Origin of the sequence: Marinomonas transparens, from assembly GCF_016463975.1 — a bacterium.
Lineage (GTDB): Bacteria > Pseudomonadota > Gammaproteobacteria > Pseudomonadales > Marinomonadaceae > Marinomonas > Marinomonas transparens.
In genome coordinates, this window is the sequence record NZ_JAEMNX010000014.1 from 1 (window position 1) to 57,671 (window position 57,671).

Consider the following 57,671-nt stretch of genomic DNA (forward strand, 5'->3'; position numbering starts at 1 on the left):
AGACGTTTTAGGCTGAAAGTCCTACAAAAGACTTTTTGCTTTCCTTTAAACTAAAGTTTTGTATCGCAGCTCTTTGTTTCAAAGAAAGAAGTTACCCGCTCAGCTTTTACCTGAATTAAAGAGCGGAATAAAGCTTATGAATGCAAAGCATTCGAGTGGAAGTCGACAAAGACATAACCCCTCCCCTTAAAAAAGGGAGGGAACAAGCAGCTTTTAAAAATCCAATTAAACTACAAATACCGCCCTTCCAAATGCTTCCTAAAATGCGCGGCATTCAAAGTCTCCCCGGTGGCGCGTTTGACCAGTTCATCCGTGCTGTGCAGTGAGGCTTGTGACCAGATGTTGTCGTTGAGCCATTGGAAGATGGGGCTTAGATCGCCACTTTCAATGGCAACTTCTAGATCAAGGCTTTTCACCATGCTGGCTTTATACTGTGCGGCGTACATGGCACCGAGTGTGTAGGATGGAAAGTAGCCGAAGGCGCCGTCTGTCCAATGGATGTCTTGCATGCAGCCATTTTTATAGTTGTCTTGGGTTGAAAGACCAAGGCTGGCTTTCATTTTTTCGTCCCAAATGTCCGGTACGTCGGTGTGTTCGATTACGCCGTTAATGAGGTCTCGCTCTATTTCATAACGCAGTATCACGTGAGCTGGGTAGGTTAGCTCGTCGGCATCCACCCGAATAAAGCCTTTCTCTACTTGGGTGTAGATTTTATACAGGTTTTCTTCGGCAAATACGGGGTCTTGATGGGCGTTAAAGGCATCCATTGATAATCGAGAAAGATGTGAAATAAACGACTTACTGCGCCCTACCTGCATTTCAAAGAAAAGCGATTGGGATTCATGTATCCCCATGGATCGTGCTTCACCCACGGGCAAACCGGAAAAGGCTTTCGGTAAACCTTGTTCATAACGGGCATGGCCAGTTTCATGCACTATGCCCATCAGCGCTTGCACAAAGTCTTTTTCATCGTAACGGGTCGTTATGCGTACATCAGAGGGTACGCCACCACAGAATGGATGAACGCTTTGGTCTAATCGGCCGTGGTTGAAGTCAAACTGAAGTAACTTCATCACCTCTAAACCAAGGGCTTTTTGTCTATCGGTTGAAAAAGTGCCCGATGGCAAAATGATAGAGTCGGATCGCTGCTTTTCCAATGCCTTTTCTATTAGCTCTGGCAGCCATGTTTTTACATCAGTAAATAACATATCAAGGGAGGACGTTGTGGTGCCCGGTTCAAATTTATCGAGCATGGCATCGTAAGCGGTCAGCCCTAGTGCTTCACCACGGATTTTGGCTTCTTCACGGGACAAGGCCACCACTTCTTTCCAGTTTTTCTCGAAGCCTTTCCAATCGTTTTCTTGTCGTTGTGTACGCCAAGTGTGTTCGCATTTAGAACCGGCGATGGATTGCGCCTGAACCAGTTTTTCTGGCACTAGGGTCGCTTGTTGCCACTGTCGTTTCATTTCACGCAGGCTGGCTTGTTGCTCGGTGGTTAATGGCGCTTGTTCGGCATGGCCAAACCAGTCTTCTAACTGTGGCTGAGTCGATAACCTATGAACATGAACCGATAACTCCGCCATAGCGTTTGAGCGTGCTTCGCTACCGCCTGCTGGCATATTGGCCGCTGCGTCCCAACCCAACATGGCTTGGGCATGATTGAAATGATGAATGGTTTGGTAATGCGCTATAAGCTGATCGTAATGTGACATGGTTGGCTTCTATTCCATTTAGAAAATTTCAGACATCTTATTACAGAGGACGTGATAGGGACAGAAGCCTACCGTTACATTTTTACAAAACCAATTAATACTTATTTCTACACTAAAAAGCCGAGGCGTTTTTTTAACGCCTCGGCTTTGTCATATAAAACCCTTAAGACTCTTTCGCTTTAACAGCCACAACCCGTATGGTCGTGATCGTCGCTCAATACCTGCCAGTTTTTCAGTTTGCTGGTTTTGCCGATTCCTGGGTTAAGGGCGTTGGTTGGGTCTGTCTGTTGGTAGAAATCACGCAAGGCTTGTTTGGCTATGTATTCATGGCCTACGTTATGCTCTGCTGGGTATTCCGCACCACGGGCATCGTAGCTAGCGAGGATTTCCGCTTTCACCGCTTTGGCGTCCACGCCTTTTTTCATGATGTAGTTTTGGTGCATGACGTGACAAAAGAAATGCCCGTAGTACATTTTCACGGCAATTTTGTCATCGATCTCTGGTGGGAGTTTTTCAAACCAGTCGAGCTCGTTGCGTGGGAACGCCACGTCGATGGTCATGATAGACCCTAGGTCTTTGCCTTTCATTAAATGATAACGGCCCAATGCGCCAGCGGTAACAAAGCGATGCAAAATGGCTTTGTCGGCTTCCTCATCGGTGCATTCGATAAAATCGCCTTCGTGTTCTTTAAAGAAATTTTCTAGGTAGGCTTTTGCTTCGTCTACCCCTTCGTTACAGGTTTCCACTATCCAGTGGTGTTCGTACTTGTCTCGGTATTCTTCCATGCGTTTGGGCAAATGGTTTGGAAACAACTGGCTAAAATACTGCAAACACAGGTCAGAAAATTTGCTCGGCATGAATTTAAATTTGCCTGCCCATCTGTCTACCGTACGCTTAAGGGCGAACATTTTAGGAATGTATTTGGTGCCGAGTTTGTCGATCACCAAGAAGCTGTCTTTACCGTATTTTTTACTGATGTCGTAACTGTCTCTGTGCATATACTCACCAGACACGGGGAGGTTTTTAAAGGTAGACAACATGTCTCGGCGCATTTGCTCCATGACCGCAGGGTCATTGGTGCCGATGTAAAACACTTGGTGTTTCTCAGGAATTGGGAAGGTATCAATGCGCACCGCAAACACCGCCAATTTACCAGCACAACCAGAGGCTTCGTATAAGCGGCGCGGGTCAGCATTAAAGCGGGATGGGGTTTCGGCATCCACGTCTCTTATGCGTTCATGGTATTCATTGTCGGAAGCCCGTTTGTCGGGGAAATGTACGTCTTTTTCTTTGTAGTGTTTGTTTTGCAGATTTTCTAGAATCTCCTCTGGCTTCGCCCCAAGGTCGATGCCTAGGTTGTTGACCAGTTGTAACTCTCCGTCGCTAGTGACTTGAGCGTACAAGGACATTTCCGTATAAGCTGGCCCACGCTGTACCAAGGCCCCACCAGAGTTATTACAAATCCCACCCACAATGGATGCACCAATACAAGACGAGCCAATCACTGAATGGGGTTCTCGTCCGTAGGGCTTAAGGGTGTCTTCTAGACCAAATAAGGTGCTGCCTGCAAATCCAATAATTTGCTTGCCTTGGTCAACCAGTTGGATATCGTCAATGCGCATGGTGCTGATCACCACAATCGGACGGTCATAGTCTTCGCCGTTCGGGGTTGAACCGCCCGTCAAACCGGTATTGGCCGCTTGCATGATGACGATCACATCGGCATCGACACAGACTTTTAATACCTTCCAAATTTCCACCAAACTACCGGGACGCACCACGGCATAGGCATTACCTGCCCCTAGACGAAACCCTCGGCAATAGGGCTGTTTCTTATCTTCGTCTAATAATGTGTACTGGCTACCGACAATAGCCTTAAGGTCATCAGCAATATCAACATGAGAATGGGACTGGGTCATAAAGGTACTTCGCCATGGCAATGGGTTTAAGATGCAGCAAAGTATACTCGACTTCACTCAAGGTAAAAAATACAAAGGGCCAAATCTTTATGGATTTAGCCCTTTAAATTTTGATCTAAGTCATGCATAAAAATCAGATGACCCTTTACGATCAACTTTTCAGAGAGATTCAAAGGCACCAAGATCAGGTGCCGAGCCACTGTAATTTAAACCTAGGTTTACGCCAGCATCGATCAAATCACTGTCACTTTTTAGTTGAAAAAAATTAACCACGGGTAAGCTGCCATCGGCCTGACGCATACCTAATAGTTCATCCATGTTTAGGCTCACGAAATCCGCTGATGACGCGGTATCGTTATCCCAACTGTTGTTTGACATGTTTTCTTCTAGCGCACCAAATTTATCACTGCTGATAGTATTTAATGAGATGCTATTTTTGATCTCTAGTTTATTGAGAATACGTTCCGCGCCATCGCTTAAACCGTAGTTACGATGGTTCGCGTAGGCAATGGCATGGTGCAAAGTCACCTTGCCGCGGTTACTGTTTTGGTCATAGCCATCTTTGCTGTTACCTGCGGCAATGGTGTTCAGGTAAAGGCCATTATGGGCCAAGTCTTTATCATCACTGCCACCGGTTTTAAAGCCGTTGCCATCGCCAAGTCCTTTGCTGCCATTTTCCTGATAGCCGTTACGCACCATCCAAGAATATTCCCACGTGGTGAGAATATCTTGGTTATTGTCACGCAAGTAGCCATCAAAACCATCGTCTAAGTTCTGATACGCTCGGCACCCGTAAAAGTAATTCCCCGTCCCTACACCCAGTTTTGCAGCAAAGCCATCGGCGTTTTCTTGGGTAGAGTCGGCGTTGTAGTAGGAATCTGAGTTTTTCACAAAGTTATAAGAGGCTCCCTGATCCAACTGCAACCCAGTATCCGCATTGCCACGGAATGACATAAATTCCACCGTATTATGGGAACCGCTCATGTGCATGCCATTATCGCCAGCACGTTGAATGTCAAAGCCATAGATGTGCCAGTAATTGCCAAGCACATCAAAGCCTCGATGCTCAAAATGTTCCGTCATGCTAGAAAAGTCAATGATTGGTCGTTCATCTCCCGGATAGGCACTCAAAACAATGGCCTGAGCCTCTGTACCACTCTGTTCCAACACAATGGTAGACGACATATTGTAAGTCCCTTGGCGAATGTAGATAACATCGCCCGCCCTTGCTGTCGATATCGCACTCACTAATTCATCTGTTGAGGTGACCTGGGTGGCATTAGCAACAAGGTTATCCATAAATGAAGGTAACCCATTGGTTAACGGTTCGTTGTTAGCCCCTGCCAGTTGTGCGGCTGGCAATGTTGGCGCCGCAGCGGAGCTTGATGCACTGTTATTTGAGTTTCCCCCCGTACCTGTGCCATTGTCGTTATAGCCATCCACGCCACAGTTTTCTTTGTTCTCTGGCATCGGGTTCCAACCTTTTCCGCCGTCAAACGCCGAAAAGATCTGAGCGCGAGAACAGTAGTGATTAGCGACTTCACTTTCGGTTAATTCATAGGAATGCGTTGCCAAGCGATCGGCAAGGTCGCGTTTGTTGCCATTGAAATCCATGGAATTAAATTCGCGCCAGCCTGCAACACTTTGGGCAATACTGGGCGTTGGTAATGGCTCATTTAACCACCCCACTGGTTTGATGTGGTTATCCATGTGCGTATTCACAAAAACAATATTGTCGTAACAACCAGAACAACCACCGCTACGACCAAGGTAAGTTGACTTGTCTACGATAGGATGACCCAGAGGACCGTTACCGCGAGTGAGTCGCGAGTTTAAGAAAACATAGCCCACGTCACCTTCATCCTGAACTCGTGCTTGCAGTATGTAGCCGCCGCCCACTTTGCCACGGGAGTCGCCTAGGGTTCGGATTTCACTTTTCTCAAAAAGTGATGCTTTGCTGTAGCCCCAAATAAAGTCTACGTTACCCGCCACAAGCGTATTGTAGAACCAGGTCCAGCCTTTTAGGTGCAAGGTATCTTGCTCACTAATAAAGGCGGAGTTAGTGGCAATTAAACGGCCGTTAGGACTATTAAAAGTAATGGTTTCTGCTTGATGGCCATCACCAATCAAGGTGGTGTTTTTCAACGTCAAGTTATCCAGCGTGAGCATGTCGACATCTTTCGCTAAAAAGACAGCACGGTTGCTTGAACCTGAATTCATGCCTTCGTTATTTTTATAACGAATAATGGTGCCATTTTTCGTTTCGCCTTTGATCGTGACATTGTTTTTATCAACCAAGAATAATGGCTCTTCATACACCCCATTTTTAATTCTAATGGTGACAGGTTCATCGACAGAAAAGTGCTTCATCACGAAGTTCAAAGCGCCCTGCACAGTACGAAAATCCGCATAGTGGTCATGGTAATCCACCAAGTATTCCGCTTTATTTGCATCAGGTTGATGCAAACGCGTAGTAAATGTCCAAGCACTTTGCTTACCAATGCCCTTAAATACTTGACCCGCTAAGGTAGCCCCTGAAAAAGCCGTATCTGAGATGGCAACATAGTAGTTAACACCCGCTTCTAATGTATTCGTATGCAATGAAATACTGGCCGTATTGCCATTGATACGGACGGGGTTTGTTTTCATTGTTCTGGTTTTATTCGCCCCAAAAGTGTCTGACTCATTTGTTAAACTGACTTTATCGATCAACGCATCATCGCTGCTTCTGAAAATACGAATAGAACCTTCCCCCAAGGTTGGCTCGGAATCAAAGCGCAGTGTTAACTGAGTATCTTCGTAGGCATTTAGCTCACCCTGAGTTGGCGACAGTTGATGGGTAAAATCGTAGCTTGCCAATGGCATCACAAATCGAGGCGCAATGCTCGCGGCTATTTTACGCTGCAAATTTGAACCACTACGGAAGGTAACCGTTGCCTCACCCGCACTCACCGGCGTTAGGGTAACGGAGCCATTTTCCTGAGTCACTTCAACGACAGCAGGGTCACTGGAAACAACGCTGATGGAATCGGCCTCACCTTGCTCGGTTTTGGCGATCACGGTAATCACTTTTGCAGCGTCTCCCACTTCTGCGTCGTAACGTGTTTCACTGGGTGAAATAACTAATGAAGCAGGAATGTCATCGGCATTACCGACTTTTATGTCATCAATTTCAAACGACTTATTGGCCGTCCATAGGCCAATGGTGCCAGCATCGGTGAACGTCGCATCCGTGATGCTGGCTAATTTGTCACCATCAAAATAGACCGTCAGCGTATCGCCCTTCACCACTAATCTTAAGGAATACCATTGACCGTCTAACTCGCCCTTAGCACCTTGAACGATAGGTGATTTCACTTTCTTCATGCGAGAAAGCGCACCATTGGTCATTTTGGCAATTTCTACTTGGGTGCTGCTGACGGAGTTTTGCACGTTCATCACGCCTGCATACCAGTTGTTACCATCCTGATAGCGAGCCAACAAATAAAGTTGTTTATTTGCTGCCGAGGAGTTATTACGTGGGCGTATTTTGGCTTCCACATAATAGTCTGAAGTGATCCCACTCATCGCTTCTGGTGTGGCTAAAGCAATAATACCGCCCGATGTGCCAGAGGTATGACGCAGTACATAGTTGCCATTATCGTTAACAATATCGAATGCACCATTCGGTTTTAGCGCATTGATATTATCTGGATAGAGGCTCCAATTATTGGTGTTATTGTGAGAAAAATCGTCGCAAAAATATAAGCCAGACGAGGGACATTGCCATGCGGCATTATTAATCGAGTTAGATTCTTCCGAATAAACCATAGAGGAGATAGCAAAGCTCGCAAGCAATGCACTGGACGCACAAATCCTGTTTACAATTGAGTACTTCATGTACAAATACCTTTATTATATTTATTTTTATTTGATGCCTCAGCAGACAAACCCGCCTGCTTTACACATCTACCACCATTTATAAAACAGATGCGTTTCATTTTTAATGAAATGCAATTTTAACAAAATGGTTTTGTTAGATTAGAAGCTCTTGAAAAATTTTCAATAAATACTTTTCGATAAAGGCATTTATTTAACGGTTTTTATTGCTATTCACCTATGCATACATTTAGGACGACATAACAGCAATATAAACATCTATGACGACTTCTGGCATTGCCTTCTCCAGAAAAGCCAAGTCTTCTCCTGCTGGTAGTAAGGCTTTTTCTAGTGCTGTATTGGCTTCCAGCATGCTTGGCTCTGCGCCAGGAAGTACCGAAAAGTATCCTGTGTGGTCTGATTCATATTGATGGTACACGCCATACATAACCATCAACAACATAACTAAAAATTAACCAGAACATAAAATACTATCAATTTTAATTAACCCATCATTCTCTATACTGGCTTACATCAACGAAACGAACATAACGGGTGACTTATGAATACATTTAAAAAATACGGCTTTTGGGCAATTCTTGGACTTACTGCATTGGCATTTCTTGCTGGCGGTGTTGGTAAACTGATGGGTGTTGAAATGATGCATCAATCATTTGCAACACTTGGTTTACCAGTATTCTTCGGATACTTCATTGGCGCTTGCGAGATTGCTGGTGCGATTGGTATTTTCATCAAGAAACTTAGCTCTCTCGCCGCTGTTGGCTTGGGTTTAATCATGGCTGGTGCAATGTACTACCACCTTATGTTTGACCCACAAGGCTTCCCAGTAGCTGCGCTGTTGTTTGTCTTCTCAATTGTTATCTTCTTTGTTAACAAAAAACACAGTGTTGTATTCGGTAAAAACCAAGCAGCTATCGCTTAAAACCTTGGTCTAAATAACGAACAAAGACCACCCTTTGGTGGTCTTTCTCTATCTAAACTTCTATTTGAGACCTGTGCATGAAGTCACGAGCAAAGCCAAGACGAGGCAAAAATAGACGAAAAAGCGGACACTTACATGGATGTAAGTGTTAGGGCGACGCAGGATGCCAAAGCCGCGTTTATGGGTTATAAATGAGCACTTTGAGTCTATTTTTAACAATGTATTGGTAAGCACAGCAGTCGTGCAAAGGTCTCTATTTGGATGTCATCAAACATCACGATGAAACATAGGTATTTTTATGCCAGAGCTTAATAGTACTCACGATACAAATGAGTTAATGCCAGTTATCTACGTACCTCACGGTGCAGGGCCCATGCCCCTTATGGGCGAACCCGGTCATAAAGATCTTATTGGCTTTTTAAAAAACATTCATACTGAATTAAAAACGCCTAAAGCCATCTTAATCATTAGTGGTCATTGGGAAGGAAAAGTGGCTATGGTGTCTTCGTCACCAGCGCCAAAGATGTTTTACGATTACGGTGGTTTTCCACCTGAAACGTATGAATATCAATACCCAGCACCGGGCAATCCAGCAATTTCTCAGGAAGTGGCTGACTTATTAAAATCCCACCACATTGATTGTGTACTGGATGATAAAAGAGGCTACGATCATGGTGTATTCGTACCTTTAATGCTGATGTACCCTAACGCTGATATTCCCGTTGTACAGCTGTCTTTATTGAACTCTTTGGATCCAGCCAAACACATCGCCTTAGGCGAAGCCATCACTTCACTACGTCAAAAAGGGGTATTGATTGTTGGGTCAGGCATGACATTTCATGAACGCGATGCCACCTTTGACCACAGTGTTCAGTTTGATCATTGGCTAACGGAAACCCTTACCTCTACGCCTATTGAACAAGCAAAAGAAAAGCTTACCAATTGGGCATCGGCTCCTGCGGCGCGTAACTGTCACCGTAGAGAAGACCACTTATTGCCTCTGCATGTTTGTTTTGGTGCTGCGATTTCGAACAACCAACCTGCGGAAAGAATCTATTCTGGTTCTTTATTCGGGTGGCGTCATTCAGGTTTCTTATGGCGTTAAACTTCTTGTAGAGCTCTTTGATCTCCATAAAAAAACCGTTCCTCTGAACGGTTTTTTTATGGTAGTCGCCACCTGCCTTCATCATGTAGACTCTTAAATCGGCAAGCATTCTGCCCTACAACAATAACGATCAAACAATTTTAGGCTCTATTCATGAATGATGTTATCTCACAACTTACGGACACTCTTGGAGAAAAAGCGGTTATTACAGGCGCCTCAGTCGGCGACAAATACAAAACAGACTGGAGTGGTTTAGAAGGGTTACTGCCTAGTACCGTGGTTAGAGCGTCCTCAACTGAAGAGGTAGCCAGCATTTTAAAAATATGTAATAGCGCCAAGCAAGCGGTTGTTATCCAAGGCGGTATGACAGGTATTAGTGGTGGCGCGGTGCCACAAGAGGGTGAGATCGCCATTTCCCTAGAAAAAATGTCTGGCATTATTGAAGTGGATGTCGACTCTATGACCATCACTGCCCATGCTGGTACGCCATTACAAGTGGTGCAAGAAGCGGCCGATGAAGCCGGGCTTTTTTTACCTCTTGATATGGGTTCTCGTGGCACCTGCACTGTCGGCGGTGTTGTTGCAACCAACGCAGGCGGCAATCAGGTCATACGCTATGGTGCAACAAGATCTCTCGTCCTTGGCTTAGAAGCCGTACTTCCTGACGGTACCATCATTAGCTCGCTGAATAAAATGCTAAAAAACAACGCGGGTTACGACTTAAAGCATATGTTTATCGGCTCAGAAGGCACCCTAGGGATTGTGACAAAAGCGGTAATGCGCCTTTACCCTAAAATGACATCCACACAAACCGCATTGTGCGCCCTGCCCGATTTCACCAGCGTGTTAAAACTGCTTAAAAAAACCTTCTCCACACTCGGCGATGGCATTACTTCATTCGAAGTCATGTGGGCCAATTATTATGATGAAGTGGTCGAAACGGTTGAACAGGCAAAAAGCCCGTTTATAGAAAAATACCCATTTTATGCCTTGGTGGAATACAAAAGCCAAGACCGTATTCACGATATGGAACAGTTTTCGAGTGTCTTATTTGAAGCCATCGAAGACGGCATCATTGCCGATACCATTCTTGCTCAGTCATTGAAAGAAGCCGATGTTTTTTGGACGATTCGCGATGGTATCGGCGAACTTCTGACCACCATGGGCCCTGTGGTAAATACCGATATCAGTGTCCCTATCAGCCAGATGAAAGCCTTTATAGAGCAACTTGAACCGGCCCTCTACGAAGCCTTCCCTAACGTCAAACTACGCATCTTTGGCCACATTGGTGACAGCAACTTACACGTGTGCGCGGGAACCGGCTCGGAACAAGACCTAGACGCTATCTCCGCTATGATCATGGGCGTCACAGGCGAATACAAAGGTTCTGTCTCCGCTGAACACGGCATTGGCGTATTAAAGAAAAAGTATTTACACCACTCCAGAACCCCAGAAGAAGTCGCCCTAATGAAAACCTTAAAAAGTGCGATGGACCCGAATGGAATATTGAATTCAGGCCGGGTGATCTAACTCGGCTAAACTCTTTTCTTAGCTTAGAAACCTCAATAAGTTTTCTAAGCTACAAAGCCTAGCCACCAAGTACCACGGTACGTTTGTCATTTAAAAACACCCGTTTTTCTATATGGCATTTCACCGCGTTAAACAAGGTAACCCGTTCTATGTCTTGGCCTTTCGCCACCAGATCTTCAGGATAGTGAGCGTGATTAACCGTTTGAATACCTTGGGAAATAATTGGGCCTTCATCCAAGTCATTGTTTACATAATGGGCCGTCGCACCGACCATTTTTACGCCTTTCTCCCACGCTTGGTGATAAGGGCGAGCGCCTTTAAAACCGGGCAATAAAGAGTGGTGAATATTAATCGCTCGACCATCTAGATATTCACACATGCTAGGGGAAAGTACCTGCATATAACGAGCAAGCACCACCAGCTCGGTATCGTATTTCTCGATTAACTCACGAACTTTGGCTTCCTGCTCTAGCTTGCTCTCAGGGGTAATGGGCAGATGATAATAGGGAATGCCATGCCATTTCGCGAGATCTTCTAAATCTGGATGATTAGAGATGATGACAGTCACGTCGATATCTAGCTGCCCCGTTCTAAAGCGATAAAGTAAGTCGTTCAAACAATGGTCGTATTTCGACACCATGATGGCCACTTTTGGCTTATGGTCTGGTGCTGTCAGTTGCCACTCCATATTGAACTCAGCCGCACGGGCTGCAAAGGCTTTGGCAAACACATCGGCACTAAAGTTTTCCCCCTGTGGCAAAAATTCAATGCGAATAAAAAAGCGGCCTGACTCTCGGTCATCAAAAGAATGTATCTCGTCTATGTAGTTACCCGCTTCAGCCATGTAGCGCGTCACCACATCCACCGTGCCGATAATACTTGGGCAATTGGCAGTAAAGATCCAAGGAGCGGTTTTTGGCTTCATAACACTATCTCTTAATATCTTAATCAATAAAAAAGAACCGGTCGCCAAGTAGGGAAGCAACCAGTTCAAAAGGCTGAAAAGGATTAGGCTTTTACCGCCAAACCATATTCACGGCTCGCATCTTGAATCCATAACCATAAGTAATCCGCAAAACTACGACGAACCACCAATTCAAAATGCTTCTCACCTATACGACAAATGACGGCACCACTTTTCGCAAAAACAGTCGATACCACTTTTCCAACGGGAAACTCACTAATGTGAAAATCCACCGCTGTCGATTTTTTCAGCATGTCCACAACATGATCACCAGACACCTCAAAAATAGTCGAACCACCACTCACATTTACGATAGAAAAATGGCCTTTAAGCTTTTCATGGAAACGACTTTCCAGCTCAAACGCTTTATCACCCGCTACGATAATTAGCCATTCGTCGGGGCTAATCCAACGCACAGAAATAGCCTCTTCACCTTCTCCTTTCGTGACCGACGTTAATGGTTCCATTGGTAAAGCAACACCAAGCAAAGACTTAATGGTTTTTTGTTGTGCGGCTGAAGGCACACAACGTAACGTCAGCATGCCCATTAGTTTTTGTTCCCTAAAATACACGCCACCTTCTTGTGGGCCTTTTTGAGCGATACTGTCTAAATCAGCATGATGTAAAGGGCTTTCACCGACCACTTTGTCACCTACCGTGTTGTCGTCGGGTAGCTGATTTTCGACCAATTTGATTGGTTGTTCTTCTGGTGTTTCTAACGTGACATCAGACATGTTGACGCTCCCCTTTTGGATCTAAGAACACAGGGTTACAAATTTCGGCCTCGATCACGCGACCATCTGCCAATGGATAAAAGACTTTCTCGCCCATTTTTTCCAATCCCCCCTTAACAAAGCCCATGGCAATAGAACGATTCAAATTAGCGCTCCAATAACTGGAAGTAACATGACCAACCATTGGCATAGGGATCGGCGCATTAGGATCAAGCACACCTTGCGCGCCCTCTGGTAGCACGACTTTTGGGTCAATGGTTTTCAAGCCTACAAGTTGCTTACGATCTGGACGAACACAGTCTTCTCGCTGCATACCTCGCTTACCGATAAAGCTAAATGGCTTTTTCATCGCGACAGCCCAAGAAAGCCCTAAATCAAATGGGTGCACAGAGCCATCTGTATCCTGTCCCGCAATAATGAAGCCTTTTTCAGCGCGCAATATATGCATGGTTTCTGTGCCATATGGCGTAAGGTTAAACTCTTCTCCATGCTCAAATAATGCTTTCCACACATGCAAACCGTAGTTCGCTTGCACGTTTATCTCGAAGGACAATTCCCCCGTGAAAGAGATGCGGAAAACACGCGCAGGAATGCCAGCAACCTTCATTGTTTTCCAATCCATAAAGCCCATGCTGTCTTTAGAAACATCACCGTCAGTGATTTTTTCTAACAATTTACGACTATTCGGACCAGAGATCGTCATGGTTGCCCAATGGTCAGTCACCGTAGTGAAATACACTTCTAACTCAGGCCATTCGGTTTGATGGTAAATTTCTAACCACTCTAATACGTGCGCCGCACCGCCAGAAGTCGTGGTCATCAAGAAATGATTTTCGCCTAGGCAAGACGTCACACCATCATCGAATACCATGCCGTCTTCGCCGCACATCAAGCCATAGCGACATTTACCAATGGGTAATTTTGCCCATGCGTTACTGTAAACACGACCTAGAAATTCACGGGCATCTTTCCCCTGAATATCAATCTTACCGAGAGTAGACGCATCTAAAATGCCGACAGATTCTCGCGTTGCGACACATTCTCGGTTCAAAGCGTCTTGCATGGTTTCATTCGCCTTTGGGTAATACCAAGGACGCTTCCATAAGCCAACATCTTCAAACTTGGCGCCATGTTCCACATGCCAAGAATGCATCGCCGTGTAACGTTCTGGATCAAACAAAGCACCACAATCACGACCCGCTATTGCACCAAAGGTAACAGGCGTATAGTTCGGTCGGAATATGGTCGTACCCGTTTGAGGAATCGTTTGATTTAGCGTTTTTGCCGCAATCGCCATACCGTTAATGTTGCCAAGTTTGCCTTGGTCAGTACCAAATCCCATGGCGGTATAACGCTTAACATGTTCAATAGATTCAAACCCTTCACGGCACGCCAATTCGATACCCGCTGCGGTCACATCATTCTGATAATCTACAAACTGTTTAGGGGCTTTAGCCGTTGGCTTAGTGTGCGGTATATGGAACAAAGCCATCGCTTTGCTTTCTGTGATTTCTTCCGTCACTGGCAAAGCCACTTCAACTTCTGTCAATCCCAACAGTTGTACCGCATCCTGAGCAGCACTTAACCCTTCTAACAATGCCTGAGCGGTACTAAAAGAACCGTTAATCGCACCAGCAGTAAGTTGTTTCTGAACCGTTGCTCCTGGTGTGAAGCCTAGAATGTCATCGTTCCAAACAGGACGAGCGCCAGTGTGGCATGACAGGTGAATCACTGGGCTCCAACCACCAGATGAAGCGACGGTATCGGCTTTCATCTTCACGATGGAACCAGCCACTTCATCGCCAGCATCATTTAACGGTGCAATCGAAACGCCCGTTACTCGTTTGCCGCCTTGGACATCGATCACACCAGAGCCAACCATGATGGTAATGCCGCGTTCTCTTGCTGCGTCTACCAAGGTTCCTTGAGGATTCTTACGCGAATCCACAATCGCTACCACATTACGACCCGCATCGTGCCAATCTAACGCGGTGCGGTAAGCGTTATCGTTTGACGTCATTAGCACCAAATCATTACCCGGCACCACGCCATAACGGTTTATATAAGTCGATACCGCATTGGCAACCATGCAACCGGGCACATCGTTATTACCGAATACCAAAGGACGTTCATGAGCACCTGTTGCCAGAATCACCCATTTCGCACGAACACGATGCAAACGCTGGGCGACCTGACCGTTAGGCGCACGATCTGCAAACTGATCCGTACAATGTTGCTGAATGGTTAAGAAGTTGTGATCGTGATAACCATTAACTTGTGAATTAGGTAACATCATCACATCATCAAAAGTGGCTAATTCTTTCACCACATCAGTGACCCATTCAGACGCTGGCTTTCCATCTAAGGTTTCTGTGCTGCTTAATAAGCTGCCACCAAACTCGCTTTGCTCATCGGCAATAATGACTCGTGCCCCAGCCAGTGCTGCCGTTAATGCCGCCGCCAGCCCTGCTGGACCTGCGCCAACGATCATCACATCACAGTGCTGATTCATTTTGTCGTAACTATCTGGATCTCTTTCCTTTGGCGCACGACCAAGGCCTGCCGCTTTACGAATGTATGTCTCGTAGGTTTCCCACATGGATTGCGGGAACATAAAGGTTTTGTAGTAAAAGCCCGGTGGCATCATTTTCCCACCAACCTTACCTACGTATTCCATCAAATCGGTTTCGACACTTGGCCAACCGTTCGTCGTACCTGCGACCAAACCATCGTACAAAGATTGCTGAGTGGCACGAACATTAGGAATTTGCGTCGCTTCTGTCGCACCCACTTGCATGATGGCATTTGGCTCTTCTGCTCCCGCCGCCACAATGCCGCGAGGTCGGCTGTATTTAAAGCTTCGGCCAACAATATCCACACCATTGGCTAACAAAGCAGAGGCTAACGTATCCCCTGCATAGCCTTTGTATTGCTTGCCGTTATAAGTAAAGGTCAGCGTTTTAGAGCGATCTATTCGGCCACCATCCTGAAGACGATTAGACTGCTGTGAACCATGTGTATGTGAGCTAGATGTCATGTAATCGCTCCCTTATTGATCTGAATTGGCCACAACAGATGGCTGTTCACCAATCTTGTAGACTTCTTTAATTTCGTAAGTTTGAGTGTCGCGAGTAATGTTAAAAAACTTACGACAACCCGCCGCATGAACCCAAAGTTCGTGATGTATGCCTCTTGGGTTTTTACGAAAATACATGTATTCACCCCACTCTTGATCCGTGCAAGCGTCAGGGTCTAATGGACGAGGAATATGCGCTTGCCCAGAAGCATGAAATTCTTCTTCTTCGCGGTACTCACAACAATGAGGGCAATAAATATGAAACATTCTTTTTCTCCTAAATCGGTATTAACCTGCTAACTCGGTATTCACCCGATTAGTGGGCAACACCCGCTGCACCGTGTTCATCTACCAAGGCTCCGTTATGGAAACGGAACATAGAAAAAGGCTTAGCCAATTCGTGCATTTCGCCCTTCGCCAAAGACGCCGCGAAAACATGACCAGAGCCCGGTGTGGCTTTAAAACCACCCGTTCCCCAACCACAGTTAAAGAACAAGTTTTTCACTGGTGTTTCACTGATGATCGGACAAGCATCTGGACACGTATCAACAATGCCGCCCCACTGGCGGTTCATGCGTACTCGGCTAAACACAGGGAACATTTCCAACACCGCTTGAATAGTATGTTCGATGGTGCTGTAAGAACCGCGCTGACCATAACCGTTGTAGCCATCAATCCCCGCACCGATCACTAAATCCCCCTTATCGGACTGACTCGCGTAACCGTGAACATGGTTAGACATGACGACCGTATCCAGAATCGGCTTGATGGGTTCAGATACCAAGGCTTGTAAAGGATGGGACTCTAATGGCAACTCAAAGCCACCCATTTTCGCCAACACACTGGAATTACCAGCGACCACACAACCCACTCGATCTGCACGGATTTCACCGTATTGGGCTGTACGCACACCCACCACGGTTCCGTCTTCAATGATCAAATCTTGCACTTCGGTTTGTTGGATCAAATCCACACCATGAGCATCGGCACCACGGGCAAACCCCCATGCCACCGCATCGTGACGCGCGACACCCGCACGCGGCTGCCAAGACGCGCCCATCACTGGGTAACGAGCTCGGTCTGAACAATCTAAAACAGGAACGATTTCTTGCACTTGCTGAGCGTCTAATACTTCGCCATCAATACCGTTTAAACGGTTGGCATTCACACGGCGCTCAATATCTCGCATGTCTTGCAAGGTATGACCGAGGTTCAAACAACCCCGTTGGGAAAACATCACATTGTAGTTAAGGTCTTGGGACAAACCTTCCCACAGTTTCATGGCATGTTCGTATAAATGTGCCGCTTCATCCCATAAATAATTGGAACGCACAATCGTCGTATTACGTGCGGTATTACCACCGCCTAAAAAGCCTTTCTCGATGACCGCAACATTGGTGACACCAAACTCTTTAGCCAAGTAATACGCCGTCGCCAAACCGTGACCACCGCCACCGACAATGATCACATCGTATTTCTTTTTAGGGGTTGGATTACGCCACACCCGCTGCCAGTTTTCATGATGGCTAAAACTGTGCTTTAACAACCCAAAGCCTGAATAATGCTGCATCAGATCAGCTCCCTTACATAAACAACCGATTCAAACGGCTGCTGGAGTGGTGGAAAAAATTACAACGGATCGAAACCGTTTATATCGCATGAGAATCGCATGAGAGCTTGGCACTATGTGACGAGTACATATAATCGTGCGAAATTCTCACATCGATAATAGAGTCAAAGAATTACACCCTAATGCTTGGGAACGTCCAGCGAATGACAATTTACGACAGAGGAAGAAGTCGGCTTTGGGAAAGTTGGAAGGAAAGCACGGAGAGCGCAAAGCGTTTGCGTAATAAGTTTTGCTTTACCTAGCTAATATCCGCCCAATTAAAAAGTAACCACGCCTTACAAAACACTCGTACATTAAAGAAAACACACAAATTAAAAGTGGTTTTTAAAACGCATTTTATAGTAACGTCTAAGCATGATCAGGGAGGGTTTGTGTAGAGATGGAATTTACCTCTTCATTTAGTCTTCCTAATAAATTAAATAAAAAAATTCGCATGCTCGCTTTTCCAGTTTTGGTTTTGTGAAGAGCTTTATAAAATTATTTAGAGGTTTTTGAAATTCTCTCAACATGCGTATGCACTATTAAAAATAGTTACATTTGCAAGGAAAGTTTAGGATATGAGTTACGAAGCTAAAGTATTCAATGTAATGATTGCTTCACCGGGGGATGTAGCATCTGAAAGAGCAATCATTCGAGATGTGATTTATGAATGGAATGCTGTTCATTCTAAGTTACGAAATATTGTTTTGCTGCCTGTTGGATGGGAGTCTCATTCATCTCCAGAAATGGGAGCATCACCTCAAGAAATTATAAACAATCAAATTTTGGACAAATGTGACTTTCTTGTCGGTGTTTTCTGGACTCGTATTGGAACAGCCACAACTGAGTATGCAAGTGGAACTGTTGAAGAGATTGAAAAACATATTACCTCTGAAAAGCCCGCAATGCTCTATTTTTCGAGTCAACCAGTCGTAATAGATACCGTTGACCCTGACCAGTATTCGGAATTAAGTAGGTTCAAAAATTCTTGTCGATCTCGTGGCTTATATGAAGGTTATGATAGCCACTCTGATTTCAAAGAAAGATTTTATCGCCACCTTCAACTTAAACTTAATGAACACTCTTTATTTAAGTTTGAGGCAAATGATTCATTGTTACCTCAAAGCGAAATACTAGAATCAGATACTTCAATTCCAAAATTATCAAACGAAGCTCGTATACTACTTAAAGAAGCTAGCCTCGATAGTGATGGGAGAATTATGTCTCTAAGCTATAGTGGCGGTGATGACGTGCAAACAAATGGAAAAAATTTGATTTTATCTAAAGAACCAAGAGAGGTAGCTCGCTGGAAATCAGCTATACAAGAACTCGAGGTTGAAGAGTTGATCGAAGATCGTGGTCATAAAGGTGAAGTATTTAGAATTACTAACCTTGGTTATCAAATCGCGGACATGATCGAATTGTAAATATAACAAGCCATTGAAAAAGACAAAACAATCGACTTTATTCCTTCGACGCTTTTTAAACAACTATTTTATTGCCTCTAACGAGGCATTAGGTAACTGACATGGAGTCACATCTAATGAAACTGAATGTAGTTTGCTACTTGATCAAGGCAGGTGTAAATGAAGAGGATGCCTTAGACAAGGAGAAATTATCTAAGAGAACTCCTATAGAAATTAATGGAACGCCCTGTGGCCTTTATATTAAAAAAACTCACTCAGAACCAAAATGGTCAAAATTATTTAATAATATAAATGGTATTGATCCAAATATTTTTAGGTCGGAAAGTGTTAAAGGGCTTTTAGTTGTAAATATTGAAAACAGACTATTTGCGTTTACCTTTGGACATGGTAGGTCAATGTTAAAATCATTTATGGTGGAGCGTGGATTTGGATTACGGGTTACCCTCAATCTAGGAGATTCCGATCAAATAAAGTCAATCGATAAATCAACTTTAGAAAAGGTTTCTCTGAATACGCGTTCGCAAACATCAAAAAACACAAATGTAAATGACTTTGATTTTGAGTTTGATCAAGAAATATTAAAATCAATCTGCGCTGTAGTTGAAGACAGTGATACTGAGAGTTCGGAGGTGGTATCAGGTTGCGACTCTGTTTCAATAAATACTGAAATCGAGTTGGATATATTCCCAGATTTAGCAAAAAGACTACTTGTAGCTTATAGAGATGATAAATATCAACAAAAATACCCTTGGGTGGATTTTATTCAGTTTGTCTCTGACCCATCACTACTTCAACAGCTAAATGAAGAAATGGTTAAGCTTTTAAATGAAGGGAGATATGATGACGTATGGATTTCTCCACCAGAAGTTATCGATTACAATGATTTTTCGGGGTTTGTCTACAATATAAGAAAAGGCCAATCTCCATGCTTCCATAGCGAGCTAGATCTATCAACTTATATAGCCAAATCAAAGCCCAGAAAACCTATAACAGTTGACGCATTAAAAAGAAGGGAGATATTGAAATTTAATGCAGAAGAAAAAAATATTGGAGGCTGGCCAGTATTTCACTGTATGAATTGCGAGCTACCCCTGAATGATGAAACATACATTTTAAATGATGGAAAATGGTACCGTATTGACAGTGAATTTTCTGGGTCGGTAAACAACTTCTTCAATTCTTTAGATAGGTGTCAAATTGAATTTCCTCCCTATAATGGAATGAAAGAAGGTGAGTATTTGCGAAAAATAGCCGATGGTGAAAATTTTGCGCTGCTGGATCAGCAGTGGATTCATCCAAAAGGTACGGGTAATAGACTTGAATTTTGTGATTTACTTTCTCAGTGTGATGCATTTATTCACGTCAAGAAATATGGTTCTTCATCTGTTTTGAGTCATCTATTCTCACAAGCATCAGTGGCGACCGATTTCCTTTTGAATGACCCCAGTGTGCAAGAGCAGGTCAATAAGCACCTAGAGGAAACGTACTTGAGTGTAAATTTTAATAGTGAAGATAACCCTCGAAAATACAGAATTGTTCTTGCGATTATGCAAAAGAATGCCGGAGACCTTCATTTGCCGTTTTTTTCCAAAGTAAATCTTCGGCATCATGCAAGAAGACTAATTAATATGGGGTTCAAAGTTGAGCTTGCCAAAATCAACATTAGTTAATTGCCTAAAAGTATGTAAAATCATGCCCATTACGCGAAGACTATAACTAAAAGATGAAAATATTACCCAAAGAAACATTGCTTGTATGTGCTACTGGAGTGATACCAGCATTGATTGTTCAATATCGAGAGGGGATCAACCAGCTTAAAGAATTTGTATCTGGAGCTGTTGTACCTGATTATCTATTCTTTTACTTTTTGCTGTTCTTTGTTACTCATTTTTTTTCTGCATTATTCCTTTGGCTTTATGGGTATAAGATTAGTCCTGATAATCAGAGAACTGCAAAGACAATAATTAAGTATATTGGTGCAGTTGGCGATACGACACTAGGTATTTACCGCTTAACTGCTGGTTTATTATTTGCAATTCCACTACTTTGGAAATGGGTAGAGCCAGATAACCTCAATAACATACACTTTGTTGGACTAATATCACTTGCCTTATTATTTTTCGGTGGCGTGTTTGCTATTTCAAGTATAAATACATGGGCACATAAACGTTAGAAATCAATCAAGTTCGTTCTACTGTAACAGACATTGCAAAACAGCACCTTTGCTAGCTGCATTAACCAAACCCACTAAATACACTTCCAATATTCGAACATCATTTATGCACTTAGAGCCATATAGAGAATAACCCCACCCTAGCCCTTGTATCTCCCCTTGAAAAAGGGAGGAAACAGGGAGCGGTATGCTTAATGAATCTTATTGGGCCCTCTGCGAACCATGTCTTTTCCATTATCAAACACGTCTTGTGTGACCCAACGGCCGAGTACTAGCTGATGATTGTTGTCTAACACGGCAATAAAGGGTTTGCCTGTTTTGTTGTCGGTAGCTAAGGCAACGCCTTCTACATTGTTTAAGCCTAAACCGCCTTTTTCTACTAATAAAAGAAACGTTTCTAGTTCTTCTAGGGTGTCGATTATGTCGTTGTCGTTTATCATAAATGTGTTCTCGTTGACTCTTAAAAAGTTAAGGATACCTGTTGCGGTGGCGTGGTTAAAGGAAGCCTAGGCTTTTTTAACGAATTTTGCAGTCACCATCATTTCACCTGCGCCGTCGATTTTGCAATCCAGTTGGTGGTCTTTTTTATCGTAAATACGTTTGATCACGGCTTTGGTGCCGATCTTTAATGACTGTGAACTGCCCTTCACTTTTAGGTCTTTAATGAAGGTGATTTTATCGCCGACGGCTAACAATGCGCCATTTGAGTCTTGGACTTTTATGGCCTCTTCTTCCGCCACGGCAACAGGGTTCCACTCGTAGCCACACTCGGGACAAACGAGCAGTTCTTGGTCTTGGTAGACGTATTCGGATTGGCAACTTGGACAGGCGGGTAGAGACATAGTAAAACGCTTCTCGGTAATAAATTGGTCGTAATAGCTTTGTGCTGACCATGATAATAGGTCTTGTGGTTAGAATCGACTTTTGTCGACCCCCGCTTTGCACTAACTAAAAGACTTACCCTTTCCTGCTGTTCTCAGACAGAGCCAAGATAAGAACCGACCCCATCAATATGACCAGCCCAAATCCTGCTATTAGCGTCAGTTTCTCATTCAAGAATAAGACGGCTATCGCGGTTGCGGTAATGGGCTCCACCAGCACTAAGATAGAGGCGGTGGTGGCTCGGATGGCTGAAAGCCCCATATTAAACAATAAATAGGCGATTGCCGTTGGAATGAAACCTAAATAGCCGAGCAAAATGACACTGTGAAGAAGCTGGTCAGACACAGGAATCATGCCTTCTACTATGGAAAAAGGTAACAAACAAGCGGCTCCAACGGCATTGCCAAACAGGGTGACATTAAATTGATCGCTCTGGCTGTATCGTCCTATTGCTCTGGCCATTAAGGTCACGCAGGCGTAGCCAACAGCCGATAACAAAGCAAAAAACAGCCCCCATATTGAGTTAGATTCTGCATCACCACTTGTTAACAAAGTAAGCCCCAGAATGGAACAAGCAATGGTCAGTATGCCCAGCTTAGTGATTCGCTCCCCCATGGTCAGATAGGCGCCAATGGCAATCAGAATCGGCCCTAACACCAAGGTCACGACCGTTGCTATGGCTAAACCGCTGCGCTGTACCGCCGCAAAATAGGCCGTCTGGTAAATGGCTAACCCAATGCCAATCACAACAACACGCCCCCAACAGTTAACAATAAAATCGCTTCTTGCTTGCCGTTGCTCTTTAGAACTCATCATAAAAGCCGCTAATGCCAATATGCCGACGCCAATGGCGAATCGCCAAAATGACACGGCGACCGGGCCAAGACCACTGTACTCATAAAGCATCGCCGCGACGGCGCCGCCTGTCCCCCATGCGGTAGCCGCCAACCCCACATAAACCAAACCCCGATTTACCGATAAGCCAGAAGAGTGTGGCTTCGTATTGACCATTTCAGACGACATAATTGTTCCTCTTACCATCAGGCTATTTTGCTTTGGCGATAGAGTCGCTTAGCTGAATAAAATAGTAAAACGAATAGTTGGTTATGTTATTATTTGATAAACGAATAATAGAGACCATTGCACGACTGCTGTACGTACCAATACATTGTTAAAAATAGACTCAAAGTGCTCATTTATAACCCATAAACGCGGCTTTGGCATCCTGCGTCGCCCTAACACTTACATCCATGTTAGTGTCCGCTTTTTCGTCTATTTTTTCCTCGTCTTGGCTTTGCTCGCGACTTCGTGAAAAGGTCTCTAGTAAAGGTGAAAATGATGACTCATCCCGATTTTCAAATCAGCTGGTTACGGACCTTTATTGCGGTGGTCGATACTGGGTCCTTATCGGCGGCTGCGCCTTTGATTTATCGCTCCCAATCCGCTGTCAGCATGCACATCAAGAAATTAGAGAATTTGGTCGGTAGCGAGCTGCTATCAAGAGGACCGCATCACTTAGAGGTTACACCAAAAGGCCTAGAGTTACTGACCTATGCTCGTCGAATTTTAGACCTTCAAAATGAAGCTCATGATGCACTGTTCAAAAAGCAATTATCTGGGCTAATTCGCATCGGTGTGCCAGATGATTACGCCCTGTATTTGTCCCCCATATTAAGGCATTTTTCTAGCCGCCATACTGGGGTAGAAATTGAGTTAACCTGCGAACAATCAACATCGCTTATTCCTCGCATCCATAATAATGAGCTGGATATTGCGTTAGTCTCGCAAGATAAAAAAGGGCAAGGCCAATTGCTTTTTCAAGAACCCCTGCTGTGGGTCGGAGCGGAAAAATATGAAATATGGCGTAAAAAACCTTTGCCAATCGCCGTTTATGAGGCCGGCAGCATGGCACAAATAGAAACCATTTCCGCATTAAAACAATGCCACAAAAGCTATCGCATTGTGTATAAAAGCTCGGGACTATCTGGGCAGCTTGCCGCCGTCGAAAGCGGATTAGCCATCGCCGCCCTGACCCGTTGCAGCATTCCTAGTGAACTGAAAATTTTACAAAACCTACCGACGGAATACAGCTTACCTGAGTTGCAATCTATGAAGGTGGCTGTTTTACGCAGCAAACGGTCGCAAAAATCCACCGTGGTCGATGTGATGCATCAACAGATAGTACAAACACTGCAAACGGAACTGGAATAGCTAACATCCCTAAGGCTCTATTAATAAATACACTTCTGGGTTACTTGAGATGAAGTTGAAAACAAAACTAACACTTTAGTAATGAATTCCAGCCGATTTCATTGCCAAATGAGTCTTTGAGCATCACAGCGCCAACACCTAGACCAGTTTTTATTAGGTCACAGGTTCTTTGGTGCCAACACTCTTTATGAAAACCCAATGGATAAAAGCCAAAAATCATATAAAAATAGATAAGCCCTTATCCTCAAGGCAAAGAGATATAACCCAAGATTAAGAGAGAAATAACAGTTAAAAAGTGACACTAATCTGTTCTTCGTACAAGATGGTAACCATGTTCATTCTCAATTATTTTGACTTTGTAAAAATAATTGAATTAACTTGTTTTAAATAGATAAAGAGACCTTTATAAAAGGAAGGGAAACATCATGAAAATAGCATTATTAGGTGCAACTGGAATGCTTGGTAAACCCGTATTAGAAGCCATTTTGTCGGAAGGACATGACGTGACGGTCTTAGTTCGGTCTCCAGAAAAGCTTGGGGCATTACGCGACAAGGTCACTGTGGTAGAAGGCTTAATCCAAGACGAAGCCGCCATTTTACAAACATTTGAAGGCTGTGATGCCGTGATCAATATGGCCGGTGGCAAGAAAGAACCGAATCAGGCTGAGGTGTTTAAAGCCGCGACGGAAATCATTGTGTCTGCTATGAATACGCTCGGTATTAAGCGTTTGGTTAGCATTAATGGTGCTGGCAGTGTGATGCCGGGTGAAACGCTAGACTTTAAGCGTAAAGCAATGCGGTTTATGGTTAACCTGATCAATAACGGCATGATCCCAGCGAAAAAAGCGGAAATGGAAGTACTGCAACAGCATAAAGAAATTGAGTGGGTCTCTGTTCGTGGTGCTTTTCTTGTCGGTAAACCGGCCAATGGTAAGGTAGTAGCAAGTGATGTTGCTATGCCAAAAGGTGCAGTTACTCGCCTTGATCTAGGCCATTTTATGTTGGCGCAAATCACCTCGGATGAGTGGCTTCATAAAGCGCCTTTTATCGGTTCCAAGCAGGCCTAGCTTTATTGCATAACGAATATCATTCTTTAATTAGATAATAAGAAAGGCCACCTAGACTCTTAGGCGGCCTTTCTATCATTCAAATTATGTCCCCTCAGTTTCAGCCTCTTGTGATCAATTAAAAGCTATTAGTCTCATGATCCGGTGCTAAATAGTCAGTAATAAGGCTATGCCCATCTCTCTAGAGTAATTATAGGGCTCTACCATAGGTGTATCACCATCGTAATCTACCGTTGATCTGGCAATATCCCAATGTTTATAGAATGGTTCAATAATAATAGCTCGGCCTGTGCCGAAGGTTCGAGTAAAGCCAATGCTTATACGGTTTCCATAGCCCTCAGATTGGGTAAAAGACAAGTCATTATGGTCACTTCCCCCCACACTGGTATAGCTCTTGTTTTTTCCTTCAAGCAAGTAGTCAAATTCAATACGACCACTTAATGTCCAGCCGCCGCCAGCCAAGCTTGCTCTTTTAAACTCTAAGCCAAATGGCACATATAAATAAATCTGTTCGCGTTCATAACCATAACGTAATGTGCTGGACACCATACCACTCGAGTCGTCATTCAGGTTACGGTAGCCCAAGCCAATATAAGGGGTCATTCGATAGTTTGAACTGATTTTCAAATCTCGCCCGATCAAACCTCGTATTTCAAGCATTTCATCTGGGATATCTTCGATTGTCCCTGACCCTTCATAATCCATATAGCCACTAGCATAAGACGCTTCTAATGATAGAAAGTCACCATTTTTATGGGATGAAAACCGGCCAATAAATCCAAATAAAGAGCCCTCTTCTTCCATCACTGAAGGTTCTGTATAGGTAATTATGGAAGTATAAATACCTAATTGAACGTTGTTTTCAGGTGTCGCTGCGAACACACTAAAGCCAATAAATAAAAAAGGTAAAAGCAGAATACGAGTGAACTTCATTATTGCTCCATTACTCAAGTGATTGATCCATTGAAATTATCTTAGAGTTTTTTACAAAAGACCGCGAGCACAGTTGTGTAAAAACTTCTCTTATTCTTGGCACCTAGATGCCTATAGTGTGAGAGTCCATCCTATTTCCCTAGAGTCAAGTCAGCAGATATTGATGCCCTATTCATAAAAATGCGATACTGGATGGCAATCAAAATGGCTCAAATTCTAACTAAGGTTTATATTGGCTCTTACATTACAACAACGCTTATGCCGCTTTTTTAAAGCTAACACACCACCTAAAAAAGTCGTTTTTATTGGGATCGATTACCAATGCTTCACTCTATCTAAGTCCTTACTGGATAACAACCTAACTTCATCACAACCCATTGAAATAACGGCATTTATTAATGATGAACCATGGGCTAATCGCACTCAGGTACATGGAGTCACTGTCTATTCACCCAGTGAGGTATCTGCATTAATCAATAAGTATGGTGTGGACCTACTTGTACAAATACAAGGCGAGTCCATCACTATTGCAGATAATATCTGGGAAGGTATTCTGAAAACACAAGTAAGAGTAATCACTCTAGAACAAGGTCAAGACTTAGCCACTCAACAACAGATCATTTATGACGCTATGACAAAGCAAACGCCATCATAAACACCGCTTCCCTAAAAATTTTTGAGCAACTAATTAGCTAACAAGGCCATGGGGGTCAGCCGCTTTTTCTTCAATAACACGGGAAGAAGCCTTTCACTGATCTTGTTAAGTATAAGATATTGGCTTCAGAGGGCGCGGCGCATCAATCTTGGTAAAAGATGTGCGTCGGTGGGCGACACTCCAAACTCGCGTTTAAAGGCTGTTGTGAAGTTGCTCGCATGATTATAACCAGCGAGCAGAGCCGCCTCAATAATAGAGATACCATCTCGATGTAAAGCAGTGCGAGCCAGTTCTAAACGACGCAGCCTTAAATATTGTGTAATACTCATATTAAGGTGTTCGTGGGCGTAACGTTGTAAGGTAGCAGAACTCATACCCAGTTGATTACGAATACTACTTAGGCTCATGGTCAGTACTTCCTGACTATTCAATAAATCTCGAAACTGTTGCACTCGACGACTTTCTGGGCGTAAATTCACAGGCTCTTTATAAGATAAAGTATCTAACCAGCACGCCATCAATGACAAGGCAAAGCCTTCTCTGGCCATACGACTCACATAACTTTGATCATTTTGTGTCAGTAATTGCTGAGCCTGCAACCACAATATTTCTGGCAAGGCCCAATCATCGAGACCACCGTGATTCGCCAATTGCTGCTTGATGCCGCTAGATTCCATACCATTTTTTTCAAACCAATCAGGTTCTACTGACAAATATAAGGCAGACCTTTGTTCATCAGCTTTTGCATTCATTGAGCATAAGTCAGGCTCACTTAAGGTCATGACTTTCGCGTGTCTTGCTTTTTCTCCAAGCTGAGTCTTTTGCTCGCCTAGCTGGAAACGCATGTTTCCCGAGAGAAATAAGGCAATTTTAAAATTAGGAAACAGTTCTGCTTCAAAACCAAAATCTCGTATCGCTTTCGCATTGACCATGTGGAAGGTCATACCTGAAGGAAGTAACTCTGTCAGCATCATGCCTTGCATAAGAGATGCAGACTGACGATGAGTTTTAGACGTTTTTTGAGGTGTGTCTGACGTATTAACATAAAGCTGATAGCGCTTTAAGAACTGAGCATTATCTTCTAGTTCAAGGTATTCCATCAATTCATCCACCCTTAGTAAGTCACTTTGCCAGTATTACGACAAGAATACCGCTTTCATTGGCTATTTGAGGGATACGCATAACAGATTGATTACCACGCATAAGAAAGCCAATCAGTAGCTGTGGAATAATACGCCCCAGACCCTACAAATGCAATTGATTCTCTTTTACGTTTGTTGATTAATATACCTTTCTAGAGACCAAAGTCATGCCAAAATACAGACACACTCATTTATCCTTATATTTAAAAGTATCACCTTCCCTACCTATTAAAGTGGCTTCAATCGCATTATTAACATTATTTCCAAAGACACTATTAGCGACAGAAATCGAAAACAGCATTGTCATTCCAACCCTAACAATTGAAGGCAATGCTTTATACGATACAGAGTCAAGTGAAGAGATGACGGGTTATAATGTTGAAGCCGCAACAGTAGGCACAAAAACGCCAGCGGCGCTAAAAGATATTCCACAGTCGATCACCGTTCTCACCAACGACTACCTTAAAGACCGTAATATCATTCACCTCGATGATGTCGCTAAAGTAACGCCGGGGTTACGTACCTTGAGTAATGACAGCGGACGCTCCTCGATTTTTTCCCGAGGTTACGAATATGATGAAGCACTCATTGATGGCTTACCAGCGCCCATTAGCAGTGTTTACGGGTCACTCCCTTCTCTATCCGCATTTGACCGTGTTGAAATTATGCGTGGCCCTTCTGGGCTATTTAGCAGTACAAGTGAGTTGGGCGGCATCATCAACCTAGTACGTAAACGCGCCACATCCGATACTCAAGGCTCTGTGAATTTAGGTCTTGGCAGCTGGGGACGCAATCAATTAAGTGCTGATCTATCTGGGGCATTAAATGAAGACGAAAGCGTGCGTAGCCGTATCGTTCTTTCTCACGCAGATGCACCAAATGAAGTCGATCAGAATGAAAATACGGATCAAAGCCTTTACGCGACACTGGATATTGACCTAGATGATAAGACTGAACTTTCAGTCGCTGCCTTGCATCAAACAAAAAGCATTACCCCTTCAAATGGCCTACCAAGCTATGCAGACGGCAGCTTACTGGATGTTGCTCCTTCCACTTTCTTGGGTGCCAATTGGAACGACTTTAACTATGAATCAACCGATTTATTTTTAGATCTCACAAGACAGTTTGCTAATGGCGGCCGTGGACGCATAGCAGGACGTTATTCAGAACGGGATACGGATTTCCAATATGCCTTTACAGGTAGCTCAGTAGATAGCTTAGGAAATACAAGCCTTGCTGATTACCGGGGTGATCGTAGTGAAACGGCATGGGCATTGGATGCAAGCTACAGCCAGCCTTTTGAGGCAATGGGCAATATCAATGAGTTTGTTGTCGGAATAGACCATAAAAAGGATAAAAACCATTTTGATTCCTCTTATGATAGGAATATCGGTAGTATCAATATCAATACTTTTAATTCGTCCAATGTTAGCTATGCAGCTACGAATTATAGCGACCACTCTAAAGGCTCTTCTTCAGAGAAAGGTATTTATGGAAAACTAACATTCCGTCCAATTGATAATTTAGCACTCATTACGGGGGCACGTGTTAGTACATATGACATAGACAATGGCAAGCAAACAAAAAGCGAAACCCATCAACTCACATCTTACGCGGGAGCCGTTTACGACTTAACATCCTCTCAAGCGTTTTATTCTAGTTATTCAGAAGTTTTCAAGCCGCAAACGCAAAGCGATGTTAATGGCAATATCATTGCCCCTCGTGTTGGTGAGCAATATGAAATTGGTTTGAAAGGAAGCTACGATAATGGTCTATTGAACAGCCGTATTTCCTTATTCCAACTAACAGATGAAAACCGTGCTACATCAATAACAGGAAATACCTATGAGGCCTCTGGTAAAACGCAGGTTAGAGGCTTTGAGGCAGAGCTAAGTGGACAATACGGCGCTTGGGACATGTTAATGGGTTACACCTATATGGATACTAAAAACATCAGCGGTGATAAGAATGCCAACTTTAGCTCCATGCCACTGCACACTCTATCCACATGGGCCAAATATAAAATGCCTACTTTAGAAGGGATCACAGTCGGAGCTGGTCTGACCGCCATGAGTGACTTTTATTACGAAAGAGGGACACGCATAAATGCCGCCGGCTATGCCATTGTCGATGCTTCTGTTAGCAAACAAATTAATGATGATTTTAAAGTATCGCTCAATATCAAAAACCTTTTAGATAATAAATATTATGAGCGCGTTGGCACTACTGGGACGTTCAATTTCTACGGACCTTCCAGAAGTTTCATGATTAATGCCAATTACTCGTTTTAAGTAAGAAGGTTTTGCATGAAAAAAGGAGCCTATAACAGGGCTCCTTTTTTAGCTTGAGCAAGAGTATTTTAAAGAGATGTAATTTGCCTATCTAGAGTATCCACAATATAAGCTCCAATGGGAAACGCGCTGGTCGCTGCTGGAGAAGGCGCATTGCACACATGCAGGGTGCGAGTACTTTGCGAAAATAAAAAATCGTGCACTAGGCTACCGTCTTTCATCACGGCTTGTGCTCTAATACCCGCGGGATAATACTGTAAATCTTCTAATTTAATTTGCTCACAATACTTTCTCACTTGCGCAAGGTACCCCGGTTTGTACCATGAATTTTTCGTTTCGACCAAACCAGTACGCCAATGCTTAAACAGTAGTTTCCAAAAACCTGAAAAACGCACCATGTCTAGAATATCCCTTGGGCTAATGTTTATGCGCCCATAACCTTCTCGCTTCCATCCTTGTACCGCATTTGGGCCTACCGTGACGGACCCGTCTATCATACGAGTAAGGTGCACACCTAAAAAAGGCAAATCTGGGTCAGGTATAGGATAAATAAGGTGGTTCACCACATTATTGAATTTGCTTGGCAATTGATAATATTCCCCCCTAAAGGGAATAATCTGAAAGTCTGTGGGGATGTTGAGCATTTTAGTCAGCCGATCAGCCATCAAACCACTACAACTGACCAAGTACGAGGCACTCACTACATCATTATCCAATGTGATAGTAACCTGCTCATGGCTTTCGCTCAGATCAACCACTTCACTGCCTAACCGGAGATCACCTCCGCCTTTAACAAATAATTCGGCTAACTTCTGACAGACATGGCGGTAATTCACTATGCCCGTAGAAGGAACAAAAAGTGCCCCTATTCCTTTTACATTAGGCTCTCGCTCTTTAAGTTGTTCTTCATCCAGCTTAATCACCTCAAGGTCGTTTTCTAAACAACGTGTATAGAGAGCATCCATTCGTTGTTTTTCAAGTTCGTTGGTGGCGACTAACAACTTTCCACATTGATCAAAATCGATGTGATGCTTATGGCAAAATGTTTTTGTTGCCTCTGCTCCCTGTTTGCAAAACTTGGCTTTGAGACTGCCCGGTGCATAATACACTCCCGCATGTATCACTCCAGAATTATGGCCTGTCTGATGCGTACCTACCTCTTGCTCTTTATCAATTAATACAATATTCCATTGGGGATAACGCTTTTGCAGTTGCCAAGCGGTAGACAAGCCCACAATTCCGGCACCTATTACAGCGATATCATACATTTGTTCCCCAAACCGGCTAACCATTCAACACCTCTTTTTATTATTATTTGGAACTCAGCATGCCATTTAAAGTAACTTAAGCACGACAAAAGACCGCTTTAACTATCGATAGCGAAACGCCTAATAAATTCTCCTTTATCTTGATGGTACTGCGCGATGCACTTTTGACAAACACACACCGAAACGGACTTCTCTTTCGGAATAAGTTGTAGCATCTCATTGGGAACATTAACGGCAAAGCACCAACAAGGCTGACTGTTTTTAACAGCAGAGTTTTTATCAATAGCGCAATTATTATTCTCTAAACAAAATGGACATTCCATCAATCATTTTACTCAGCTTAAACAAAAAATCCCTGCATAAAGCAGGGATTTTAATCAGTAAAACGTTATTGAAAAAGCCAGCTTACCAGCCAGTCAATTCTTTCAATGCAGAACCAATATCAGCCAAAGAACGAACGGTTTTAACACCAGCGTCTTCTAGGGCTGCGAATTTCTCATCTGCCGTACCTTTACCACCAGAGATGATAGCGCCAGCATGACCCATACGCTTACCAGCAGGAGCAGTAACACCCGCAATGTAAGAAACAACAGGTTTAGTCACATTTGCTTTGATATAAGCAGCCGCTTCTTCTTCAGCCGTACCACCAATTTCACCGATCATCACAATCGCTTCAGTTTGTGGGTCGTTTTGGAACAATTCCAATACGTCGATGAAGTTAGTACCTGGAATTGGATCACCACCGATACCAACACAAGTAGATTGACCAAAGCCTGCATCAGTAGTTTGTTTAACTGCTTCATAAGTCAAAGTACCTGAACGAGATACGATACCTACTTTACCTGGCAGATGAATATGACCAGGCATGATACCAATCTTACATTCACCAGGAGTAATAACACCTGGGCAGTTAGGGCCAACTAGACGAACACCTAGAGCATCACAAGCCACTTTACAATCAAGCATATCCAAAGTAGGAATACCTTCAGTAATACAAACGATCAACTTGATGCCAGAGTTAGCCGCTTCAAGGATAGAGTCTTTACAGAAAGGAGCAGGTACATAGATAACAGACGCTTCAGCGCCCGTTGCTTCAACGGCTTCTTTTACTGTATTGAATACAGGCAGGCCTAGGTGAGTTTGACCACCTTTACCAGGTGTTACACCACCAACCATTTTTGTACCATAAGCAATCGCTTGCTCAGAATGGAAAGTACCCTGTCCGCCAGTAAAACCCTGACAGATAACTTTAGTATCTTTATTAATTAATACAGACATTATTTGCCCTCCGCAGCTTTAACAACTTGGATAGCTGCATCTTTAAGACTGGTAGCCGCGATGATATCAAGATCAGATTTCGCTAGTACTTCACGACCAAGGTCAGCATTCGTACCCTCTAGACGTACAACAACAGGTACGGTAACACCAACCTGCTCAACGGCACCGATAATACCTTCAGCGATCATGTCACAACGAACGATACCACCAAAGATGTTAACCAATACGGCTTTAACATTGTCATCAGAAAGAATGATTTTAAATGCTTCAGCAACACGCTCTTTTGTCGCACCGCCGCCGACATCTAGGAAGTTAGCAGGTTTGCCACCATGTAGGTTCACGATGTCCATAGTACCCATCGCTAGTCCGGCACCGTTAACCATGCAACCGACGTTTCCATCTAGTGCTACGTAGTTAAGCTCCCACTGTGCGGCATGTGCTTCACGCTCATCTTCTTGAGATGGATCATGAAACTCTTGCATTTTCTTCTGGCGGTAAACTGCGTTGCTATCAATACCGATTTTACCATCTAGACAATGGAGGTTACCTTCATCCGTGATCACTAGAGGGTTAATTTCTAGCAATGCAAAATCATAGTCATGGAACATTTGTGACAAACCAAGGAAGATCTTAGTGAACTGCTTGATTTGTGCTGGGTTAAGACCCAATTTAAATGCCATTTCACGTGCTTGATAAGGTTGAGCACCAACAAGAGGATCAATGATCGCTTTGTGAATTAGCTCAGGGGTTTCCTCAGCCACTTTCTCAATCTCAACACCGCCTTCAGTAGACGCCATGAAAACGACTTTACGAGTTGAACGGTCAACGACTGCACCTAGATACAATTCGTTGGCAATGTCAGTGCAAGATTCTACAAGAATCTTAGCGACTGGCTGGCCTTTCTCATCTGTTTGATAAGTAACTAGGTTTTTACCTAACCAGTGCTGCGTAAACTCAGTAATTGCGTCATAAGAATCAACAAGTTTTACACCGCCCGCTTTACCGCGACCACCTGCGTGTACTTGAGCTTTAACAACCCACTTGTCACCACCGATTTTTTTCGCCGCTTCCACCGCCGCTTTTGGCGTGTCTACTGCGTACCCTGTAGATACTGGCAGGTTATAATCAGCAAAAAGCTGTTTAGCCTGATATTCATGTAGGTTCATTTGATTCTTCCGCTCATCTTAATGATTGACATAAGCTCTGTCCGTTAAGACAGAAATTGCCGGCTCGTGGCCGGCAAATCTATTTTTTTTATTAACGCTTTTTACGGTTTGCAATATGAATTGCATGGCCATCTACTGCCAACGCGGCTTCGTGTACTGCTTCACTTACTGTTGGGTGAGCAAATACAGTCAAAGCAATGTCTTCTGCCGTAGAACCAAATTCCATTGCAATAACCGCTTGTGCAATCAAGTCCGCCGCATGACCACCAATGATATGGCAACCCAAGATGCGATCTGTTTCTTCACAAGCGATAATTTTAACAAAACCATCCGTATCATTCGCCGCCATAGCGCGACCAGATGCTGCAAATGGGAACTTACCCACTTTATATTTTACACCTTCCGCTTTCAGCTCTTGCTCATTTTTACCAACCCAAGCAAGCTCTGGGTGAGTATAAATAACAGAAGGAATGCAGTCATAGTTCATTTGTGCTTTATGACCAGCGATAATGTCTGCAACCATCACACCTTCTTCAGATGCTTTATGTGCCAACATTGGACCACGAACGATATCACCGATCGCAAAGATACCAGGTACAGAGGTACGGCATTGTTCATCAACAAAAACAAAACCACGCTCATCTAGATTAACGCCTGAGTCACCAGCCAAACAACCATCAGTAAATGGCTTACGGCCAACTGCAACGATCAATTTATCAAAAGTTTGCTTCTGCTCTTCACCTTTAGCGTCAAGGTAAGTCACTTCTACTTCTTCACCGTTGATCTGACTACCGGTAACACGAGCACCAAGACGAATATCTAGGTCTTGTTTTTTGAAAATCTTAGCCGCTTCTTTAGCAATATCTTGATCACAAACACTCAAGAAAGAGTCTTGCGCTTCAAGAACCACAACTTCAGATCCTAGGCGAGCCCATACAGAACCAAGTTCAAGGCCAATCACACCAGCACCGATAACACCAAGACGTTTAGGTATTGCTCGGAAATCTAATGCACCTTCGTTATCAACAATAATGTCGCCAGTACGTGGAGCAGGTGGAATGTTTACTGGAATAGAACCTGTCGCCAAAATGATGTTTTCCGCATCAATGACAGTCACGCTACCGTCATGCGCTGTAAACTCAACTTTTTTGTTCGCTAGAACCTTACCAAAACCTTCAAAACTGGTCACACCGTTCGCTTTGAATAAACCAGTAATACCGCTGGTCAATTGATCAACAATTTTATCTTTACGATCAACCATGGCATTCACATCCATAGCGACATCGCCAACGCTGATGCCATGCACGCCATAAGACTCTTTTGCATCATGGTATTTTTGAGAAGAATCAAGCAATGCTTTGGAAGGAATACAACCAACGTTCAAACAAGTACCACCTAAACGAGGCTTGTTTCCTTTGTCTAACCATTTTTCGATACATGCTGTTTTCAGACCTAGCTGAGCAGCACGAATTGCAGCAACATAACCACCAGGGCCGCCACCGATTACAACAACATCAAATTTATCAGACATAAGAGGTTCCATTTTATCAGTCAAACTAAGCAGCGCTTGATAAGCGCTGCTACAGTATCAATTCATACACTCTATTGGTACGAATACTTAGATTTCAAGCAATAGACGAGCTGGATCTTCAAGCAAGTCTTTAATCGTTACCAAGAATTGCACAGCTTCTTTACCATCGATCATACGATGATCATAAGACAGTGCTAGATACATCATTGGTTGGATGACAACCTGACCATTTACCGCCATTGGACGATCTTGAATTTTATGCATACCCAAGATAGCTGTTTGAGGCGGATTAATAATCGGCGTAGACATCAAAGAACCAAAAGTACCGCCATTAGTAATGGTGAAAGTACCACCCTGCATATCATCCATACCCAATTTACCGTCACGACCGCGAATAGCAAAGTCCATGATAGTAGATTCAATATCTGCAAGGCCCATCGCTTCAGTATTGCGAAGTACAGGAACCATCAAACCACGATTCGTAGAGACTGCTACACCAATATCTTGATAGCCATGGTAAACCATGTCATTGCCATCGATAGAAGCGTTCACCGCTGGGAAGCGTTTCAATGCTTCTGTTGCCGCTTTCACAAAGAAAGACATAAAGCCAAGCTTAGTGCCATTATGAGTCTTCATGAACTCATCTTTGTATTTCTTACGGATCTCCATAACAGGACCCATATTGACTTCATTATAAGTCGTCAATAAGGCAGCGGTTTGTTGAGCTTCGACTAAACGTTTGGCTATCGTGGCACGTAGACGAGTCATAGGAACACGTTTTTCGATACGGCCATCTGCGCCAAGAGCTGGCATCGCAGCTGGCGCGGCAGCAGCCACAGGAGCAGAAGTTTTCGCTTTAGCTGCTGCATCTACATCTTCTTTAGTAATACGGCCACCTTTGCCTGTACCCTTCACTTGTGCTGCAGAAAGACCAGCTTCAGCCAGTGCTTTACGTGCGGCAGGACCAGCAACACCGTCTTCGTCAGACTCAACAGCAACTGGAGCAGTTTCAGCTACCGGCGCTGCGGCAGAACCAGAAGCACCAACTAGGAAATTCCCTAATATTTCAGCGCTCTGCACTGTATCGCCTTCATTTTTAAAGATTTCGCCAATGGCTCCAGCGGCTGGAGCAACCACTTCAAGAACCACTTTATCGGTTTCAATATCAACAATGTGCTCATCGCGAGCACAAGCTTCACCCGGCTGCTTGTACCAAGTAGCAACGGTACCGTCAGCAACAGATTCAGGAAAAGTTGGCGTTTTTATTTCAACCGTTTCTGAAGCGCTAGAGGCTGGCGCCGCCGCAGCAGGCGCAGCTGTTTTTTCAACAGATGCAGACGATGCTGCTGCGCCAGACTCGAAGGTCGCAATAACTTCATCACTCAACACGGTATCACCTTCAGCTTTAACGATTGTCTCAAGTACACCGTCAGCAGGAGCAACGACTTCCAAAACAACTTTGTCAGTCTCAATATCAACAATTAGCTCATCACGCTTACACGCTTCGCCTGGCTGTTTGTGCCAAGTAGCAACAGTACCGTCTGCTACGGATTCTGGAAAAGTAGGTGCTTTAATTTCAATACTCATTTTATACCCTTATCTCTCTCTGACAGGCTATGGTACTAACCAACTAATGCGTCGTTGACCAGCGCTTCTTGTTCTTCAACATGGATTGACATATAACCAGCGGCTGGCGCAGCAGACGAAATTCGACCTGCGAAGCTAATTTTCAGTGCTGGATATAACTTTTCCAATACTCGGTTCATACGATGACGATTGGCATGCCAAGCACCTTGGTTTTTAGGTTCTTCTTGACACCAAACCAAACGCTCAACATTTTTATACTGTTCTAATTCAGATTCAAGGTCTGCATATGGGAACGGGTACAATTGCTCCAAACGTATCACGGCAACATCATCTTTTTTCAGCTCTTCACGACGATTAATCAAATCGTAATAAATTTTACCGCTACAAAGAATAATGCGTTTCACTTTATCTGCAGCCACCGTCTCTGACGCTTCTGGCAATACTGTTTTAAAGCTACCTTCCGCTAAGTCTTCTAATGTTGAGATAGCTTGCTTATGACGCAGCAGACTCTTAGGAGACATGATAATCAAAGGTCGACGCATAGGTCGAATCGCTTGACGACGGATAATGTGGAATATTTGAGCTGGTGTAGTAGGTACACAAACTTGAATATTAAATTCCGCACATAATTGCATAAAGCGTTCTAGACGAGCAGAAGAATGCTCTGGGCCCTGACCTTCATAACCATGAGGCAACAACATAGTCAGACCACATAAACGTCCCCACTTATGTTCACCACTGGTAATAAACTGGTCAATCACCACCTGTGCACCGTTAGCGAAGTCACCAAATTGTGCTTCCCAGATAACCATGCCTTCTGGGGACGTAGTCGAATAACCATATTCGAAGGCTAGAACCGCTTCTTCCGACAAGTAAGAATCATACAAATCAAGCGTTGGCTGATCGTCTGATAAGTGCTTCAAAGGAACATAAGTGCTACCGTCTTTTTGGCTATGAATAACCGCGTGACGATGGGAGAAAGTACCACGACCAGAATCTTGGCCAGTAATACGTATCGGATAATTTTGCTCAAGCAAGGTAGCAAAAGCCAAGGTTTCAGCATAACCCCAATTAAGAGGAAGCGCCCCTGCCGTCATTTTATCTCGATCTTGGTAAATCTTTTGAACTTGACGTTGAACCACAACCCCATCAGGGATAGTGGTCAATTTCTTCGCTATTTCTTGCAATTTAGCAAGCGGGTATGTGGTATCACCCGCATCCGTCCATTCAACCCCTAAATAAGGTTTCCAATCGACGAACAGCTCAGATTTTGGCTCTAGTACCAAGCTCTTAGAGACATGACGACCATTATCTAAGTCTTCTCGGTTTTCATTCACCATTTGATCGGCCGTTGCTTGAGAAACAACAGACTCTGCAACCAAACGCTCAGCATATAAAGTTCGAGTCGTTTTTAACTTGTTGATGATGCTATACATCAATGGTTGAGTACCGGAAGGCTCGTCTGTTTCATTGTGTCCACGACGACGATAACAAACCATGTCGATCACAACGTCACGACCAAACTCATAACGATAATCCAAAGCAAGCTGAGTAATAAACAATACTGCTTCCGGATCATCACCATTTACATGGAAAATAGGAGCCTGAATCATCTTAGCAACATCTGTTGCGTATTCGGTAGAACGCGAGTCCTCTTGACGGTTAGTCGTAAAGCCAACTTGGTTGTTGATCACAATATGAACCGTACCACCAGTGCGGAAACCTCGGGTTTGAGACATTTGGAACGTCTCCATGACCACACCCTGACCAGCAAAAGCCGCATCACCATGAATGGAGATAGGAACAACAGCTTTACCAGTAGTATCTTTACGACGATCTTGGCGCGCTCTAACTGAACCTTCAACAACTGGAGAAACAATCTCTAAGTGAGATGGGTTAAAAGCAAGAGCGATATGAACTTCCCCGCCCGCCGTCATCACATTAGAAGAAAAGCCTTGGTGGTATTTAACGTCACCAGAAGTATTAACCAGTTTCTTACCTTCAAACTCGTCGAACAAGTCTTTTGGGCTCTTACCTAAGGTATTAACTAATACGTTTAAGCGACCACGGTGGGCCATACCAATCACAACTTCTTTCGCACCTAATGCGCCAGAACGCTGAATCAGCTCATTAATCATCGGGATTAAGCTTTCGCCACCTTCAAGGCCAAAACGCTTTGCTCCTGGATAGCGACTAGCGAGGTATTTTTCCAACCCTTCCGCAGCAGTCAAACGTTCAAGTAAACTTTCACGGGTTTCTTGGGAAAATTCAGGATGGGAACGCACGGACTCAACACGCTGTTGAAGCCAGGCTTTTTCTTGCGTATTAACAATATGCATGAACTCATAACCTATGCTGCTGCAATAGGTTTTTTCAAGCTCAGCCACAATTTCACTTAGCTTCATAGAGTCTTTATTAAAGAACAAAGAACCTACGTTAAAACTGGTATCCATATCCGCGCCTGTCAATTGGTGATAACCAATATCTAGGTCTGCGACTTTCTCACGTTTTTGCAATCCAAGCGGATCAAGTGTCGCATGCTGATGTCCACGCACTCGATAAGCATCAATCAATTGCAATACATTAATTTGTTTCTGCTCGTGATCAGAACTAACCGCACCATCCGACGAAACAGGCATAGAGCGAAATTTATTCTTACCAATTTGCAAAAACTGCTGTTGAATTACTGAATGGGGAAGGTCCGTCGATTGTGCCTCACTAATGCGGGGCAATTGGTCAAAACATTTCCGCCATTCTTCCGATACAGAGTTCGGATCGACAAGGTAGCTTTCAAACAACCCCTCTACATATTCCAAGTTTCCACCTGAAAAATGCGAAGTGCTCCATAGCAACTCCATTAAACTTTCGTGCATTCTCGATCACCCTTATGTTCGAGCCAGCTACCGGGGTCCGGTATCGATCTAAAATCAAGATCAATCATTTTAAGGCCCGCAAGGCTGTTAAAGCCTCATTTTTTTTGTTTACTTTCTCGCTTCTTCCAACTTCATTCACCTAAAACATTAACCTACTTAACTAAAAAACTAAGTTTAGCCGATTAACACTCTAGTGAAAGTCGAATTTTAAATTCTTTTTATTACATTCTCTACTACAAAAGATGTAAAAACGGCGGCATTGAATAGATCTCCAAGCCGCCAATTTCATATGGTCGCATCAAACACAATGATAGACCACGCTATTCATCAAGTCGCTCTTTGTAGAAGCATAGTACGAATACTACCAATTGCTTTAGTTGGGTTTAACCCTTTAGGACATACATTTACGCAGTTCATGATACCGTGGCAACGAAACACACTGAACGGATCATCTAGATCACTAAGACGTTCTTGCGTTGCCGTATCACGACTATCAGCCAAAAAGCGATAAGCCTGCAACAGACCAGATGGGCCAACAAATTTATCAGGATTCCACCAGAATGAAGGACAAGCTGTCGAACAACATGCACACAAGATACATTCATATAATCCATCAAGTTTTTCACGCTCTTCTGGGCTTTGCAAGCGCTCTATTGCTGGAGCCGGTGTATCGTTAATAAGGAACGGACGAATTTTTTCGTACTGTTTATAAAACTGCCCCATGTCAATAACAAGGTCACGTACTACAGGTAAACCAGGAAGTGGGCGCAATACTAACTTATCATTCTTGGCCGCCTCTGAGACGGGTGTAATACATGCTAAACCATTTTTACCTGACATATTCATACCATCTGAACCACACACACCTTCACGGCATGAACGACGGTAAGAAATAGTCGTATCCTGAGCTTTTAGCAAATTCAGAACATCCAACACCATCAAGTCTTTACCTTCCGGCAAATCAATCTGGTAATCCTGCATATATGGCGCATCGTCCACCTCAGGATTGTAACGATAAATACTAACTAACATACTGAGTACTCCTTAGTACGAACGAATCTTAGGTGGAAAAGCTTCCATTGTCTTCGGTTTAAAGTTCACGTCACGCTTAGTGACAGTTTTATCCGTAGGATGGAATAAAGAATGCTTCAACCAATTTTCGTCATCACGCTCAGTAAAGTCATTACGGGCGTGTGCACCCCGGCTTTCTTTACGAAATTCAGCAGGAATTGCTGTTGCTTCTGCAATTTCAAGCAGGTTTTCAAGTTCCAACGCTTCAATTCGGGCCGTATTAAATGCTTGGCTCTTATCATCAAGACTTAAATTCTCAACACGGGTACGAATCACAGCCAATTGTTTCAAACCTTCTTGCATAGATGCACCATCACGGAACACACCAAAATACAGCTGCATCACTTTTTGAAGCTCAGCACGCACTTCTGCAACATTTTCACCGTCGGTTGAGTTATTTAAACGATTCAAACGCGCCATAGCTTTTTCAATGTCAGTATCATCGGCACTTAATGACTCAAATCCTTCATCGAGGGACTTTTTAACCTGTAGGCCAACGGCACGACCAAATACAACCAAATCAAGCAATGAGTTGCCACCAAGACGGTTTGCACCATGTACAGAGACACAAGCAGCTTCACCACAAGCGTAAAGCCCATCAATAATGACATCTTCGCCATCGGCATTTTGTTTAATTGCCTGACCGCCAACATTCGTTGGAATCCCGCCCATCATGTAGTGGCAAGTAGGAACCACTGGAATAGGCTCTTTTACTGGGTCAACATGAGCAAAAGTACGAGACAATTCAAGGATACCTGGTAGACGTTTATTAAGAGTCTCTTCACCTAGATGATCTAATTTCAATAGTACATGATCACCTTCGGGGCCACAGCCACGACCTTCAAGAATTTCAAGAATCATAGATCGTGCAACAACATCACGACCTGCAAGGTCTTTCGCGTTTGGCGCATAACGCTCCATAAAGCGTTCACCATCTTTATTAATCAGATAGCCACCTTCACCACGACAACCTTCTGTTACTAGCGTACCCGCACCATAAATACCCGTTGGGTGAAACTGCCACATTTCCATATCTTGCATCGGGAAGCCAGCGCGCAATGCCATGGCAACACCATCACCCGTGTTAATATGTGCGTTAGTAGTAGACTGATAAATACGGCCAGCACCACCGGTCGCCATTACCGTTGCCTTCGCTTTCAAATAGACGGTTTCACCTGTTTCCATGCAAATAGCAATAACACCAACAATGGCACCTTCACTATTTTTTACTAGATCAGTGGCATACCACTCATTAAAGAAAGTAGTACCACCTTTCAGGTTAGCTTGATAAAGCGTATGTAAAAGAGCATGACCAGTACGGTCTGCAGCGGCACAGGTACGAGCAGCCTGACCACCTTTACCAAAATCTTTAGATTGCCCACCAAATGGACGTTGATAAATACGCCCTTGCTCAGTACGGGAAAATGGCAAACCCATATGCTCTAGTTCAAAAACCGCTTGCGGGCCAACAGAACACATGTATTCAATTGCGTCTTGGTCACCTATATAATCTGACCCTTTAACAGTGTCATACATGTGCCAACGCCAATCGTCATTTGGGTCATCACTGGCAATTGCACAAGTAATACCACCTTGGGCAGACACTGTGTGCGAACGAGTAGGAAATACTTTAGTAACACATGCGGTATCTAAACCTGACTCTGTTAACTGAAGTGCAGCACGCATACCTGCGCCACCACCACCGATAACAATGGCATCAAAAGAAAGAGTACGAATATTTGCCATTACTTATAGCCCCCAAAGAACCTGAACACCCCATACGACATAAACAAACATTACAAAGCCGCATAGAGATTGAAAGAAAAAACGAAGACCGGTTGCTTTTATATAGTCGGTAGAAATCGACCACAAACCAATCCACGAGTGAATACCAATGGACAAAAGCACCATTAAACTGAAGATACGCATCCATGTTGCTGCAAATAAACCGCTCCATTGATCGTATGTAAGATCAGGATTCAGCAACAAGTAACCAATAATAAAAACTGTATATAAAGACAACACGAGTGCAGAAACACGCTGCATCATCCAGTCGTAAAGACCTGAACGACCAAAACTTGTAATTTGAGTTACCATATCCACACTCCTGCTAACACAATTAGAACCGCAGCAATCACAAGGTTTGCGATGGCAGCATTACGTCCACTTTCCAATTCTTCAAAATACCCCAAATCCATAAACAAATGTTTTACACCTGCAACGAAATGGTACATCAATGCAGAAACTACACCCCAAATAATAAACTTCGCCAAAAAGTTTGTTTGGAGTGTTGTAACGACTTGATCAAAACCTTCTTGAGATTCCAAGGAAAGGTCAAACGCATAAAACAAGAAGGCCAAACCTACAAAAAGGATGATTCCTGTTACACGATGAAGAATAGACACTATTGCTGTGACTGGCTGAGATATTGTTAAAATATCAAGGTTGACTGGTCTTTTTTTGTTCACGACTTTTACACCATTTTATCGATTGAATGGTCAATCACGACCCAATGGCTATACGTAACTACTTTTACATTAGATCAAATGTAGTATAGCTACGTCATAGGCCTGCTTTGAAAATCTCATCGATTTGCCCACCAATATTTAAAAGCGACTCTCTTTTATCCATTAATATCAGCAAATCAATGAAATCGTCTGGGCGTAATTATAGACCAGCGAAAAATACTAAGACAAATAGACTGAACAAGAGCTTTTCAATGATCGCCATTCAGCAAATGAATGTAGCCATAAACCGAAACAATAATGGTATAAAATTACATTTTTTAATTCGCACAAAAAACAAATAAAATACCTATTTATCAATAATTTACAAAACACCTAAGATTAAAAGCCTTTGTCTGAAAGCACTCGTTTCGTCAGATGATTACCAAAAACACCTCAAAATATAACGAGATTGCAAGTTAACAAGATTGACTTTTATAGTGCAGAAACAGTATTTTTTCCGCACCTTCTGGGCAGAGAAGCGTCAATCCACGACCTCTTGCCCCGGATCAGAATATGAAGGAGACCATAAATGGCTGATAAAAAAGCGCTACTCACAGTGGATGGGATCGATCAAACCATCGAATTACCTGTTCTTTCAGGTACTTTAGGCACAGACGTTATCGACGTACGCAGTCTAGGCTCTCAAGGTGTATTCACCTATGACCCAGGATTCATGTCTACAGGCTCTTGCGAATCTGCTATTACTTATATAGATGGTGACGCTGGAATCCTTCTGCACAGAGGCTATCCAATTGCCCAACTTGCAGAGCACTCGGATTATTTAGAAACTTGTTACCTCCTGCTTTATGGAGAGCTTCCAGATAAAACACAAAAAGCAGAGTTTGAAAAAACCGTTGGTAAACACACCATGGTTAACCAATCTATGCATAAGTTCATTGAAGGCTTTCGTAATGATGCCCACCCAATGGCAATAATGTGTGGCTTAGTCGGTGCACTTTCTGCTTTTTACCAAGACCATATGGATATCAATAATCCAACGCATCGTGAAATCGCAGCCTTTCGCTTGATTTCAAAAATGCCTACCTTGGCAGCAATATGCTACAAATATTCTAAAGATCAACCTGTTATGTACCCACGTAACGACCTATCTTATGCAGAAAACTTTTTGTACATGCTATTTGCAACACCTTGTGAAGATTACAAAGTAAACCCCGTGTTCGCTAAAGCAATGGATCGCATTTTTATCCTACACGCAGATCATGAACAAAACGCTTCAACCTCTACGGTTCGTTTAGCTGGCTCTTCTGGTGCCAATCCATTTGCTTGCATTGCAGCTGGCATTGCAACTCTTTGGGGGCCTGCACACGGTGGCGCAAATGAAGCAGTACTGACTATGCTTGAAGAAATCGGTGATGTTGAAAACATCGATACCTTCATTGCTAAAGCAAAAGATAAAAACGATCCATTCCGCCTAATGGGGTTTGGTCACCGTGTTTATAAAAACTTTGATCCACGAGCAAAAGTAATGCGTGAAACCTGTGATCAGGTACTCGCTGAACTAGGCATGTCAAATGACCCGCTGTTGAAAATTGCTAAACGTCTTGAACAAATCGCCCTTGAAGACCCATATTTTGTAGAACGTAAGCTTTACCCTAATGTGGACTTTTACTCTGGCATTATTATGAAAGCAATTGGCATCCCAACCAGTATGTTCACGGTAATTTTTGCCATGTCACGTACTATAGGCTGGATTTCACATTGGAATGAAATGATTAGCGGGCCTTATAAAATTGGCCGCCCTCGCCAACTTTATGTCGGCAAGCCTGAACGTGACTACCCAACTGAGTAGAAAGGCTTTCGTTTCCTAAAATGAAAACAGCAATATAAAGTCATAAAAAAACCGCGCTATGCGCGGTTTTTTTATGAATCAAATAAATCCCCATAACTCTTTTCACGATGCCATGAGCACAGTAAAGACTATTTTTAACGCAGTATTGCAAGCGCAAGAGTCGTGACCTACTCTTCGTCTTCTTCAACTATCTCAGTAATAGTTGAACTCCCACATTTTAAACACTCCCCTTCAATCCAAACTCGATCAGCACTGGAGTATTCCTTAGGGTTCTTCATACCTAAATCCACTTCTGCACAGTGATTACACCAAGTTTGTGACAAAAAATCCTGCTGCTCTTCCACTGAACGCGCAAAAAAATCTTGCTCAACAACCGCTTCAGTTACTGGAATATCTTTTGTTTCTTCTAACATTATTTCGCTCCACTGTACTGGAAAGACTCTACTCGATTTGCATCTGGATCAAGGGCACTTAATGGTGCATTCAGCAACAAACGATTTAACGCGATACTGTTAAGTAACTTTTGCTTATCACCATCAATATCAACAGAGAATTCGACCTTATCACCTTCTATTTTAGATAAGAGTACATCTCGAACCACACCAATACTCTCTAAATAGGATTGCACCTTATTCATAATGTTATAGCCAGTAATACCAGATACTTGCAGCTGTAAGCGACTACTCGATTGATTATTACGCACCGCTGCATATCGGCTAGAAAAGGCTTTCGCTAAATCCGCACTGGCCTGATCGAGGATTTCTTGCTGATTAGAGCCAGTTAAATTAAACCGCTGAACATCCCCATCACTAAACAAAAGTAATAAGCTCCCACTAACCTGACCAGAAAAGTTACTAATTCGTATCGCCGCAACCGAATCCGTTTGATAACGCTTGCTAGCAGCCGCTACCGTATCTTCAAAAAAACCCCAAACATCCGCAGCAGTAATGGCATTTTTATCAACATCATCTAATAAGGGTGCATAAATCGGCACACCAATTAATGTCGCAGATTGAGCCAAACCATTTAATAGCGCAGAAGGGGCTTTAGAACCCGCAAGCGTTCGAACCCCATTATTCTCACTCACCAGCCAAATCAATACCGAAGGTCGATTACTTCCCCAAACGGGTAAATTATTTTGCGTCAGGAAGCTGTCTATCGATTCTTGATAAAAAGTGACTTTAATTTGCTTACCCAATACCAAACCATCACCAGAGGGCAGTAATTCAGAAAGCGCCGTAACCGAATGCTGAGCCACCCAAGTAGACGCAGCTTGTTGCGCTTGCTGCAGCACCTCGCCCGATATCGCCGCTTTATTACCAGACACCCGAACTAAAACCTGTTGAGCCGCCAAAGAAAAGGCCTCTTGCAACATTTTTGCTTCAGAATCGGTCGCTGGTAAATTAATTTCCGCCTGATAAAGTCCCTTAACAGGAACTGCCATGGCGAAAGGCATTAAAAAAACACTAACTAACAATAAAAATATACGAGAATTCATAGCCCTTCCTTCGTTTATTTCCCTATTCTACTGTCTTAATGATAAAGAACCATAGCCCTAATGCGTCACTATGTTAAAATGCGCCTCTCCTCGTACCATGAATAAGGCATAGGCAATGACCAAATCGGATAAAGCATCGATTAGTTATAAAGACGCTGGCGTAGATATCAACGCAGGCAACCAACTTGTTGAACGCATTAAAGGTGTTAGCAAAAAAACTCGTCGCCCAGAAGTAATGGGGGGATTAGGTGGGTTTGGCGCACTAACACGCCTTCCTAGCAAATATAAAAACCCAATTCTTGTTTCCGGCACTGACGGTGTAGGCACTAAATTGCGCCTAGCAATGGATTTAAATCAGCACGATACCATTGGCATTGACCTAGTCGCCATGTGTGTCAACGATCTCGTTGTGGCTGGTGCAGAACCACTATTGTTCCTTGACTACTATGCAACAGGCAAATTAGACATTGATATTGCTGCTAATGTCGTAACAGGTATCGGGGAAGGCTGCCTACAAGCAGGCTGTGCTCTTGTTGGTGGTGAAACCGCCGAAATGCCTGGCATGTATCACGATGGTGATTATGATCTAGCAGGCTTCTGTGTAGGTGTTGTTGAAGAAGGTAGCATCATTGATGGCAGCAATGTAAAAGCAGGCGACAAATTAATTGCGCTAGGCTCTTCTGGCCCGCATTCAAATGGCTACTCTCTGATCCGTAAAATTCTTGAAGTCAGTGAAGCCGACTTAAACCAAGACATTAACGGCATCGCACTAAAAGACGCCTTGATGGAGCCTACTCGCATTTATGTGAAATCCATCCTTAAGCTAATGGAAACGATTCCGGTTAATGCTCTTGCTCATATCACTGGTGGCGGTTTACTCGAAAATATTCCCCGTGTTCTTCCTGAAGATACGGCAGCGTATATTGATGCCTCAAGCTGGCAACGTCCTGCGGTTTTTGACTGGCTACAAGAACAAGGCAATGTCGAACAAGAAGAAATGTACCGCGTGCTCAACTGTGGCGTTGGCATGGTGCTTTCTATTGATGCGGACAAAGCAGATGAAGCACTGACTATCTTTAAAGCAGAAGGTGAAACAGCTTGGATCATCGGCGACATTCGACCACGTAATGGCGGCAAAGATGTGCTTATCTCTGATTTAGAGACGCAAGCATGAGTTTCCCTGTCGTTGTCTTAATTTCTGGCAGCGGTAGTAACTTGCAAGCTTTGATTGACCAAAGCTTGCAAGGAAAGCTCAATATCAACATTGCTGCCGTCATCAGTAACAAGGCACAAGCTTACGGTTTAGAGCGAGCAACAATAGCAGGCATAGCAACCCATGCTTTAGACCATAAGTTATTCGAAAGCCGCGAAGCCTTCGACGCTGAGTTACAAAAGCTTATTGACCAATACCAGCCAAAACTCGTTGTTTTAGCAGGTTTCATGCGTATTCTATCTGAAACATTTGCGAAACATTATGAAGGTAGAATGCTAAACATTCACCCATCTCTTTTACCAAAGTATAAAGGGCTGAATACCCATCAAAGAGCCATTGATGCAAATGATAAAGAGCATGGTGTTTCTGTACATTTTGTGAGCCCAGAATTGGACGCCGGAGCTGTTATTTTACAGGCTAGCACTCAGATCGAAAAAAATGACAACGCAGACTCACTTGCCACTAAGGTGCATACTTTAGAGCACATCATTTACCCTCTGGCGGTAAAATGGTTTAGTGAAGAAAGGTTAACACTCAGTGACGGGGCGGCTTTTTTAGACAATACTAAGCTACCGGAAAGCGGCGTGCTTTATAACAAAACCCTAGAATAAAGTCAGTTAGGAGAAAGTATGGTCACTCATAAAGTTTCAATGTATTTAATTGCTACCTTAATGAGCCTACCCATACTTTCTTTTGCCGCTTCAGAGTCCGATAAAGATACTTTTCTCACACCTTACACGGCGATTTACAGCACGGTCTGGAAAAAAGGCATCAGTCTAAAAGTCGAAGGAAAACAAACTCTTTCACAAAAAGATGATGGGCTATGGCAATTTCGTTTCACTGCAGAAGCCATGATCGCCTCTTTAGAAGAAACCTCAAGTTTCAAAGTCCAAAACCATCAAATTCTGCCCTCTGTCTACCAATATAAGAGCAGTGTGCTGGGCAAAAAGAAGCTAGCCACCATTACCTTTGACTGGGACAAGATGAGGGTTCGCAATGACATCAAGAATAAACCTTGGCATCTAGCCATTCCACCAAAAACACTCGATAAATTGTCTATACAGCTACAAGTAAGACAAGACCTTAAGCTTGGAAAAAATGAATTCAATTATCAAATTGCTGACGGTGGACGGCTAAAAAACTGGCGCTTTGAGCGAGCAGGAAGAGATAAGATAGAAACCAGTATTGGTCGCCTTTCTGCGATTAAATTGATCCGCACAGATAAGCTTGAAAGCGGCAAAAGAACCACCTTTTGGTTTTCACCAAAACACGATTACTTATTGGTCAAATTGGAACATAAGGAAGATGGGGAATCCTATCGCCTAGACATCGACTCAGTAAAATAAACACAGCCATTAACTTTTTAAATATTCCGATGTATTAATATTGAGCAGCTCACTGGACTTTTCCCATACAACAGGGTGACACCCATAAGCCTCATAAAAAGCCATTACACTATACCCCCTGCTACTATCTAAGAAAGCTTTCAAAGCATTGACACAGGCTTCAACAGGTAAAACCGCGTGTAATGGATGCAAGCCATTCGAATCTCGCAAATAATGAATTTTATCAGGCTGTTGCTGGCTAGCTTGCTTAAGTTGCTTAAAAGCTTCCCCTGAAATACAAGGTGTGTCACAGGGCGAAACAAGTAAATGAGATGTAGCTGTCCTATCAAGACAAGCCAGCAAGCCGCACAAGGGGCCCTTGCCTTGGCAGTCAGCAGAGTCTTTCACCACTTCAAAACCTAGGCTCGCATATTGCTCAAGATTCCTATTAGCGTTAACAAAAACAAGATCGACGACCTTAAGCAAAGCCTTACTAACCAATAAGACCATCGGCAAACCTTGGTAAAGCACTAGACCTTTATCTTGGCAAGCCATCCGCTCGCCTTTACCGCCAGCCAATATCGCAGCCGATAGTGAGCTAAATTCCATACCACCTTCTTTATGAGCTTCTATTAAGCTACCTTCTGCTCGAAACAGGATTTATTTCGCTGCGCCCAAATTTGATCCGCTAATACAAGACATTCCTCATGGGATTGCACACCATAAATAAGCCCAGCCACCGACGCAATGGTTTGTCGAACCGCTTGTTCACCAAATGGGTCTACCTGTTCGCCACTCCAATGCTCACGAAGACGTAAAACGTCTAAATTATGCTTTAATCGTTTGTGTTCATGTTCGGCTTTCGGCCAACTAGTCCAACTAGCGACACCGTTTTGCCATTTACCCAAAACCACATCACGCTCAGGATTCACCTCTGCCTCACCATTCCCCCCGCGAAATACCAAGACGGAAGGGTCACCTAATTGCTCACAGGCCGATAAATGCAGCTCATCATAGCCTCGATGGAACACACCATGCACACTATGAGAAGCCGAGAATGGATTCATCATGCGAACCACGGTATTCACTGGAGAGCGCAGCCCTAAGCTATATTTTAAGTCCATCATTTCACCTAGGGTAGAATCCACTTTAGCTAAAGGCACATAGGCAAAGTTTTTATGCCCAAGCTCACGCCTAATTTGCTGACGAGAATGGCAAATAGGCAAATCTAATTCACTGATAGTCTGATCCACATAAATGCGCTCTTCACCCTCAAAAGCATGACCATGCATAACAATCTTAATACCCGTATTAGCCAGAGCCATAGCGGCCAACAAAAACCAAGGTAACTCATTCCGTTTACCTGCATAGGCAGGCCAATCAAGGTCGACATCGATATTCAGTGCTTCTTTTTTCGCTAAAAATTGGCGGGTGGCCTTGGTAAAGCCTACTGTCTCTTCCGCCGTTTCTTCACGAATACGAATCAGCATCCAAAACGCACCAGACTGTTCTGGTGCAGCGTCACCAGACAACATTAAAGACATAGCATGCTCGGCTTCTTCCACCGTTAAACTACGTGCGCCTTTTTTGCCTCGCCCTAGAATTTTTATATATTGGGTAAAAGCATTACTCATGCGGACAGCTCCGTAATAGCAGGTAAAAAGTATTTCAATTCAGGAAGACAAGAACCACAATTAGTGCCACATTTTAGCTGCATTCCAAGTTCCTCAACCGACGTAGCACCGGCGGCGACTGCTTTATTAATTTGCTTACTACCGACCTGATAACAGGAACACACAATATCGCCTTTATCCTCAATATTTGCAGGTAAACCCACTAAGAGAGCCATTCGTTCCTGTTCAGAGACTAGCGAGCGATCAATCAATTTAGACAGCAACCAATCGGTTGATATTGGCTCAGGCTTGTTATGTAAGTACACCACAGAAGTTAACTTTTTCCCTTCAATATGCGCTAACCTAATTTGTTGAGTTTTAAGATGGCTATATTCAAGCCATTCGCCAGCCCCCTCTTGGCTCACCTTCCCTTTCTCTAACAAAGATTGAAGAGAAGACATACTTTCCCCTTTAGACCAAGCCACTTCATAGTAATAACCGATATCTGATGGAATACGGCACCAATAAATACAATCCAAATCCATGATGGGATTAATCGACATAATAAAGCCATAACTAATATTGGTTACCGCTTCCAACTTAATTCGTGCATGTTTAGATTCCGGTTGGCCCGATAAAGGATCCACCAATGATGGAATCAAATTAGAGACAACCGATGCATTTGCAAACTGCTGTGTCCAATGTATTGGCGTGAACACGTTCCCCGGAGAAACCGCACGGCTAACCTTAGCCTTTAATAAAGCCTCGCCTTGAGGTGAGGTAAGGCGCACCAAGGTTTTATCTTCGATCCCCAGCTGATTAGCATCCTTGGGATGAATTTCCACATAAGGCTGATCAGTATGCTTAGTCAACAGGGCTGCATCCCCCGTTCTCGTCATGGTATGCCATTGATCTCTTACCCGACCAGTATTCAAAACAAAGGGCCACTCACTAGTCGGTGCATTAACTGGTTTTTTCGGTGTTACAGGAATAAATCGAGCCCGGCTATCAGGGGTAAAAAAACGTCCGTCCTCAAACATCCGCTTTGTGCCTTCAGGGCGACCTTTAGGGACAGGCCATTGAACAGGCACCAGATTCTCATACTCATCTTTATTGATGCTGCTGAAATGACCAATGTCGAAATCTCGTTTGCCGTTATTCTCAAAAGCTGACAGGGCGGCGTGTTCTGCAAAAATTTCACAAGGTGTTCGAAAAGCAAAAGCATCTCTGAACCCCAACGTTTTAGCCACTTCACAAATCGCCCACCAATCATGCTTTGCTTCTCCCGGCGCAGGCAATAAGCCGCGCTGACGAGAGATTCTTCGTTCTGAATTCGTGACTGTGCCGTCTTTTTCACTCCAGCCAGTCGCAGGTAATAGAACATCTGCCATGGCCGTGGTATCAGTATGTGCTTTACAGTCGCTAACAATCACCAGCTCACACTTTTCTAATGCCCGTCGAACCTGTGCGGTATCCGGCAAACTCACCATAGGGTTAGTAGACATAATCCACACCACTTTGACCTTGCCCTCTTCTATGGCTTGAAATAAGTCTACGGCTTTCAAGCCATTTTCTGTTGCCATATTTGGCGCTTGCCAAAAACGCTGCACCAAATCCTGTGCACCCGGCGTAGCAAAATCCATATGGGCAGCTAACTGATTTGCTAAACCACCCACTTCCCGTCCACCCATAGCATTAGGTTGTCCGGTAATCGAAAATGGCCCTGCGCCTTCTTTGCCTATTCTCCCTGTGGCGAGATGACAATTAATAATCGCGTTACATTTATCAACACCAGACGAAGACTGGTTCACCCCTTGAGAATAAAAAGTGACTGTTTTTGCCGTATCGCTCCACCAGTTGGCTAAAATCATCACTTCCTGTTCACTAACGCCGCAAAAATCCGCTGTGGAAATAAGGTTTGGAGTCGATTCGTTGGCTTGATTTAGCGCTTCTTTAAAGCCATTGGTATGATCCGCAATAAAATCACTATCAAGAATGCCCGCTTGCACAGAGTGTTGTAATAGAAAAGAAAAAATAGCGGCATCCGTTCCTGGATTAATGGCTAGATGCAAATCGGCAATATCACAGGTTGCGGTTTTCCTAGGGTCAACCACCACCACTTTCATATTGGGACGTCGTTGCTTGGCAGCAGCAATCCGCTGATACAAAACTGGATGTGTCCAAGCAGCGTTGGAGCCGACCATAATCAGCAAGTCACAGAGTTCTAGGTCTTCGTAATTACAAGGCACGGTATCAGAACCAAATGCACGCTTATAACCCACTACCGCAGATGCCATACAGAGGCGAGAGTTAGTATCTACGTTGGCAGTACCAATAAAACCTTTGGCGAGCTTATTCGCGACATAATAGTCTTCGGTAAGAATCTGGCCTGATAGATAAAAAGCAAAGGCATCTGGCCCATGCGTTTTCACCACATCGGCAATCTTGCTGCTGATAGTATCAATTGCTTCTGACCAAGAAACAGCATGGCCTTCGACCATAGGTGAGAGCAAACGATCATTCGATTGAATCGTTTGAGCAAGACTGCTTCCTTTGACACACAAACGGCCAAAATTGGCTGGATGGCTGTTATCGCCTGAAACAGGAGGTACCGCTCCTCCCACTTGACTTGGAAGCGTGAAATTCACACCGCAGCCTACGCCACAATATGGGCAAGTTGTCTTGCTGGTTGTCGCTGTCATAGGAATCCTTTGAACAAAAAAAGCCCAAGCCCCTTTTATAGAAAGAGACTTGGGCTTCGTTGCCTTTTGTAATATCTGTACGCTTTATGAGTCAACCATCATCGGTTCACGGTGCTACAGTTAATACTAATAAAGCAATATTCAAGCCAAATAAAAAACGACAACATATAAAATAAAAGTCTTTTATATCAGTTAGTTAAAAAAAACTCTTTGCATTAATCAATATCCGCTATTAAAACGCACACATGAGGTGCATCACGCACATTGAATACACACTAGCAGCGCAAAAAAACCTCATCTCCCTCAAGCTTCGCTGCCCATGCAGGAATCTTTAGATCATCTTCTAAGCACTGGCCAGAAGATAGATCAAAATGCTGTTTATACAATGGGCTCGCAACGACCCATTGATCTTGAAGGTGACCAACCAAACCGCGAGACAATACATTAGCTTTACCAATAGGATCCCAATTGGCAATGGCGAAGACCTTTTCTTCAGACTCAGGTACATAAAAGAGTGCGACCTGTTCACCATTAACCATAGCGGCCACACCAGCACCGACAACAAGGTCGCTTTGCTTACATACTAATTTCCACTGCATCTTTTATCTCCTAGCCCACTTTCATGATCAATTGCTGCTTTTCTGCTTCTGTTGCAGGACGTACTTGATCACGCTCTTCAACAAATACCACGTTGTCATCACTACCTTCGTAGTTAACAAACTGGCGGAAGTTCTTTAATGCTTCTTGATCTTTTAATGTGCTTTTCCATTCACACTGAAAAGTATCCGTCACCAACTGCATTTGTGCTTCCAATTCATTACAAATCCCCAATTTATCGTCAATCACAACAGACTTAAGATACTCTAGCCCGCCCTCTAAACCGTCCATCCAAACAGAAGTACGCTGTAAACGGTCAGCGGTTTTGGTATAAAACATCAGGACACGGTCGATGTATTTCACCAAGGTTTCGTCATCAAGGTCCGTGGCGAATAAATCCCCATGACGAGGTTTCATACCACCGTTACCGCACACATATAAATTCCAGCCACCTTCAGTAGCAATCACCCCGATATCTTTACTTTGAGCTTCAGCACATTCTCGTGTACAACCAGAAACAGCAAATTTGATCTTATGGGGCGAACGCAGCCCCTTGTAGCGATTTTCTAAATCAATCGCCATGGTCATGCTGTCATTCACACCATAGCGGCACCAAGTACTCCCAACGCAGGACTTGACGGTACGTAAAGACTTGCCATAGGCTTGCCCTGTTTCAAACCCAGCCGCCACCAATTTACCCCAAATATCTGGCAGTTGATTGAGAGTGGCACCAAATAAATCGATACGCTGACCACCAGTTATCTTGGTATATAAGTTATATTCCTTCGCCACTTGCCCCAATACGATCAATTTATCTGCGGTAATTTCGCCACCAGGAATACGCGGTACAATCGAATAAGTACCGTCTTTTTGCATATTGGCAAGGAACCTATCATTAGTATCCTGTAGGCTAATATGTTCTTTCTTCAGAACATATTCATTCCACACACTGGCTAATATCGAACCCACCGCAGGTTTGCAAATTTCACAGCCATGACCCTTACCATGTTGAGCAATCAAATCAGCAAAGGTTTTAATGCCTTCGACCTTAACCAAGTTGTATAAATCTTGGCGAGTGTAAGGAAAGTGCTCACAAATATCCGTACTCACTTCCACACCCAAGGCAAGTAATTCGTTATCGACGACCTTTTTCAACAATGCTGCGCAACCACCACAACCTGTCGCCGCTTTAGTAACGCCTTTCACATCCCCCACCGACAAGGCACCATTGCACACGGCATCACTGATATCTTGCTTGGACACATTATGGCAACTGCAAATAGAGGCCGTCGCGGGCAGAGCATCTACACCTAATGCCGCTGGTGCACCATCCGTAACAGGCAGAATCAAAGACGAAGCCGACTCAGGAAGGTCAATCGCATTCAAATAATATTGCAACAAGGTATCGTAATAGCTGTTATCACCAACCAATACGGCACCCAGTAATTTCTTACCGTCTTCCGATACCACCATTTTACGATAGCTCTGGCTTAGCTCATCCTGATAGACAAAGACCTTACAACCTTGTGACTGGGCATGGGCATCACCGACAGAACCCACATCACACCCTAAAAGTTTAAGTTTGGTGCTCATATCGGCACCAGTGAAGGCAAGACTTTCATCGCCTAACAAATGGCCGGCAGCGGCTTTCGCCATGGTATAACCCGGCGCCACAAGACCATAGATACGGTTATTCCACAGGGCACACTCACCGATAGAATAAATGTCTTTATCACTGGTTTGACAATGATTGTTAATGGTTATGCCACCACGTTCACCCATTTCAAGACCCGATTGCTTTGCCAAGGCGTCTTGAGGACGAATCCCCGCAGAGAATAAGATCAAATCGGTTTCAAGGTGAGTACCATCAGCAAAGTTCATTCGATGGAAAGCCGCCTCACCATCGACAATCTCTTGTGTTGCGGTGTCGGTATAGACTTTCACATCCAGACCTTCGATCATTTCCTTAAGAACACTACCACCCTTCTCGTCTAACTGTACTGGCATTAAACGTGGCGCAAATTCAACCACACTGGTTTCAAGGCCAAGATTTTTTAGCGCATTGGCCGCTTCTAAGCCCAATAAACCGCCACCAACTACCGTACCTCGGGTAACTTTTTTCGCACAATCTCGAATAGCATCCAAGTCCTCTAGGGTACGATAAACAAACGTATTCTCGCGTTTATGACCCGGAATGGGAGGAACAAAAGGATAAGAGCCTGTCGCTAAAACCAGCTTGTCATAGGCTAATGTTTCACCATTTTGTAATCGTAATGTTTTTTCTGACCGATCAATTTCTGTCACCAAGCTGTTGGTGAAATAACGTACACCATTATCGTCGTATAGTGTGCCATCGGTCATGGCTAACTCTGCCGCCCCCTTTCCAGTAAAATATTCACTTAGGTGGACTCGGTCATAGGCCAAATGTGGCTCTTCGCCAAAAACGGTAATTTGAAAATTTTCATGGCCACCTTGAGCAATTATTTGCTCTACAAAGTGATGGCCTACCATGCCGTTACCCACCACAACAAGGTGTGGTTTTGCGGTTGAAAAAGCGATTCGAGTTGTCATTATCTATTCCTCTTGCTGTCTACGCGCCAAAAGGCTGGCAACATCTAAAACGATCTACTTAGGCCACTTGAGGGCAACAATAGGCCTCACCAAATACCAGTAAATCGAGCATGTCAGAGACATTGGTTTTATTTTGAATAAGCTGGAAATACCAGCTACCATCGGCGACGTTGCCGTATAGAATTGCACCGACTAATAAGCCATCTTTGACCACTAGTTTTCGGTAATGATTCGCGGCCACATCTTTAAAAAAGAGGCAGTCATCTTCTGCAGAAGGTTGAATCTTTCCAACAGAGAAAAGATTTACCCCAGATACTTTTAATTTGGTCGGTGTTGGCTCAATCGAAAAATTCGCATCATTCCCAGCAAGCACCTCAATCAGCACATTAATTTGTGTCCAAATAGGCGCTACTAAACCAAAGGTTTGCTGATCAAACTCACAGCATTCGCCTAACGCAAACACATTTTCATGAGAGGTTTTCATTTGGCTATCCACTAGAATCGCTTGCTGAACCTCAAGCCCTGCCGCTTTCGCCAATGAGGTTTCAGGAGAAATACCTGCCGCCATGACCACCAAACTTGCGGGAGTCTGTTGATCATTCTGATCAACCACATGGGTTACCAAACCCTGTTGAGACTGTACAAACGACTTAGGTGATTCTCCAAGCCGAAACACGATGCCCATTTGTTCTAATTTATTTTGTAACAGCTGGGCAGACTCTTCATCAAGCTGACGATTAAGCAACCAGTTTGAACGATGAAAGACGGTTACCTGATGACCACGCTTAACCAAACCGACGGCGGCCTCTAGCCCTAAAAGTCCACCACCG

Annotated in this window: 47 protein-coding genes (1 of these 47 running past the window's edge); 14 read left to right on the plus strand and 33 right to left on the minus strand. The window is 43.7% G+C overall.

The features are described from left to right. Positions 1–230: 230 nt before the first annotated feature. The 4 genes from I8J31_RS12075 to I8J31_RS12090 all read right to left on the minus strand — a co-directional run bounded on the left by I8J31_RS12075 (position 231) and on the right by I8J31_RS12090 (position 7,952). The gene (locus I8J31_RS12075; protein WP_199468823.1) at positions 231–1,712 is read right to left on the minus strand and encodes a carboxypeptidase M32; all 1,482 of its coding nucleotides are present in this window, start codon (positions 1,710–1,712) and stop codon (positions 231–233) included. Between the two features lie 179 nt (positions 1,713–1,891). After that, a complete protein-coding gene (dld, locus tag I8J31_RS12080; protein WP_199468824.1) occupies positions 1,892–3,631 on the minus strand; it encodes a D-lactate dehydrogenase in 1,740 nt (579 codons plus the stop codon). A gap of 159 nt (positions 3,632–3,790) precedes the next feature. Then, on the minus strand, positions 3,791–7,510 hold the full coding sequence (locus I8J31_RS20895) for a pectinesterase family protein (RefSeq protein WP_233402750.1): 3,720 nt from the start codon (positions 7,508–7,510) through the stop codon (positions 3,791–3,793). Between the two features lie 229 nt (positions 7,511–7,739). Further along, positions 7,740–7,952 (minus strand): hypothetical protein, encoded by a 213-nt coding sequence (locus I8J31_RS12090; protein ID WP_199468825.1) that lies wholly within the window; start codon positions 7,950–7,952, stop codon positions 7,740–7,742. A gap of 99 nt (positions 7,953–8,051) precedes the next feature. Between I8J31_RS12090 and I8J31_RS12095 the strand changes: the two genes are divergently transcribed. From I8J31_RS12095 to I8J31_RS12105, 3 genes are all read left to right on the plus strand, one after another. After that, on the plus strand, positions 8,052–8,432 hold the full coding sequence (locus tag I8J31_RS12095; RefSeq protein ID WP_199468826.1) for a DoxX family protein: 381 nt from the start codon (positions 8,052–8,054) through the stop codon (positions 8,430–8,432). Positions 8,433–8,730: 298 nt separating this feature from the next. Beyond that, positions 8,731–9,537, plus strand: coding sequence for a DODA-type extradiol aromatic ring-opening family dioxygenase (locus I8J31_RS12100; protein WP_199468827.1), 807 nt, complete (start codon positions 8,731–8,733; stop codon positions 9,535–9,537). A gap of 153 nt (positions 9,538–9,690) precedes the next feature. Continuing rightward, the gene (locus I8J31_RS12105; RefSeq protein WP_199468828.1) at positions 9,691–11,067 is read left to right on the plus strand and encodes an FAD-binding oxidoreductase; all 1,377 of its coding nucleotides are present in this window, start codon (positions 9,691–9,693) and stop codon (positions 11,065–11,067) included. Positions 11,068–11,125: 58 nt separating this feature from the next. Here I8J31_RS12105 and purU read toward each other — a convergent pair whose 3' ends face one another. The 5 genes from purU to I8J31_RS12130 form a co-directional block, all read right to left on the minus strand. Beyond that, entirely contained in the window at positions 11,126–11,992 is an 867-nt protein-coding gene (gene purU / locus I8J31_RS12110; protein ID WP_199468829.1) for a formyltetrahydrofolate deformylase, read from the minus strand. A gap of 83 nt (positions 11,993–12,075) precedes the next feature. Next, positions 12,076–12,765, minus strand: coding sequence for a sarcosine oxidase subunit gamma (locus I8J31_RS12115; protein ID WP_199468830.1), 690 nt, complete (start codon positions 12,763–12,765; stop codon positions 12,076–12,078). Next, the gene (locus I8J31_RS12120) at positions 12,758–15,802 is read right to left on the minus strand and encodes a sarcosine oxidase subunit alpha (protein WP_199468831.1); all 3,045 of its coding nucleotides are present in this window, start codon (positions 15,800–15,802) and stop codon (positions 12,758–12,760) included. Before I8J31_RS12120 ends, I8J31_RS12115 begins: the two co-directional genes overlap by 8 nt. Before the next feature lie 12 nt (positions 15,803–15,814). Next, on the minus strand, positions 15,815–16,108 hold the full coding sequence (locus I8J31_RS12125; protein WP_199468832.1) for a sarcosine oxidase subunit delta: 294 nt from the start codon (positions 16,106–16,108) through the stop codon (positions 15,815–15,817). Positions 16,109–16,157: 49 nt separating this feature from the next. Continuing rightward, positions 16,158–17,411 carry a sarcosine oxidase subunit beta family protein gene (locus I8J31_RS12130; RefSeq protein ID WP_199468833.1) on the minus strand — a complete coding sequence of 418 codons (1,254 nt, stop codon included), beginning with the start codon at positions 17,409–17,411 and terminating at the stop codon, positions 16,158–16,160. A gap of 617 nt (positions 17,412–18,028) precedes the next feature. Between I8J31_RS12130 and I8J31_RS12135 the strand changes: the two genes are divergently transcribed. From I8J31_RS12135 to I8J31_RS12145, 3 genes are all read left to right on the plus strand, one after another. Continuing rightward, entirely contained in the window at positions 18,029–18,877 is an 849-nt protein-coding gene (locus I8J31_RS12135; protein WP_199468834.1) for a DUF4062 domain-containing protein, read from the plus strand. A gap of 116 nt (positions 18,878–18,993) precedes the next feature. Then, positions 18,994–20,547, plus strand: coding sequence for a TIGR04141 family sporadically distributed protein (locus I8J31_RS12140; protein WP_199468835.1), 1,554 nt, complete (start codon positions 18,994–18,996; stop codon positions 20,545–20,547). A 53-nt stretch (positions 20,548–20,600) separates the two neighbouring features. Then, a complete protein-coding gene (locus I8J31_RS12145) occupies positions 20,601–21,050 on the plus strand; it encodes a hypothetical protein (protein WP_199468836.1) in 450 nt (149 codons plus the stop codon). A 191-nt stretch (positions 21,051–21,241) separates the two neighbouring features. Here the strand turns inward: I8J31_RS12145 and I8J31_RS12150 are convergent, their stop codons facing one another. The 3 genes from I8J31_RS12150 to I8J31_RS12160 all read right to left on the minus strand — a co-directional run bounded on the left by I8J31_RS12150 (position 21,242) and on the right by I8J31_RS12160 (position 22,955). After that, positions 21,242–21,490 carry a hypothetical protein gene (locus I8J31_RS12150; RefSeq protein ID WP_199468837.1) on the minus strand — a complete coding sequence of 83 codons (249 nt, stop codon included), beginning with the start codon at positions 21,488–21,490 and terminating at the stop codon, positions 21,242–21,244. A gap of 66 nt (positions 21,491–21,556) precedes the next feature. Next, positions 21,557–21,892, minus strand: a complete 336-nt coding sequence (locus I8J31_RS12155) for a zinc ribbon domain-containing protein YjdM (RefSeq protein WP_199468838.1) — start codon at positions 21,890–21,892, stop codon at positions 21,557–21,559. A 115-nt stretch (positions 21,893–22,007) separates the two neighbouring features. Next, the gene (locus tag I8J31_RS12160; RefSeq protein WP_199468839.1) at positions 22,008–22,955 is read right to left on the minus strand and encodes a DMT family transporter; all 948 of its coding nucleotides are present in this window, start codon (positions 22,953–22,955) and stop codon (positions 22,008–22,010) included. Between the two features lie 315 nt (positions 22,956–23,270). Here I8J31_RS12160 and I8J31_RS12165 point away from each other — a divergent pair, with 315 nt between their 5' ends. Together I8J31_RS12165 and I8J31_RS12170 are read left to right on the plus strand one after the other, a co-directional pair. Continuing rightward, a complete protein-coding gene (locus I8J31_RS12165) occupies positions 23,271–24,143 on the plus strand; it encodes a LysR family transcriptional regulator (RefSeq protein ID WP_199468840.1) in 873 nt (290 codons plus the stop codon). A gap of 425 nt (positions 24,144–24,568) precedes the next feature. Then, entirely contained in the window at positions 24,569–25,210 is a 642-nt protein-coding gene (locus I8J31_RS12170) for an NAD(P)-dependent oxidoreductase (protein WP_199468841.1), read from the plus strand. Between the two features lie 147 nt (positions 25,211–25,357). Here I8J31_RS12170 and I8J31_RS12175 read toward each other — a convergent pair whose 3' ends face one another. Continuing rightward, positions 25,358–26,143 carry an autotransporter domain-containing protein gene (locus I8J31_RS12175; protein WP_233402751.1) on the minus strand — a complete coding sequence of 262 codons (786 nt, stop codon included), beginning with the start codon at positions 26,141–26,143 and terminating at the stop codon, positions 25,358–25,360. Between the two features lie 232 nt (positions 26,144–26,375). Between I8J31_RS12175 and I8J31_RS12180 the strand changes: the two genes are divergently transcribed. After that, positions 26,376–26,798 carry a nucleoside-diphosphate sugar epimerase/dehydratase gene (locus tag I8J31_RS12180; protein ID WP_199468842.1) on the plus strand — a complete coding sequence of 141 codons (423 nt, stop codon included), beginning with the start codon at positions 26,376–26,378 and terminating at the stop codon, positions 26,796–26,798. Positions 26,799–26,923: 125 nt separating this feature from the next. Here the strand turns inward: I8J31_RS12180 and I8J31_RS12185 are convergent, their stop codons facing one another. Continuing rightward, positions 26,924–27,898: a helix-turn-helix domain-containing protein gene (locus I8J31_RS12185; protein ID WP_199468843.1), complete on the minus strand. Its 975-nt coding sequence runs from the start codon at positions 27,896–27,898 to the stop codon at positions 26,924–26,926. Positions 27,899–28,107: 209 nt separating this feature from the next. Between I8J31_RS12185 and I8J31_RS12190 the strand changes: the two genes are divergently transcribed. Then, entirely contained in the window at positions 28,108–30,231 is a 2,124-nt protein-coding gene (locus I8J31_RS12190; RefSeq protein ID WP_199468844.1) for a TonB-dependent siderophore receptor, read from the plus strand. Positions 30,232–30,299: 68 nt separating this feature from the next. Here I8J31_RS12190 and lhgD read toward each other — a convergent pair whose 3' ends face one another. From lhgD to sdhC, 11 genes are all read right to left on the minus strand, one after another. Further along, on the minus strand, positions 30,300–31,499 hold the full coding sequence (gene lhgD, locus I8J31_RS12195) for an L-2-hydroxyglutarate dehydrogenase (protein ID WP_199468845.1): 1,200 nt from the start codon (positions 31,497–31,499) through the stop codon (positions 30,300–30,302). Between the two features lie 98 nt (positions 31,500–31,597). Beyond that, the gene (locus I8J31_RS21225; protein ID WP_369122891.1) at positions 31,598–31,822 is read right to left on the minus strand and encodes a cysteine-rich CWC family protein; all 225 of its coding nucleotides are present in this window, start codon (positions 31,820–31,822) and stop codon (positions 31,598–31,600) included. An 82-nt stretch (positions 31,823–31,904) separates the two neighbouring features. Beyond that, positions 31,905–32,777: a succinate--CoA ligase subunit alpha gene (sucD, locus tag I8J31_RS12205; RefSeq protein ID WP_199468847.1), complete on the minus strand. Its 873-nt coding sequence runs from the start codon at positions 32,775–32,777 to the stop codon at positions 31,905–31,907. Continuing rightward, positions 32,777–33,943 (minus strand): ADP-forming succinate--CoA ligase subunit beta, encoded by a 1,167-nt coding sequence (gene sucC / locus I8J31_RS12210; RefSeq protein WP_199468848.1) that lies wholly within the window; start codon positions 33,941–33,943, stop codon positions 32,777–32,779. The genes sucD and sucC overlap by 1 nt, the downstream gene beginning before the upstream one ends. Before the next feature lie 91 nt (positions 33,944–34,034). Then, on the minus strand, positions 34,035–35,474 hold the full coding sequence (lpdA, locus tag I8J31_RS12215; RefSeq protein ID WP_199468849.1) for a dihydrolipoyl dehydrogenase: 1,440 nt from the start codon (positions 35,472–35,474) through the stop codon (positions 34,035–34,037). A gap of 87 nt (positions 35,475–35,561) precedes the next feature. Then, positions 35,562–37,061: a 2-oxoglutarate dehydrogenase complex dihydrolipoyllysine-residue succinyltransferase gene (odhB, locus tag I8J31_RS12220; protein WP_199468850.1), complete on the minus strand. Its 1,500-nt coding sequence runs from the start codon at positions 37,059–37,061 to the stop codon at positions 35,562–35,564. Positions 37,062–37,096: 35 nt separating this feature from the next. Beyond that, entirely contained in the window at positions 37,097–39,934 is a 2,838-nt protein-coding gene (locus tag I8J31_RS12225) for a 2-oxoglutarate dehydrogenase E1 component (protein WP_199468851.1), read from the minus strand. Between the two features lie 327 nt (positions 39,935–40,261). Continuing rightward, entirely contained in the window at positions 40,262–40,966 is a 705-nt protein-coding gene (locus I8J31_RS12230) for a succinate dehydrogenase iron-sulfur subunit (protein ID WP_199468852.1), read from the minus strand. A 12-nt stretch (positions 40,967–40,978) separates the two neighbouring features. Beyond that, entirely contained in the window at positions 40,979–42,751 is a 1,773-nt protein-coding gene (gene sdhA / locus I8J31_RS12235) for a succinate dehydrogenase flavoprotein subunit (protein WP_199468853.1), read from the minus strand. Positions 42,752–42,754: 3 nt separating this feature from the next. Continuing rightward, positions 42,755–43,102, minus strand: a complete 348-nt coding sequence (sdhD, locus tag I8J31_RS12240; protein WP_199468854.1) for a succinate dehydrogenase, hydrophobic membrane anchor protein — start codon at positions 43,100–43,102, stop codon at positions 42,755–42,757. Beyond that, positions 43,096–43,473, minus strand: coding sequence for a succinate dehydrogenase, cytochrome b556 subunit (gene sdhC, locus I8J31_RS12245; RefSeq protein WP_199468855.1), 378 nt, complete (start codon positions 43,471–43,473; stop codon positions 43,096–43,098). Before sdhC ends, sdhD begins: the two co-directional genes overlap by 7 nt. A gap of 568 nt (positions 43,474–44,041) precedes the next feature. Between sdhC and gltA the strand changes: the two genes are divergently transcribed. After that, a complete protein-coding gene (gene gltA / locus I8J31_RS12250) occupies positions 44,042–45,322 on the plus strand; it encodes a citrate synthase (RefSeq protein WP_199468856.1) in 1,281 nt (426 codons plus the stop codon). 167 nt (positions 45,323–45,489) lie between these two features. Here gltA and I8J31_RS12255 read toward each other — a convergent pair whose 3' ends face one another. Next, positions 45,490–45,735, minus strand: a complete 246-nt coding sequence (locus I8J31_RS12255) for a hypothetical protein (RefSeq protein ID WP_199468857.1) — start codon at positions 45,733–45,735, stop codon at positions 45,490–45,492. Continuing rightward, the gene (locus tag I8J31_RS12260) at positions 45,735–46,820 is read right to left on the minus strand and encodes a DUF2066 domain-containing protein (protein ID WP_199468858.1); all 1,086 of its coding nucleotides are present in this window, start codon (positions 46,818–46,820) and stop codon (positions 45,735–45,737) included. The genes I8J31_RS12255 and I8J31_RS12260 overlap by 1 nt, the downstream gene beginning before the upstream one ends. Before the next feature lie 115 nt (positions 46,821–46,935). Between I8J31_RS12260 and purM the strand changes: the two genes are divergently transcribed. Genes purM through I8J31_RS12275 form a run of 3 tightly spaced genes read left to right on the plus strand, consistent with a single transcriptional unit; the run spans position 46,936 to position 49,379 of the window. Then, on the plus strand, positions 46,936–47,994 hold the full coding sequence (gene purM / locus I8J31_RS12265; protein ID WP_199468859.1) for a phosphoribosylformylglycinamidine cyclo-ligase: 1,059 nt from the start codon (positions 46,936–46,938) through the stop codon (positions 47,992–47,994). Continuing rightward, positions 47,991–48,644, plus strand: a complete 654-nt coding sequence (purN, locus tag I8J31_RS12270; protein ID WP_199468860.1) for a phosphoribosylglycinamide formyltransferase — start codon at positions 47,991–47,993, stop codon at positions 48,642–48,644. The genes purM and purN overlap by 4 nt, the downstream gene beginning before the upstream one ends. A gap of 18 nt (positions 48,645–48,662) precedes the next feature. Next, positions 48,663–49,379: a DUF3108 domain-containing protein gene (locus I8J31_RS12275; protein ID WP_199468861.1), complete on the plus strand. Its 717-nt coding sequence runs from the start codon at positions 48,663–48,665 to the stop codon at positions 49,377–49,379. A 9-nt stretch (positions 49,380–49,388) separates the two neighbouring features. On the opposite strand, the gene mobA is transcribed toward I8J31_RS12275, so the two are convergent. The 6 genes from mobA to I8J31_RS12305 all read right to left on the minus strand — a co-directional run. Continuing rightward, positions 49,389–49,967 (minus strand): molybdenum cofactor guanylyltransferase, encoded by a 579-nt coding sequence (mobA, locus tag I8J31_RS12280; protein WP_199468862.1) that lies wholly within the window; start codon positions 49,965–49,967, stop codon positions 49,389–49,391. A 23-nt stretch (positions 49,968–49,990) separates the two neighbouring features. Further along, positions 49,991–50,992 carry a glycosyl transferase family protein gene (locus I8J31_RS12285; RefSeq protein ID WP_199468863.1) on the minus strand — a complete coding sequence of 334 codons (1,002 nt, stop codon included), beginning with the start codon at positions 50,990–50,992 and terminating at the stop codon, positions 49,991–49,993. Then, positions 50,989–53,673, minus strand: coding sequence for a nitrate reductase (locus I8J31_RS12290; protein ID WP_199468864.1), 2,685 nt, complete (start codon positions 53,671–53,673; stop codon positions 50,989–50,991). The genes I8J31_RS12285 and I8J31_RS12290 overlap by 4 nt, the downstream gene beginning before the upstream one ends. A gap of 275 nt (positions 53,674–53,948) precedes the next feature. Then, on the minus strand, positions 53,949–54,272 hold the full coding sequence (gene nirD, locus I8J31_RS12295; protein ID WP_199468865.1) for a nitrite reductase small subunit NirD: 324 nt from the start codon (positions 54,270–54,272) through the stop codon (positions 53,949–53,951). A gap of 10 nt (positions 54,273–54,282) precedes the next feature. Continuing rightward, a complete protein-coding gene (gene nirB / locus I8J31_RS12300; RefSeq protein WP_199468866.1) occupies positions 54,283–56,841 on the minus strand; it encodes a nitrite reductase large subunit NirB in 2,559 nt (852 codons plus the stop codon). Between the two features lie 58 nt (positions 56,842–56,899). Beyond that, positions 56,900–57,671 carry the 3' portion of an NAD(P)/FAD-dependent oxidoreductase gene (locus I8J31_RS12305; protein WP_233402752.1) on the minus strand. Its footprint extends 479 nt past the window's final position, so only the last 772 of its 1,251 coding nucleotides appear in the window; its start codon lies off the right edge, out of view — the gene reads right to left on this strand; it ends in the stop codon at positions 56,900–56,902.

Coding starts and splice junctions, on each gene's coding strand:
- purN (WP_199468860.1), top strand. CDS start 47,991: ATGAGTTTCCCTGTCGTTGTCTTAATTTCTGGCAGCGGTAGTAACTTG.
- I8J31_RS12125 (WP_199468832.1), bottom strand. CDS start 16,108: ATGTTTCATATTTATTGCCCTCATTGTTGTGAGTACCGCGAAGAAGAA.
- I8J31_RS12165 (WP_199468840.1), top strand. CDS start 23,271: ATGACTCATCCCGATTTTCAAATCAGCTGGTTACGGACCTTTATTGCG.
- nirB (WP_199468866.1), bottom strand. CDS start 56,841: ATGACAACTCGAATCGCTTTTTCAACCGCAAAACCACACCTTGTTGTG.
- I8J31_RS12130 (WP_199468833.1), bottom strand. CDS start 17,411: ATGCAGCATTATTCAGGCTTTGGGTTGTTAAAGCACAGTTTTAGCCAT.
- I8J31_RS12105 (WP_199468828.1), top strand. CDS start 9,691: ATGAATGATGTTATCTCACAACTTACGGACACTCTTGGAGAAAAAGCG.
- I8J31_RS12120 (WP_199468831.1), bottom strand. CDS start 15,802: ATGACATCTAGCTCACATACACATGGTTCACAGCAGTCTAATCGTCTT.
- I8J31_RS12160 (WP_199468839.1), bottom strand. CDS start 22,955: ATGTCGTCTGAAATGGTCAATACGAAGCCACACTCTTCTGGCTTATCG.
- sdhD (WP_199468854.1), bottom strand. CDS start 43,102: ATGGTAACTCAAATTACAAGTTTTGGTCGTTCAGGTCTTTACGACTGG.
- I8J31_RS12285 (WP_199468863.1), bottom strand. CDS start 50,992: ATGAGTAATGCTTTTACCCAATATATAAAAATTCTAGGGCGAGGCAAA.
- I8J31_RS12175 (WP_233402751.1), bottom strand. CDS start 26,143: ATGAAGTTCACTCGTATTCTGCTTTTACCTTTTTTATTTATTGGCTTT.
- I8J31_RS12170 (WP_199468841.1), top strand. CDS start 24,569: ATGAAAATAGCATTATTAGGTGCAACTGGAATGCTTGGTAAACCCGTA.
- I8J31_RS12255 (WP_199468857.1), bottom strand. CDS start 45,735: ATGTTAGAAGAAACAAAAGATATTCCAGTAACTGAAGCGGTTGTTGAG.
- lpdA (WP_199468849.1), bottom strand. CDS start 35,474: ATGTCTGATAAATTTGATGTTGTTGTAATCGGTGGCGGCCCTGGTGGT.
- I8J31_RS12260 (WP_199468858.1), bottom strand. CDS start 46,820: ATGAATTCTCGTATATTTTTATTGTTAGTTAGTGTTTTTTTAATGCCT.
- I8J31_RS12150 (WP_199468837.1), bottom strand. CDS start 21,490: ATGATAAACGACAACGACATAATCGACACCCTAGAAGAACTAGAAACG.
- sdhA (WP_199468853.1), bottom strand. CDS start 42,751: ATGGCAAATATTCGTACTCTTTCTTTTGATGCCATTGTTATCGGTGGT.
- odhB (WP_199468850.1), bottom strand. CDS start 37,061: ATGAGTATTGAAATTAAAGCACCTACTTTTCCAGAATCCGTAGCAGAC.
- I8J31_RS12135 (WP_199468834.1), top strand. CDS start 18,029: ATGAGTTACGAAGCTAAAGTATTCAATGTAATGATTGCTTCACCGGGG.
- I8J31_RS21225 (WP_369122891.1), bottom strand. CDS start 31,822: ATGGAATGTCCATTTTGTTTAGAGAATAATAATTGCGCTATTGATAAA.
- purU (WP_199468829.1), bottom strand. CDS start 11,992: ATGAAGCCAAAAACCGCTCCTTGGATCTTTACTGCCAATTGCCCAAGT.
- I8J31_RS12140 (WP_199468835.1), top strand. CDS start 18,994: ATGAAACTGAATGTAGTTTGCTACTTGATCAAGGCAGGTGTAAATGAA.
- I8J31_RS12225 (WP_199468851.1), bottom strand. CDS start 39,934: ATGCACGAAAGTTTAATGGAGTTGCTATGGAGCACTTCGCATTTTTCA.
- I8J31_RS12090 (WP_199468825.1), bottom strand. CDS start 7,952: ATGTTGTTGATGGTTATGTATGGCGTGTACCATCAATATGAATCAGAC.
- I8J31_RS12290 (WP_199468864.1), bottom strand. CDS start 53,673: ATGACAGCGACAACCAGCAAGACAACTTGCCCATATTGTGGCGTAGGC.
- lhgD (WP_199468845.1), bottom strand. CDS start 31,499: ATGTATGATATCGCTGTAATAGGTGCCGGAATTGTGGGCTTGTCTACC.
- I8J31_RS12100 (WP_199468827.1), top strand. CDS start 8,731: ATGCCAGAGCTTAATAGTACTCACGATACAAATGAGTTAATGCCAGTT.
- sucC (WP_199468848.1), bottom strand. CDS start 33,943: ATGAACCTACATGAATATCAGGCTAAACAGCTTTTTGCTGATTATAAC.
- I8J31_RS20895 (WP_233402750.1), bottom strand. CDS start 7,510: ATGAAGTACTCAATTGTAAACAGGATTTGTGCGTCCAGTGCATTGCTT.
- I8J31_RS12075 (WP_199468823.1), bottom strand. CDS start 1,712: ATGTCACATTACGATCAGCTTATAGCGCATTACCAAACCATTCATCAT.
- I8J31_RS12185 (WP_199468843.1), bottom strand. CDS start 27,898: ATGGAATACCTTGAACTAGAAGATAATGCTCAGTTCTTAAAGCGCTAT.
- I8J31_RS12155 (WP_199468838.1), bottom strand. CDS start 21,892: ATGTCTCTACCCGCCTGTCCAAGTTGCCAATCCGAATACGTCTACCAA.
- I8J31_RS12230 (WP_199468852.1), bottom strand. CDS start 40,966: ATGTTAGTTAGTATTTATCGTTACAATCCTGAGGTGGACGATGCGCCA.
- dld (WP_199468824.1), bottom strand. CDS start 3,631: ATGACCCAGTCCCATTCTCATGTTGATATTGCTGATGACCTTAAGGCT.
- mobA (WP_199468862.1), bottom strand. CDS start 49,967: ATGGAATTTAGCTCACTATCGGCTGCGATATTGGCTGGCGGTAAAGGC.
- nirD (WP_199468865.1), bottom strand. CDS start 54,272: ATGCAGTGGAAATTAGTATGTAAGCAAAGCGACCTTGTTGTCGGTGCT.
- I8J31_RS12145 (WP_199468836.1), top strand. CDS start 20,601: ATGAAAATATTACCCAAAGAAACATTGCTTGTATGTGCTACTGGAGTG.
- I8J31_RS12275 (WP_199468861.1), top strand. CDS start 48,663: ATGGTCACTCATAAAGTTTCAATGTATTTAATTGCTACCTTAATGAGC.
- I8J31_RS12095 (WP_199468826.1), top strand. CDS start 8,052: ATGAATACATTTAAAAAATACGGCTTTTGGGCAATTCTTGGACTTACT.
- purM (WP_199468859.1), top strand. CDS start 46,936: ATGACCAAATCGGATAAAGCATCGATTAGTTATAAAGACGCTGGCGTA.
- sucD (WP_199468847.1), bottom strand. CDS start 32,777: ATGTCTGTATTAATTAATAAAGATACTAAAGTTATCTGTCAGGGTTTT.
- I8J31_RS12190 (WP_199468844.1), top strand. CDS start 28,108: ATGCCAAAATACAGACACACTCATTTATCCTTATATTTAAAAGTATCA.
- gltA (WP_199468856.1), top strand. CDS start 44,042: ATGGCTGATAAAAAAGCGCTACTCACAGTGGATGGGATCGATCAAACC.
- I8J31_RS12115 (WP_199468830.1), bottom strand. CDS start 12,765: ATGTCTGATGTCACGTTAGAAACACCAGAAGAACAACCAATCAAATTG.